This window comes from Lachnospira pectinoschiza (assembly GCF_020564355.1).
GTDB lineage: Bacteria > Bacillota > Clostridia > Lachnospirales > Lachnospiraceae > Lachnospira > Lachnospira intestinalis.
In genome coordinates this window covers 576,714-619,150 of the sequence record NZ_JAJCRR010000002.1, presented here as the reverse complement: position 1 = coordinate 619,150, position 42,437 = coordinate 576,714, and the positions used below count along the sequence as shown (strand labels likewise).

Genomic DNA, 42,437 nt, shown 5'->3' with positions numbered 1-42,437 from the left:
GTAATCTAGTAAGACCCCTTGAAGACGACGAGGTAGATAGGTGAAAGGTGGAAGCGTGGTGACATGTGGAGCTGATTCATACTAATAGGTCGAGGGCTTAACCGAAGAAGGTTAGGTTTGCAAAAAGAAACGGATAGAACGAGAGTTATCCAGAGGATAATCGGATGAAAAAGAATTTTAATGTGCAGTTTTGAAGGAACAGGAATATAAATATTTAAAATATACAGGCTGTTGTGTTTCGATACATAACAGCTTTTTTGTTATATAAGGCTGCTGTATAATATTATCCTGTATTGTTATTCTGTATTTTGTCGTCTTGTTGTCGAAAGTGGCACAGAAAACAGTTTTTTATTTTGTCTTCTATAAGCATTGAAATTCACCCCTTTATTTGGTATAATATTTCTAACATTGAACGTGAATTGGAGGATAAATCATGGAAACGAATATACTTATGGAAAGCGGTACGAATGAACTTGAAGTTTTAGAGTTTACAGTTGGAAATAATCACTATGGAATTAATGTTGCAAAGATTAAAGAGATTGTTCAGTATAGCCCGGTAACACCGGTACCGAATTCACATCCATGTGTAGAAGGTATTTTCATGCCAAGAGATTTAATGATTACGGTCGTGGATTTGGCAAAGGTTATTAAGGCACAGCCTTCACCGGATATCACAAAAGATATGTTTATTATAACAAATTTCAATCAATTAAATGTGGCATTTCATGTACATAGCGTTGTAGGTATTCACAGAGTGTCATGGGCAGATATTATTAAGCCGGATTCTACAATCAGTACGGCAGACAGTGGTATTGCAACAGGTATTGTCAAGATTGATAATCAGCTCATTGTAATTTTGGATTTTGAACGTATTGTTTCGGACATCAGCCCGGAAACCGGTTTAAAGGTATCAGAAATTTCCGGTCTGGAAGGAAGACAGCGGAACGATTCCCATATTATGATTGTAGAGGATTCAGCATTGCTGATTAAGCTGATTTCTGATTCATTAACCAAGTCAGGATATAACAACCTGACGTTATGCAATAACGGACAGGAAGCATGGAATTATCTCATGAAGGTTAAATCAGGGGAAGAGCCAAAGGACGTTAAGTGTATCATAACTGATATTGAAATGCCGTTGATGGATGGACACAGACTGACAAAGCTGGTAAAGACGGATAATGATTTAAAGTCCATACCGGTTGTGATTTTCTCATCTTTGATTAATGAGCAGATGCGTTTAAAAGGAGAATCTTTAGGAGCAGATGTTCAGTTGTCGAAGCCGGAGATTGGTTTATTGGTACAGGAAATCGATAAATTATTGTTAAAGTAATGATGGACGATAGAAACTGCCGTATAGAATTTATGCGGCAGTCTTTTACTTTATAGGAGCTGTAATCATGTTATAGCGGAACTTATAGGAAAATAGTAAAAATGTGTATGGCCATATTTAGACTGGCACAGACATATTAGTATGAAACGGAGAGTAAAACAAACATGGAAAAGCAGATTTTTTCTGATTTTATAGATAAATATCGGGATGCCGAGATGGTTGTAATCGGGATTGGTGAAGAATGGAATGCATATTTAGAAAAGCAGGAATATCAGGATTTACTGGCATTTTATGCACCATATCTTGAAAAAAAGAATTATTTTTGTATTACTTCCAGTAAAAAAAATGATTTTTCATGGGGAAGTCTGAATCCGAAAAGAGTAGTTCAGCCGCTGCTCCTTGAAGCAGAACAGATCACATCGGAGAAAAAAGAGGAAGTTGAGAAGCAGTGGGATTTATATAATAAGTGGCTGTCTGCAACTCTCAATAAGAAGCTGATGCTGATTGAATTAGGAGAAGGATTTTTAATTCCGAACCTGATTCGCTGGCCGTTTGAAAAGGTCACATTTATCAATCAGAAATCTGTGTTATATCGCATTAACGGACAACTGCCGCAGCTTCCTGAGAATATTTCGGAGCGTGCAGCTGCAGTTTCGGAATCTTCTTATGATTTTTTGCAGGAATTAAAAAATTTTTTAGCACAATAAGCAAAAGTAAATTAACAGATATTGTTAAATTTGCGTAAGTATGGTACTATTTTATAGTACGGGTTTATTTATCGGAAAGATACAAATTGTACATTATTATGAAGATATGGGGTGAAAAAAGTGCCTGAATTAGATGAAGAATTAAAAGACAAAGAAACAGAAAATTTACAGGACATAGACAATGCAGGGGAAGCAGGCAAAGAGGACGAGTTGCTCTCAGACGCGGAAATTAAAAGAATAGCAGATATGAATTTAGATGATATTATCGAAGATGCAACGTCAGACAGTGTTTCCGTAGAGGATTTATTCGGTAATGGTGACAGTGCCGCAGAGGCATCACAGGAAAATGCAGATGAACCGGTACAGGCTGCATCACAGCCGGAAGAGAAGTCTGACAAGGCATCAGCAGAGCAGGCAGAAGCGGTGCAGAAACAACCGGACACAACAACTGCTGAAGCAGAACAGACTGAAACAGCCGGGACACAGACCGAAAAATCAGAACCGGCGGGACAAGCGGAAACACAGACACAGGCTGAACCGGGAAAAGAACAGGAAGCTGCCGGATCAGAGAATCAATCTGATAAAAAGAAAAAAGAAAAGAAGGCAAAGAAAGCCAAAAAGGATAAAAAGGGATTCTTTAGCGCAGTCAGGGATATTTTCTTTGAAAGTGTTGAGGAAGAGCCGGAAGAAGCGGCAGGCGATGAGCTTCTTTCAGGAGAGGAAGTGCCGGAAAATCCAAAAGATGAGAATGAGCGCGTTTTAAAAGAAATGTACGGTGCGGACGGTGAGGCAAAAGAATTAAAACAAAAAGAAGCTGCACCGAAGAAGGGCTTTTTTGCAAAGTTTAAGTACCGTTTCCAGGAATATAAGAAAAAAGCGGCAGAGGAAGATAAGGCAGAGCAGGAAGCAGAAGCTGCTGAGTACGAAGAAAAACAGCAGAAGAAGCAGGAAAAAAAGCAGGCCGCCCAGGAAAAGAAAGAGCAGAAGAAGCAGGAAAAAGCTGCAAAGCCGAAGAAAGAAAAGAAACCAAAGAAGGAAAAGCCGAAAAAAGAAAAGAAACCGAAAGAACCGTCAAAGCCGGGTGACATTTTACGGATTAAGACAAAGTCTATTATTTTATTCGTATTATTAATTGCCGGTATTGTTGTATTGATTAATATTTTGATTACAAGCTTCCATTACAGCTTTTCACTGACAAGAGCCAATAAGTATCTTGAAAATGATAAGTATGAAAAAGCATATGACCAGCTTGCAGGAATGAAATTGCGGGATGCAGATGAGGATATTTACAGACAGGTCGGTGTCATTATGTATGTACAGCGTCAGTATGACTCATACAATACGTATATGGAAATGAACCGCAAGACAGAAGCGTTAAACGCTTTAATTAAAGGCATGGAACGTTATGATACATATATTGACGAAGCAAAATTCTTAGGTGTGGGTGATGATGTAGAAGCCATTAAAAAGCAGATTGTTACCGCATTGCAGAAGAGTTTCAGCATTTCAGAAAGTGAAGCAGAAACACTTGTAGATTTATCTAAGAAAGATTTTACACAATACTACTTAAAAATCGAAGCATATGGAGAGGCATAAGAATGATAGCAATTATCGATTATGATGCAGGAAATTTAAAAAGCGTTGAAAAGGCATTGAAATCACTGAATCAGGAAGTGATTGTTTCAAGAGATTCATCTGAAATTTTGCAGGCAGATAAGGTTATTCTGCCGGGTGTCGGTGCATTTGGGGATGCCATGAACAATTTGGACAAGTTCGGACTGGTAGACACGATTAAAGAGGTTACACGCAAGAATACACCATTTCTTGGAATTTGTCTGGGATTGCAGCTGCTGTTTGATAAAAGTGATGAAACACCGGGGGCAGAGGGACTTGGTATTTTGAAAGGTGAAATTTTAAGAATACCGCCAAAGGAAGGTTTAAAGATTCCACATATGGGCTGGAATTCCATTGAAATCAAACCGCAGGCAAAGCTTTTTAAAGATATTCCGAATCAGTCATATGTATATTTTGTACATTCTTACTATTTAAAGGCGCAGGACGAACAGATTGTTGCCGCCAGTACAGAATATTCAACGCATATTCATGCTTCCGTTGAGAGCGGGAATGTATTTGCATGCCAGTTCCATCCGGAAAAGAGCAGTGATATCGGACTTCAGATTTTAAAGAACTTTTCAGAACTGTAAAAATAAAAAGGATGGAGATTGGCGATGTTTACAAAAAGAATTATTCCATGTCTTGACTGTAAGAATGGCAGAGTGGTAAAAGGAACGAACTTTGTGGATTTAAGAGATGCCGGTGATCCGGTAGAGGTCGCATCCATGTATGATAAATCCGGCGCAGATGAGCTGGTGTTTCTGGATATTACGGCATCGAGTGACGGAAGAAATACAACGGTTGATTTGGTAAGGAAAGTGGCAGAACGTGTATTTATCCCGTTTACGGTTGGCGGTGGAATCCGCAGTATCGATGATTTTAAAGTATTGTTAAGAGAGGGTGCAGATAAGATTTCTGTTAATTCTGCTGCCATTATGAATCCACAGTTAATCAGTGATGCGGCAGATAAGTTCGGCAGTCAGTGTGTGGTGGTTGCGATTGACGCAAAGCGTCAGGAAGACGGACACTGGAGTATTTATAAAAACGGCGGACGGGTTGATATGCAGATGGATGCTGTAGAATGGGCAATGAAGGCTGAAAAGCTGGGTGCCGGAGAGATTCTTTTAACGAGTATGGACTGTGATGGTACAAAAGCAGGATACGACATTGAGCTGACCCGTACCATAGCGGAAAATGTTTCCATTCCGGTGATTGCATCAGGCGGTGCCGGTAATATGGAACATTTCTATGATGCATTTACAGAAGGCAAGGCAGATGCGGCACTGGCGGCGTCATTATTCCATTATAAAGAAATGGAAATCCGTGATTTGAAGAAATATCTTGCCGGAAAAGGCATTTCCGTCAGGTTATAGGCAGATAATACATTATACGAATAAACATGAAAGCAGGAAAAGAGGCAGTGGAAACGATGAGTATGATAGATAATGACTGGCTTCCGGCAATTCAGGATGAATTTAAAAAAGACTATTACCGGGATTTATACCGGTTTGTAAAAGAGGAATATTCAAACACAGTGATTTACCCACCGGCAGAGGATATTTTTAACGCATTTCATTTTACACCGCTTAGCAAGGTCAAGGTATTATTGCTGGGACAGGACCCGTATCATAATGAACATCAGGCACATGGATTGTCCTTTTCGGTTCTGCCGGAGCAGAAGGATATTCCGCCGTCATTGCAGAACATTTATAAGGAACTGCATGATGACTGCGGCTGCTATATCCCGAATAACGGTTATTTAAAAAAATGGGCAGACCAGGGTGTATTACTGTTAAATACCGTGCTTACCGTGCGTGCGCATCAGGCAAATTCACATCAGGGACACGGCTGGGAACAGTTTACGGACGCGGTAATTCATGCAGTCAATGCGCAGGACAGACCGGTTGTATACATGCTCTGGGGCAGACCGGCACAGAGCAAAATTCCGATGCTGACGAATCCGAAACATCTGATATTAAAAGCGCCGCATCCAAGTCCGTTGTCGGCATACAGAGGATTCTTCGGCTGTAAGCATTTTAGTCAGGCAAATGCGTTTTTGGAAGAACACGGTATCGAGCCGATAGACTGGCAGATTGAAAATATATAAAATAAATAGTTAAAATCTTAAAATAAAACTCCCGGAGCATAGGGCAGATATGTTATCGTATTGCCATGTGTTCCGGGAGTTTTAGCATTAACGTACATCACATAAAAAAGAAAGATGCACCATAACAAGTGCATCTTTCTTTGATGTTACAGAAGCGGCGCAGTAAAAACAGCCGCTTCTTTTGATTTTTGTTAGATTTAATCGTCAAAATCTTCTTCTGTACCGGCGACAGCACCGATAACGGAAATCAGAACAACCACTGCGAAGATAGAAACCGCTACGCCGATGATTGGTCCTAAAAATAATAAAAAGTTCATGTGTTACACCAGCTTTCGTTATAAAATTATCAAACCACTTATAGATATAGTATACCCTTAATTTTCAGATTTTTCAAGGTTTTTATTTGCAGTTGCAAGCATCAGCTTGATTCGGTTCAGCTGATTGACTTCGGAAGCCCCCGGGTCGTAATCAACAGCAATGATATTAGCTTCCGGGAATGCCGCACGCAGCTCTTTAATAACACCTTTACCGACAATGTGGTTTGGCAGGCATGCAAACGGCTGACAGCAGACAATATTACCGGCACCGTTGTGAATCAGCTCAATCATTTCACCGGTTAAGAGCCAGCCTTCACCCGTCTGGTTACCTAAAGAAACTAAATCTTTGGCAAGGTTTGCAGTTTCCTGAATCGTAGCAGGCGGTGTAAAACGCTTGCTTTCTTTTAATGCCTGTTTTGCACCCTTTCTGAACCACTCAAGCAGTTTAATTACAGAATTATTGATAAATGCAGACTTCTTTGAAGCACCGAGGTAGTCTTTTTTGAAGTTTGCATTTTCTGCGCAGTACAGCAAGAAGCCCATTAAATCCGGCATAACCGCTTCCGCGCCTTCTGCTTCCAATAAGTCAACAAGATAGTTGTTGGCGGCAGGCATGAATTTTACAAGAATTTCTCCGACAATACCGACTCTTGGCTTTTTAATATTCAGTAATTCAATCTCATCAAATTCTTTGACAATACTGCGGATATTTTTATTAAATTCACGCATGGTAACCTTATCCTTTGTCAACTGCCGGATACAGATATTCTTCCATTTTTCATGCAGGGCATTCACAGAACCCGGTACTTTTTCATAAGGACGGGTACGGTATACGACGTTCATGAATACATCGCCGTATACAACAGCCTGCATGGCTTTCTTTAACATCGGCAGTGAATATTTAAAGCCGGAGTTGGACTCCAGACCCTGCGCACTGATAGAAATAACAGGAATATATTCCAGTCCTGCCTTTGTCAGCGCACGGCGGATAAATCCGATGTAGTTGGAAGCACGGCAGCCACCGCCGGTCTGTGTAATAACAATCGCGGTTTTGTGTAAATCGTATTTGCCGGAAAGTACGGCACTCATAATCTGTCCGACAACCATCAGGGACGGATAGCAGGCATCGTTATTTACATATTTCAGTCCGATATCAACAGAAGATTTGTTATCGTTGTCCAATACTTCAAAATTGTAGCCGCATGAATTTAATGCCGGTGCTAACAGTTCAAAGTGAATCGGTGACATCTGCGGACACAGAATGGTGTAATTTTCACGCATTTCAGGCGTAAATTCCACACGTTCAAATGCGGCAGATTCAATCTTTCTGTGATAGTGTTTCTTTTCGCGTACACGCAGTGCGGCAAGCAGTGAACGGACACGGATTCTTGCAGCACCGAGGTTGTTGACCTCATCAATCTTTAATACAGTATAAATCTTTCCTGCCTTTGTTAAAATATCATTGACAGCATCGGTTGTAACGGCATCCAGACCACAGCCAAAAGAATTTAACTGGATTAAGTCCAGATTGTCCTTTGTTTTTACATAGCTTGCGGCGGCATACAGTCTTGAATGATACATCCACTGGTCCATAACAATCAAAGGACGGTCTACCTTGCCTAAATGGGAGATAGAATCTTCTGTCAGCACGGCAATCCCGTAGGAATTAATCAGTTCCGGGATACCGTGATTGATTTCAGGGTCCACATGGTACGGACGTCCGGCAAGGACAATACCGCGTTTTCCGGTTTCATCAAGGAACTTGATAACTTCTTCACCCTTTTTGCGGACATCTTCCTTGGACTGCATCATTTCCTTCCATGCGGCAGAAACGGCGGCAGTGACTTCGGCTTTCGGAATATCCGGGAATTCCTCGCGCAGACGTTTTGCGAGAATTTCCTCATTTTCAAAAGAAAGGAAAGGATTGCGGAAATCAATGTGTTCCGTTATCAATTCTTCTACATTATTTTTAATATTTTCGGCATAAGACGTTACAATCGGACAATTATAGTGATTGTTGGTCTTATCAATTTCCTTATGCTCATACGGAATACAAGGGTAGAAGATGAACTTTACACCCTGCTTAATCAGCCATGAAACGTGGCCGTGTGCGAGCTTTGCCGGGTAACATTCGGACTCGGAGGGGATGGATTCGATACCGAGTTCGTAAATTTTACGGCTGGACTGCGGTGAAAGGACAACGCGGTAACCGAGCTTTGTAAAAAATGTAAACCAGAACGGATAATTTTCATACATATTCAGTACACGCGGAATACCGACAACACCGCGGACAGCTTCACTTTCGGAAAGTGGTTCATAACCAAATAAACGTTTTAACTTATAGTCAAACAGGTTTGGCAGTTTTTCGGTACTCTTTTCCTTGCCAAGACCACGCTCACAGCGGTTACCGGTAATAAACTGGCGGTTGCCGGAGAATTTGTTAATGGTCAGATAGCAGTGGTTGGTACAGCCCTGACAGTGGGTCAGTTTTGTTTCGTAGGTTAAGCTGTTAATTTTATCAATAGACAGCATAGAAGAATCCGAAATGCCGTCATAACGTTCCCTTGCAATTAAAGCGGCACCGAAAGCACCCATAATACCGGCAATATCCGGACGGACGGCATCGACACCGGTAATCTTTTCAAAGCTGCGCAGAACAGCGTCATTATAAAATGTACCGCCCTGTACAACGATGTGCTTTCCTAAATCGCCAGGGTCTGAAATCTTAATAACCTTGTAAAGTGCATTTTTAATAACAGAGTAGGCAAGACCGGCAGAAATATCGGCAACTTCAGCACCTTCCTTTTGTGCCTGCTTAACCTTGGAATTCATAAATACGGTACAGCGTGTTCCCAAATCAATCGGGTGCTTTGCAAACAGAGCTTCCTTTGCGAAATCCTGTACACTGAAATTCAGGGACTTTGCAAAGGTTTCAATAAATGAACCACAGCCGGAAGAACATGCTTCATTTAACTGTACGGAATCAACGGTCTGATTCTTAATCTTGATACATTTCATATCCTGACCGCCGATATCAATAATACAGTCAACCTCCGGGTCAAAAAATGCGGCGGCATAGAAGTGGGAAACTGTTTCTACTTCGCCTTCATCGAGCATCAATGCAGATTTAATTAATGCTTCGCCGTATCCTGTTGAGCAGGAGTGGACAATCTTTGCGCCCTGTGGAAGCCGGTCATAAATTTCACGGATGGCACGGATTGTTGTTGCAAGCGGAGAGCCGTTGTTACTGCTATAGAAAGAGTAAAGAAGCTTTCCGTCTTCGCCGACAAGGGCAACCTTTGTCGTTGTTGAACCGGCATCTATACCCAGATAACAGTTTCCGCGGTATTCGGCTAAAGAGCGTGTTTCAACCTTGTGAGCGGCATGACGATTCTGGAACGTGTCATATTCTTCCTGATTCTTAAAAAGCGGTTCCATACGTTCTACTTCAAATTCAAGCTTAATCTTTCCCTGTAACCGTTTGATAATATCTTCAACGGGAACGCAGACCTCTTCCTTATAATTCATGGCAGAACCGACTGCTGCAAAAAGGTGTGAATGTTCCGGTGCGATAATTTCATCCGGTGCAAGGCTTAATGTTCTGATAAATGCAGCCTTTAATTCAGACAGGAAATGCAGCGGACCGCCTAAGAAAGCAACGTTTCCGCGAATCGGTTTACCGCAGGCAAGACCACTGATTGTCTGGTTGACAACCGCCTGAAAAATAGAAGCAGATAAGTCTTCCTTTGTTGCCCCTTCATTGATAAGTGGCTGGATATCCGACTTTGCAAATACACCGCAGCGGGCGGCAATCGGATAAATGGACTTATAATTCTTGGCATATTCATTTAAACCGGAAGCGTCTGTCTGTAAAAGTGTTGCCATCTGGTCAATAAAAGAACCGGTACCGCCGGCACAGATACCGTTCATCCGCTGGTCAACACCGTTGGTAAAGTAAATGATTTTGGCATCCTCACCGCCCAGTTCGATTGCAACATCACACTGTGGCGCATAGTCCTGTAAGGCTGTCGATACCGCAACAACCTCCTGTGTAAACGGCACATTCAAATGGGTAGCAAGTGTCAGACCGCCGGAACCCGTAATGACAGGGTGAACATGAAATGTTCCCAGTTTGTCTACGGCCTTTTCCAGAAGCTGCTGTAATGTTTCCTGAATATTAGCAAAATGACGTTCATAATCAGAAAACAGAATCTGGTTATTCTCATCGAGAATTGCAATTTTTACGGTTGTAGAACCGATATCAATACCTAATTTATATGTATTCATAAAAACTAAGGCAAAAGCCTTCCTCCTTTATAAATTTAACGCATAATCCATATTTCTGTAAAAAAATGTCGAAAAATATGCAATCTTACCTATTATAATATGAATGAAAGCAAATTTCAACAAATCGTGATTTTTTAATATAAATTTAATGATGATTTGTCCCGGATTCATTGACAAATAAAGGGGTATTACTTATACTTTAAAATATAAGCCGAAAGCAAAAAGGAAAGGACTAGTTTAACGTTATGAAATGGTTCGATAAGTTAGAACGCAAATATGGCAGATATGCCATTCAGAATCTGATGAAGTACATCATTATCGTCTATGCCGTGGGATTCGTAATTCAGATTTTTTATCCGGCAGTCTATGAAGTGTACTTTGCATTGGATGCACAGGCAATTCTCCATGGACAGATCTGGAGAATTTTCACCTTTATTTTACAGCCACCGTCTACAAGCATTCTGTTCATTGTGTTTGTACTGTATTTCTATTACATGATTGGCACAGTGCTGGAACGAAGCTGGGGTGCATTTAAGTTCAATGTGTATTTCTTTTCAGGGGTAATTCTTCACGTCATTGCAGCTATTTTGATTTATCTGATTTTTGGCTACAATTACCATATGAATACGTATTACATCAATCTTGCCCTGTTTATGGCATTTGCCTATGAACAGCCCGACATGGAAGTGCTGTTGTTTTTCGTATTGCCGATTAAGATTAAATGGCTCGCATGGTTTGACGGTGCGCTTTTTGCCATTACAATTATCGGCGGATATGCGGTAACGTTTCTTCCATATAATATTTGGTACGGACTTGCATCCGTCGGACTGCTGGCAACGAGTGTATATGCGTGTTATGTACTGGCAACCGCTGCACTGGTTTCAACGTTAAACTTCATTGTGTTTATGCTGATTACCAGAAAGTCAAAGACGAAGAACCAGACACAGCGTAATTTTAATAAGGCAATGAAGACGGCAAAAAAGGCACAGCAGAATCCAAACCGCAATTTTAACGAGCGTTTTTATAATGCCAACAGTGAAAAGACAACATGGGAGAATGCAAACAGACCGTATCAGCCAAAACCTATGGGCGCGACAAAGCATAAATGTGCGGTATGTGGCAGAACTGAAAAAGACGATGAGAATCTGATTTTCCGTTACTGTTCAAAGTGTCAGCCAAGCCTTGAATACTGTCAGGAGCATTTATACACGCATATCCATGTGTCAAAACCGAAGCCGGATAATGTGATAAACATAAATAAGTAAATCAAAAGCTTTGAAAATGATTAAGAATTTAAAGCTCAATATGAAAAATGCATAAAATAATTAAGATAAAACAAAAAATACATTTTGTTTTTCGGATTGTTTTATGTTACAATATTCCAGTATTGATATTATTGACACTTTATGGCATAATTCGTAATTGTGCGTTGAAGTATTAATGAAGATAGAAAATATGAGAAAGCATATTTGGAGGTTATTATAATGAAAAAGACAAAAATTATTTGTACAATGGGACCGAATACCAATGACAGAGAACTGATTAAGCAGTTAGCACTCAATGGTATGGATATTGCAAGATTCAACTTTTCTCATGGTGATCATGATGAACAGTCCGGACGTTTTGCATTAGTAGAAAGTGTTCGTCAGGAACTTAATATCCCGATTGCGACTTTACTTGATACAAAGGGACCTGAAATCAGAACAGGTGCTTTAAAGGATGATAAAAAGGTTACATTAAAGGAAGGTCAGAAGTTCACACTGACAACAAGAGAAGTAATAGGTGATGAAACAATCGGACACATCACATATGCAGGTCTGCCACAGGATATTGAAGCAGGCAACACGATTCTTGTTGATGATGGTCTGATTGAATTAAAGGTTACAAAGGTTGTTGATGGAACAGATATCGAATGCAGCGTTGTAAACGGCGGTGAATTAGGTTCTAAGAAGGGGGTCAACGTACCGAATGTAAGCATTAAGCTTCCGGGTATCACAGAAAAAGATAAGGACGATATCATTTTCGGTATTGAAAAGGGCTTTGATTTTATCGCAGCTTCTTTTGTAAGAAATGCAGCATGTATTCAGGAAATCAAGGAAATCTTATGGGCTCACGATGCAGATATTCCGGTTATTGCCAAGATTGAAAATGCAGAAGGTATTGCAAACATCGATGAAATCATCCGCGTAGCTGACGGTATTATGGTTGCACGTGGTGATATGGGTGTTGAAATTCCGGCTGAACAGGTTCCACACATTCAGAAGGAAATCATCAGAAAGTGTAATGCAGCTTATAAGCCGGTTATTACAGCAACACAGATGTTAGATTCCATGATCCGCAACCCGCGTCCTACAAGAGCTGAAGTAACAGATGTTGCCAATGCGATTTATGACGGAACAGACGTTGTTATGCTTTCAGGTGAAACAGCAAACGGTAAGTATCCGTTAGAAGCATTAAAGATGATGGCTAAGATTGCTGAAACAACAGAAAAGGATTTACTGGGTTCTGCCGTGGCTTCTAAGCTTCACAGCAAGAGAAGCATTTCAAGCGCTGTATGCAACGCAACAGTTCAGACAGCAGAAAACCTCGGTGCAAAGGCAATAGTTTGCCCGACAATTTCAGGTTTCACAGCAAGACTGACTTCCAAGTTAAAGCCAAACGCAGAAGTAATCGGCTGTTCACCTTATCCAAATGTTCTTAGAAAGATGCAGATTTACTGGGGCGTAAGACCGTTAAAGACGGCTCCGGAAACATCTACAGACAAGATTATTGAACATGCTCTTGAAGTAACTGAAAATGCAGGTTATATTACAGAAGGTGATACAGTTATTATTTCAGCAGGTATCGCAACAACATCTGCACCGACAGCGAAGAGAGGTTTAACAAATACAATGCGTGTTGTAACACTCTAATTTCAGATGACAATGCGTAATATGATTCATAATTGCATAAAGCTTTTGATCTGGATTCCGGTTCTTGTAACCGGAATCCTTATTACTAGTTTTTCGGCACAGAACGGCACACAGTCTTCGGGACTGAGCCGGAAAGTGGCGCAGACGTTTATACAGGGACTGGAAAATGTGCATGTACTATCCGTTGAGAGCAATGACCAAAGAGAGGTGCTGATTGAAAAAATGCAGTATCCTATCCGCAAGGGCGCGCATATGACGGAGTATGCCATATTTACGGTATTTACATATATTGCGCTTTTGACGGACGGTGTACGGCTTCCGAAACGCAGGTATTCTGCCCTGCTGACAGCGGTGCTGTTAGCCTCGTCGGATGAACTGCATCAGTGGTTTGTGCCGGGCAGGAGCGGTTGTGTCAAAGATGTCTGTATTGATACGGTAGGCGCAGTGGCGGCGCTGTTGGTGATATGGGCAGCAGGCACGGTCCGGAACAGAATCCGGACAAAAAGACAAAATGGATTAGTGCCTTAATACGGTATCAAAAGAATTGAAAATAAATTTGTAAAAAAATCATAAAAAATCTTGACAAATGTCAATATAGGATATATGATGTTCTAGTGTGCCGCTCAGTTAGGACATAAGCAGGTGTTTTACCTCTCCAAAACTGGCGAGTATTTAATTTAGGAGGTGCCATATGTACGCAATTATAGCAACAGGTGGTAAACAGTACACAGTTTCTGAAGGCGATGTAATCAAGGTTGAAAAGCTTGGTCTGAACGCTGGTGACACTGTTACATTTGACCAGGTTCTTTTCGTTAATAACGGAGAAGCTAAGGTTGGAGAGCCTACAGTAGCAGGAGCTTCAGTTACAGCAAGCGTTGTTGAAGAAGGAAAAGATAAGAAGGTTATCGTTTACAAATATAAGAGAAAGACTGGCTATCACAAGAAGAACGGTCACAGACAGGCTTTCACTAAAGTTAAGATTGACAAGATCAATGCTTAATGCAGGGTGATTGACATGACACATGCAGTCATCTTTGAAAAATCCGGCAGTCATGAGATTGTGGGATTTCAGACAGAAGGACATGCAGGCTACGCGGATGCCGGTTCTGACATCGTGTGTGCAGCGATTTCTGTTTTAGTAATCAATACAATTAATTCTGTAGAACAGTTTACGGACAGCGATTGTACGGTTACGCAGGACGAGGAGAAAGCCGGAATTTATTTCCGTGTGAATTCTTCAAAGAATCCAAAAGAATTACAGGTGTTATTACAGTCACTGGTGCTTGGCTTAAGCGGTGTGGCAGAGGGTAATGCCGATTATTTATCGATTACATTTAAGGAGGTGTAACTAATATGTTAAATATGAACCTTCAGTTTTTCGCTCATAAAAAGGGTGTTGGTTCTACAAAGAACGGTAGAGATTCTGAATCTAAGAGATTAGGTGCAAAGAGAGCTGACGGACAGTTTGTTTTAGCCGGTAATATTCTTTACAGACAGCGTGGAACAAAGATTCTTCCGGGTGTAAACGTAGGACGTGGCGGTGACGATACATTATTCGCACTGGTTGACGGCGTTGTTAAGTTTGAAAGAAAGGGCAGAGATAAGAAACAGGTTTCTGTTTATCCGGTCGCTTCTAACGAATAATTTTTAGTTCTATTAGCTCCAAGTCTTCGGATTTGGAGCTTTTGTTTCATTTGTGTACTTTTAGTACTGTTTCATTTGTATTTTGGATTAGACAAGCCGCGCTGGCGGCGGAATGGAGTGAATATGTTTTCAGACAGAGCGCGAATATTTATAAAATCCGGTAAAGGCGGCGACGGTCATGTAAGTTTCAGAAGGGAACTCTACGTTCCTGACGGCGGTCCGGACGGTGGTAACGGCGGCAGAGGCGGCGATATTATTTTTGAAGTGGACAAGGGGCTAAATACACTTGGCGATTTCAGACATAACAGCAAGTATATCGCACGAAGCGGCGAAGAAGGCGGCAAACGCAGATGTACGGGGAAAGATGGCGAAAATCTTATTATCAAAGTGCCGGAAGGTACGGTGATTTACGATGATGAATCCGGCAAGGTTATCGCGGATATGTCTGGTGAAAATATGCGTGAAACAATATTAAAAGGCGGCAGAGGCGGCAAGGGCAACATGAATTATGCAACCGCTACGATGCAGGCTCCGCAATATGCACAGCCGGGACAGGATGCACAGGAGTTGTGGGTGCGTCTGGAATTAAAGGTAATTGCCGATGTAGGTCTGGTTGGTTTCCCGAATGTCGGTAAATCCACACTGCTTTCGCGTGTAACCAATGCCCGACCAAAGATTGCCAATTATCATTTCACAACGTTAAATCCAAATCTTGGTGTTGTGGATTTAGACGGCGGCAAGGGATTCGTTATTGCCGATATTCCCGGACTGATTGAAGGTGCATCAGACGGTATCGGACTGGGACATGAATTTTTACGTCACATTGAGCGTACCAAGGTTATTATTCACATTGTGGATGCGGCATCGACAGAAGGACGTGACCCGATTGCGGATATTAAGGCGATTAATGCCGAATTAGAGGCATATAACCCGGATTTATTAAAACGTCCTCAGGTCATTGCGGCAAATAAGATTGACGTTATCTATGATGATGGCACCGGTAAAAATCCGGTAGAGGAAATTAAGGCGGCATTTGAACCGGAAGGAATCAAGGTTTATCCGATTTCTGCGGTAACGGGAAGCGGTGTCAAAGAACTGCTCTACGCAGTCCGCGGACTGCTGGATACAATGGACGATGAGCCGGTTGTATTTGAGCGTGAATTTGATATGGAAGCGCTTTTGGATAATCCGAATGAGGCATTTTCTGTTGAAAAAGACGAAACAGGTACGTATCTGGTATACGGTCCGCGTGTTGACAGAATGTTAGGTTATACGAATCTGGAATCTGAAAAGGGATTCAGCTTCTTCCAGCGTTTCCTTCGCCAGACCGGTATTTTGGACGAATTAAAAGCACTGGGAATTGAAGAAGGCGACACAGTAAGAGTCGGCGAATATCTTGAATTTGACTATTATGATTAAAACAGCGCCATAAAATGTGGCAGAAAGGCAGTAATTATGACAAGTAAACAGCGTTCTTATTTAAAGGGACTAGCAATGACCATTGATCCGATTTTTCAGTTAGGCAAATCCAGCCTGACACCGGAAAATACAAAGGCAATCGAGGAAGCTTTGAATGCAAGGGAACTGATTAAAATCAATGTATTACAAAACTGTGCGGACGATCCGAATGAAATGGCACAGATTTTAGCAGAGCGTACCCGTTCACAGGTCGTTCAGGTTATTGGAAAAAAGATTGTATTATATAAGGAATCAAAGGATAACAAAAGAATCGAACTTCCACCGGCGAAAAAGGCAGGAAAATAATGAAATCCGCAATCGGTATTATGGGTGGGACGTTTAATCCGTTTCATAACGGACATTTACAGCTTGCACTACAGGCATACCGGCAGTTTGAACTTTCAAAGGTGCTGGTCATGCCGTCGGGAACACCGGCACATAAAAGTACAAAGGAACTGATTGCAGCATCACACCGCTGTCAAATGGTATCCGGAGCCATTGCAGATTATCCCTATCTGGAGCTGTCGCTTTTAGAAGTTGAGCGGAAAGGAAATACGTATACATCAGATACGTTAAAGGCTCTGCACAGACAAAATCCGGACCTGAAAATTTATTTTATTATCGGTGCGGATTCCCTGTTTGATCTGCCGAAATGGCATGAACCGGAATATGTGATGCAGCATTGTATTTTACTGGCGGCGAACCGTGATGTACACGCAAAGGCGGAACTGGCAGAACAAAAGCGGATGCTGGAGAAAAATTATGGGGCGGAAATTGCATTTTTAAAGACACCGGATATGCCGTATAGTTCAACCGATATCCGAAAGAAGCTCCAGGCAGGAGAATCCGTTGACGGAATGCTTCCTAAAACGGTTGAAAGGTATATCAGAGAACATCATTTGTATCAGTAATGGCATGAAAATGCCTACGGATTAATCAGAAACGGAGTAGTATGAATAACGGATATATTGAAGATTTACGCAAACAGGTTAAAAAAGCTTTAAAAGAAGATAAAATGCGCTACCGTCATACATTAGGCGTTGCGGATACCAGTGCGTGCCTTGCCATGCGATATGGCGTGGATATGCAGAAAGCTTATATTGCAGGGCTTCTGCACGACTGTGCAAAATGTGTCCCGGATACGGTCAAGTTAGAGGAATGTAACCGCTATGGTATAGAAGTGACTGAATTTGAAAAGAATAGTCTGTATCTGCTCCATGCAAAGCTCGGTGCATATTATGCAAAGGAATTGTACCATATCGAAGATCCGTCCATTTGCAGTGCAATTTACTGGCACACAACGGGACATGCGGGCATGACAAAGCTGGAAGAAATCGTCTATATCGCGGATTATATTGAGCCGTACCGCAACCATGCACAAAATCTGGATACAATCCGTCAGCTTGCATTTATGGATTTGGAAAGAGCAATTTATCAGGTGACGAAGGATACGCTTGCTTATTTAGAGAAAAAAGGCGGTAGTATCGACCCGGCAACGGTTCAGACGTATGAGTATTATCAAAATTTAGCTAAAAAAGGAGACAAATAAATGGCAGAGAAGAATGCAAAAGAAATGGTGAAAACAGCAGTCGCTGCATTACAGGATAAGAAGGGCGAAGATATCCGTGTGATTGATATCAGCGGCGTAACCGTCATTGCAGATTATTTTATTATTGCAAGCGGTTCTAATCCGAATCAGGTGCAGGCACTTGTAGATAACGTAGAAGAACAGATGTACAAGGCAGGCTATGACGACCCGCGTGTAGAAGGCTATAATACCGCGTCATGGGTGCTTTTAGATTACAATGATGTCATTGTGCATGTATTTTCACAGGACGACCGTCTGTTTTATGATTTGGAGCGTATCTGGCGTGACGGAAAAGAAATTGATGTGGATTCATTATAAAATGTTTTAGACAGTATAAAATACAAAAGAAGCGTGGAAGTTCATCGGTTAATGAGCTTCTACGTTTTTTATTTATGCTTTAAATGCAGTAAAAGATATTTTAAAAGTCTGGTTACAATCGGGCAGAGCATGGACGCAAAGCTGAAAATGTAACAGATAAAATAAAAAAGAATGCAACAATTTGTTATAAAATGTTACATGTATAAATAAAGAATTGCCGTTCACACGGCAGGAAGGGGTTCTATGAGTACATCACAACCAATCAGAAATCGGAAAGATTTACAGAAACTAAAGGAATACTACTATAAAACAGAGCAGAATCTGCGCAACTATGCATTAATCTGTCTTGGCATTAATTCGGCATTAAGAATCAGTGATTTATTGAAATTACGCTGGAGCGACGTTTATTCCTTTGAACGAAACTGCTTTCTGACACACATTTCCATTCAGGAACAAAAAACAGGAAAGGAAACACGCATTGCCTTAAACCAAAATGCTACACAGGGACTTTGCTGTTATATGAACAGTCTTGGACAGGTTACTGCAAACAGCTACATTTTCCCCGGAAGAAACAGTGACCAACATCTAAGCCGCACACAGGCTTTCCGCATTATACGGCACGCCAGTGAACAGCTTCATTTTGAAAATAAGCTGTCCTGCCATTCTATGCGTAAAACCTTCGGTTATCACGCATGGAAATGCGGCACGCCGCCTGCGGTTCTGATGGATATTTACAACCATTCGTCCTATGCCATTACAAAACGGTATCTGGGAATTGAACAAGATGATAAAGATGACGTTTTTCTGCATTTAAATCTATAAAAAACGCGAGGAAACCGGCTGATAAACGCACTTAAAAAATTTTTTAAATTTTTTTCAAAAAAGGCTAAAGTATTTTTATTAAAGACCGATTTATATTATGTAGCGATGAGAATGCAACAGTTTATAACAAATTGTTGCATTATGGCGCAAATGGAGGAAAAAAATCCCTTCGGAAAAACAAGGAGGTAAGTGTGAATAATCCTTAAATTGAAGATTATTCACACAGCAATTTGTTTCTGAACGAAACAAATTGACATAATGATAAAAACAAGGAGGTTTGTATGTTAAAGCTTTCGTTAAGACCGGGTGAGTTTATTGATATCGGTGAGAATGTCCGTGTGATTTTTTCAGGCGGTTCGGCAAATAATATTCATTTGCTGGTTGATGCACCCAAAGAAGTCAATATAGCAAGAAGCTCAGCCGGAAAGAAAAAGGAACAGCCGGAACAGAGTGCGCGGACATATTACAGGGAAAAAGGTATATCCGAAGAAGCACAGCGTGAGATTGTCAGTATTTTAATGCGCGAAAAAAAACGCAATACAGAACACTAACGGTAATATGCGGGTGAACCTAGGCGCCTGCTTATTATATAAATCCAAGGGAACGGATTTCCCGGAAAAAACATTTTTACACACATGGAGGTAAACAAATATGGTAGTACAGCACAATATTACAGCGATGAACGCAAACAGAATGTTAGGCGTTACAACAACAGGTCAGGCAAAGTCAACAGAGAAGTTATCAAGCGGTTATAAGATTAATCGTGCTGCAGATGATGCAGCCGGACTTTCAATTTCTGAAAAGATGAGAAAGCAGATCCGTGGTCTTTCACAGGCTTCTGATAATGCAGAAGACGGTATTTCCTGCGTACAGACAGCAGAAGGTGCTTTAACAGAAGTACATTCTATGTTACAGCGTATGAATGAACTGGCAGTAAAGGCTGGCAACGGAACAATGTCAGAAGATGACAGACAGAACGTTCAGGATGAAATTGACCAGTTAGTTGATGAAATTGACAGAGTTTCAGAAACAACAAAGTTTAATGAAACTTATCTGTTAAAGGGTGATGATACTGGTGCTAAGACATATTCAGCTTCTTATAAGACACCTGTTACAAATGACATTGGTTATGCGGCTAACAAAACAGCTGCTGATTTAGCATGGTATGCAGAAGGTGGGACTACGAAGTTAACACTTGATGAATTAAAATCGGATTATCTTGAAGTAGGAACAGATGGTAAAGTTGCATTAAAGGAAGGCAAGAAATTGTATACGGAAGCAGCTGATACTACTGGTCAATATGGTGCTCAGAAGAAAGACAAAATAGCAGCTGTAGCAGATATACAGGCTGTGTTAACTGCTAAGAGTACGGCATTAACACTGCAGGATGGAACTGCTGTCAAAGAAGCTGATTTAGCGAATTACTTTGATGCAGACGGTACATATAAAGGTGGACTTTATAAAGCTGCAACTGATGGTACAGCAACAGAAGTTGGTGCAGAACAGATTGCAAATTATGTAAAAGTAACAGCTTCTAATGCAAGTGATTTATTGCTCAGTTTTCAGGTTGGAGCTGATACAACTTCTGAAAATAAGATTACTGTTGCAATGCAGTCAATGAGTGCAAAGTCTATTGGTGTAGATCAACTGAAAGTAACCGGTTCAGATTCAACAAATGCTGATAAGGCAGTTGATACAATCAGTGATGCAATTAAGAAGGTTTCTAAGCAGCGTTCAGCTTTAGGTGCTGTTCAGAACCGTCTGGAGCATACAATTTCTAACCTTGACAACGTTGTTGAAAATACAACATCTGCTGAATCACGTATCCGTGATACAGATATGGCTGAAGAAATGGTTAGCTACTCAAAGAACAACATTCTTATGCAGGCAGGTCAGTCTATGCTTGCACAGGCTAATCAGCAGAATCAGGGTGTTCTTTCACTTCTTCAGTAATTTAAGTTATCTTAATGATTTAAATTATTTTAGAGATTTTAGACCTTTTGGCAGACGGTTCAAGCCTGCCAAAGGGTCTTTTTTGCTATTATGAACAGTAATTATAAAAATATATAATAAAAAGTATATTATTGATGCAATTTACTATTGCAATATAAATGATATTATGTTATTATTTCAATAGAATATATTCTAAGAACGAATTTAAGCACGGCTTTTTATAAAGATTATGTGTTTAAAGTCTGATTTATATTTGAAATCTAAATATTTAGATTTCGTCTGTATTTTCTATCACGTTTTTTGGAATTTACTGCGGATTCTGAAATGTCCTTATGGATTTATTTAGACCCTATTATAATCCGTTTTCATTCCAAAAGATTTGAAAATTTTAGAAAATTTGTCAAAATGCTTGTCGACAATCCCACAAGTCCAGTATAATAAAAGAAAGGAACCAATGCATGGATAATACACCTTACGATGATGTATTCCGTACACTTTTAACCGACTGTACGGAGTTAATGATTCCGGTTGTCAATGAAATTTTTCATACGCACTACACCGGAAAAGAAACCATCTGCCTGCTGCAAAATGAGCATTTTATTAAAATGCCGGACGGTAGTGAGCAGGAACGGATTACGGATTCCAGCTTTGAAATTATCAGTAGTGAAGAAACATCGATGCCACAGGTACTAAAAAATCAGCTTTACGGCGGCTCTGTCGGCTGTAATACAGCACAGCGCAAACGATATCACATTGAATGTCAGAGTACCGAGGACGGCAGTATGATTGTACGAATGTTTGAGTATGATACACAGCTTGCATTAGAAAACAGAGAGTTTACATCAAATATTTTGACAGTACAATTCCCAGATTCAGCAATTGTGTCGCTTAGACATACTAAAAATACGCCGGAAGAAATGACGGTTAAAGTCTTAACTCCGGGCGGAAGGGTATCCTATACCGTGCCGGTATTAAAGGTAAAACGTTATACGATTCATGAATTGTTTGAAAGGAAACTGTTTTTTCTGATACCGTTTCATATTTTTGCATATGAGAAGGATTTTAAAGAACTGGAAGAAAACAAGAAAAAGTTAAAGCAGCTGGAAGCAGAATATGCTTCAATTAGGGAACGGCTTGAAATCGCCTGCCAGATGGGTGACTTGAACAGATATGCCAAAGCTGCTATTCTTGATATGTCACGTAAAGTCATAGAACATCTTGCTGTTAAATATAAAAATGTTGCGAAAGGGGTGAGCCGGACAATGGGTGGAAAAGTATTAAACTATGAAGCAAAAGATATCTTAAACCGCGGACGTGCGGAGGGGCGCCGCGAAGGTGAAGCCAGTGGAATTCGAATCGGTGAAGAACGAACCAAAATTCAGATTGCCACAAAACTTCTTAATATGGGGAATGACATAAAATCTGTCGCAGAATTAGCTGAATTGCCACAGGAAACCGTAGAAAAACTGGCGCAAAGTATATCAAAAGAAGAAAAATAAGCATCAGGTGAAACAGCATTAAGTAACGGCTCTAAAGCATTACTGTTAAGCTTCCAGATAGGGGCAGATACGACGAGTGAAAATAAGATTTCTGTAACAATGGATTCTATGAGTGCAAAGTCTATTGGTGTAGATGGAATTAAGGTAACCGGTTCAGATTCAACAAATGCTGATAAGGCAGTTGATACAATCAGCGATGCAATCAAGCAGGTTTCTAAGCAGCGTTCCGCATTAGGTGCTGTCCAGAACCGTCTGGAGCATACAATTTCTAACCTTGACAACGTTGTTGAAAATACAACATCCGCTGAATCACGTATCCGTGATACAGATATGACTGAAGAAATGGTTAGTTACTCAAAGAACAACATTCTTATGCAGGCAGGTCAGTCTATGCTTGCACAGGCTAATCAGCAGAATCAGGGTGTTCTTTCACTTCTTCAGTAATTTGGATTATCGTAATAATCTTAGTTCCCTTGGGCAGACGTTCAGAGTCCGCCTGAGGGACTTTTTGTATATAATAAAAAATAAAGAAACACTTGCAAAATATAGACGGATATGTTATGATACATATACCGTAAGGCAAAAACAACTACAAAAAACATACATCTATGAAGCCTTTGCTGATATTAGGCTCAGGGCTTGGCAAATGCAAATGCAAATGCAAATGCAAATGCAAATGCAAATGCAAATGCAAATGCATATCTATATCATATATATTTAATATGTGTTTACATTTGTATCTTAGGAATAACTCAATTCCAATTTTCCAGTATGAAATCGAAAATCGAATAAAGGGGGAGAAAGATTGAACGAAGAATTGAAAAAAACTGTGCGTGCAGTGCAGGGAATGGAACAGTACGATGAAAGTGTAAAACAGGTATTGGCACACAAAATCATACTGGCAAGTATTCTTGTACATTATTTTACTGGGACTTGCAAAAAACTTACCACCCTATACAGAGAAAAATAAACTGCACAGGCTGTTGGGGGCATTATTTACAAATGAGTTGACGGCAGATGAGAAAATCAGTATCATAGAATCAGAATATAACATTGAAGCGAAAAATGAATTGAGAAAGGATGTGAGGAAAGTGAGCGGATTAGGAGAAAGCCTTGTAGAAAGTGCGGCAGAAGAAGCATGGGAACAGCGTGAGATTAAGTTTATCATCAGTATGAACGAAAAAGGCTACACAATAGAGCAGATAGCCGATGTCACGGAAAAGAGCAAAGAGAAGTAGCGGCAGTGTTGGAAAAAAGTAAATGAGATTGATTAAAAAATAAACTGATTTATAAATTTACTTAATAATATTGAAAGAGGGCTACCGCAATCCCACTAGCTTTAGACGGTGGGTTAAGCTAGCCGGAAGCGGAGGTTTGTGCTATGCTTGCGTTATGGGAATGTGGAAATCAAAAAACAGACACAAATATTTGTTACAGTATCATATTATTTTCGTATGCAAGTATAGAAAGAAATTGCTGATGTCAAAACAAATATCAGATGATATAAAGCAGTTTTCTTATGAGATATGTCAAAAGCATAAAGTCATTATCAGATATATAGAGACAGATAAAGATCATATTCATTACATGATAGAAACAGAACCAACAATGTCTATTAGTAAAATAGTAAATCTGATGAAGAGTTATACAACATATCATATTTGGAAAAGATATCCGGATTATCTACGAAAACATTTCTGGAAAGAACATACTTTTTGGACGGACGGATATTTTGTCTGCAGTGTAGGAAATGTTTCAGAAGAGATGTTGAGAAAATATATAGAAAATCAAGGGTAGGAAGGTGGCGACAGTGGGTGTTAAAAGCATATAAATACAGGATATATCCTAATAGTGAACAAAGAATTCAGATTGCAAAAACATTTGGCTGTTGCCGTTTTGTTTACAATCAGACATTGGCATATCGGAAAGAAATATACGAGAAAGAGAAAAAGTCAGTTAGTAAAACGGATTGTAATAATTACTGTAACAGAGAATTAAAGAAAGACTATGAATGGTTAAAAGAAATAGATAAATTTGCTCTGACCAACGCAATCTATAACATGGACGCTGCATATCAAAAATTCTTTAAGGAGCATGCAGGATATCCGAAATTCAAGAGCAAACACGATAGCCATAAATCATACACAACAAACTTCACAAATGGAAATATTGCGGTAGATTTTGAGACAGGGAAGATAAAATTGCCAAAATTAAAAGCGGTAAAAGCAAGGTTACACAGGGAATATAGTGGGCAGATTAAGTCAGTGACTGTTTCGCAGGTTTCCAGTGGAAAATACTATGTGTCCATACTTGTAGAAACGGAGCATAAGGAACTGGCACATACAAATCATAACATAGGAATCGATTTAGGAATTAAAGATTTATGTATTACTTCCGATGGGAAAGTATATGAGAATCTAAAAATTATAAAAAAATACGAGAAACAGCTTGTAAAGCTGCAAAGGCAACTGTCACATAAAGGAAAGAGAAGTAAGAACTATTATAAAACAAAGAAAAAGATAGCATTATGCCATGAGAAAATAAGGAATATAAGAAAAGATTATCTACATAAAGTTTCACATGAGATTATCAGCGAAAACCAAGTGATAGTTTCAGAAAATTTACAGATAAAAAACATGGTAAAAAATCATCATCTGGCAAAAGTCATAAGTGATGTATCATGGTATGAGCTGACAAGACAGTTAGAGTATAAGGCAAAATGGAATGGCAGGAAATACATCAAAATAGATACATTTTATGCTAGTAGTCAATTATGTTCTGTTTGCGGGTATCAGAATCCAGATACAAAAAATTTGTCAGTGAGGACATGGATATGTCCGAAATGCGGAGCAGAACATGACAGGGATATCAATGCCGCGAAAAATATACTGACAGAAGGATTAAGACAAATAGCATAAAGAAATATATAGGGCAGGGACTGCCCAAATTAACGCCTGTGGAGATAGTAGGTTACGAGGTCGATGAAGCAGGAAGCCCATTGGCTTAAGACAATGGGTAGTTCACAATTACGGTCGAATATTGATAATATATTAAGCAAAAATTGGAAAATAAAAATAAAGTATTTTGATTGATTTTGACGGAATTCAATGATATGATACATCTACTCAAGTAAAAGCATACGTGTAAGATATATTACCCGTAGGAGAATGGAGAATCATAATCATGAAAAGACAAACCACTTTATTACAGGCAGTTATTGTATTAGGCGGCTTTCTTGCCTTGGCATTTTTATGCAATCAGTCTGGCATCGAGATACATCTTGCACTTTTTGCAGCCTGGTTTCTTGCAATGGCTGTTGGCAAAAGAAATGGATTTTCCTATCAGGAAATGGAACATGCGGTCACGAAAGGCATTTATGACGGCATGAGCGCTATTTTAATCCTGCTGGCGGTCGGCGCGCTGGTCGGAACGTGGATTTCCGGCGGAATTGTACCCAGTCTGATTTATTACGGTCTAAAAGTAATACATCCGTCTATCTTTTTACTGGCAACATTGATTCTTTGCAGTATTACATCGATTGCAACCGGTACTTCATGGGGAACAGTCGGAACATCCGGTATTGCCATGATGGGTATCGGTTCAGCGCTTGGAATTCCGGCACCAATAACAGCCGGAGCCGTATTGTCCGGTGCTTATTTCGGTGACAAGCTTTCACCGCTTTCAGACAGCTGCGTATTGTCTGCGGCAATGGCGGATATTGATGTTATTGACCATGTACGCGGTATTTTGCCGGTATCATTAAGTGCATTTGGTATTACAGGCATTGCATTTACGGTTCTTGGTTTCCGCCTGGGCGGCGGCAGTGCGGATATGACACAGGTCAATAGCGTTATGGCAGCACTTCAGGAAAATTTTCATATCAGTTTATTCGCATTTGTGCCAATGCTGGTTGTTATTATTTTACTGATACTCAAAATGCCGTCCCTGCCGGTTATTTCATTTGGTGCGGGACTTGGAATTGTATGGGGCATTATATTTCAGGGATTGACTCCGGTAAAGGCCATTTCTACAGCATGGGTACAGCTTGAAATGAATACGGGAATCGAATTTATTGATTCACTGCTTTCACGTGGCGGCATGAACAGTATGCTGTGGTCGGTGGCAATTATTATTCTGGGGCTTGGATTTGGCGGATTACTTGACCGGATTGGTATTATTAAGGCAATCGCCGGAAAGGTTTATCAACATATCAACAATGGTGGAACGCTGACCGTATTTACGATTATTGTTGGATTTTTAGGTTGTCTGCTTGGCAGTGCAATGTATGTTTCACTGGTCCTTACACCGAAAATCATGGCGGAAAAGTATGACGAAATGGGTTACAGCCGACGGGTTCTTTCAAGAAATGCTGAAATTGGCGGTACGCTGACAGCCGGAATGATTCCGTGGAGTGACAACGGTATTTATATGGCAACAATTCTTGGTGTTGCGACATTTGAGTATTTACCGTATATGTGGCTTTCATTTTCATGCATTGCATTGGCGATAATTTTCGGTTTTACAGGTCTGTTTATGTGGAAAAATAAAAATGCCGTTTAACGGCGGATTGGGGACTATATGAAGAAAATATTATTAATTGCGACAGGCGGAACAATCGCGTCTTCTGAATCATCAGAGGGGCTGACACCGTCGATTGATGTAAAAACACTGCTTACTTATATTCCGGAAATTGAGTCTATCTGTCATCTGGAGGGCATTTCCGTGATGAGGGTGGACAGTACCAATATGAATCCGAAGCTGATGGCGCGGATTGCGGAAACGATAGCACAGAATTATGATGCATATGACGGTTTTGTTATTGCACACGGTACGGATACCATGGCATACAGTGCGGCAGGCATTACGTATATGTTAAAAAATCTTGCAAAGCCGGTGGTGTTTACCGGTTCACAGATTCCGATAGAGGCATTGTATACCGATGCCAAAAAGAATCTCTCCGATGCGATTCGTTTTGCGTGTGAGGGTATCCGCGGTGTGTATGTTGCATTTGACGGAATTGTAATCAACGGTACACATGCCATGAAGATTAAAACAAGAAGCTCCGATGCGTTTAAAAGTATTAATTTTCCGGTGATTGCTGAGATTAAACTGGGCAAAATTACGTATAATCAGCTGCTTACTTATTCCGGGCATCTGGATAAATTAAGTGAGGAAATAACCGGTGATTTTGCAATAGATACAAAGGTCTGCCGGGATATTTTTGTATTGAAAATCTTTCCGGGAATCGGAACAGAGCTATTTGATTTTATCCGCACACAGTATAAGGGTGTTATTATTGAAAGCTTTGGTATCGGCGGAATTCCGAATGTTGATGAGGATATCGTGTCAAAGATACATGAACTGATTGAGGCCGGAGTCGCAGTTGTCATTACAACGCAATGCATTTACGAGGGAATTGACCTGAGTATCTATGAGGTTGGGCAGACTCTTGGACGGCAGAAGGTTATTGTTGCTGCAGATATGACGACAGAAGCGGTTGTGATGAAGCTGATGTGGGCGCTTGCACATTATGAGCAGATTGACGATATTAAAAGATACATGGAAACACCATATTTTGCAGATAGAAGTTATTAAACATGAAGACAGGTTAACGCAAAACAGACACCTATCCACTTTATTGTAGATGGGTGTCTGTTTTTTAATCAATATTGATACGGATTAATCCGATGACTTTTCCGATAATTTCGCAGGAATCTACAATAATAGGTTCCATAAAATCATTCTCCGGCTGTAAGCGGATATGTCCGTTTTCCTTGTAGAAACGCTTTACAGTAGCAGAGTCATCTACAAGCGCAACAACAATTTCTCCATTAGATGCGGTAGACTGCTGCTTAACAATAATCTGGTCGCCGTCATAAATACCGGCATTTACCATACTTTCCCCCTTGACATTTAACATAAAGACTTCTTCTTTCGGAATAAATTCCGCCGGAATCGGAAAATAACCTGTAATATTTTCAACAGCTAAGAGCGGCTGTCCGGCAGCAACCTGTCCTATTAAAGGAACATTGACAACTTCACGTCTTGTCAGGTTAAAATTATCATCTATAATCTCAATCGCACGCGGCTTTGTAGGGTCTCTGCGGATATATCCATTCTTTTCCAGGGTTTCCAGATGTGCATGTACAGAAGAAGTCGACTTTAAATTGACTGCCGTACAGATATCACGTACTGATGGCGGATAGCCCTTATTTAAAATCTGGGACTTAATATATTCTAATATTTCAGTCTGCTTTTTTGTAATTCTGCCATATGCCATAGACCATAACCTCCATAAATTTATAGAACTATCGTAACATATCATGCGCAAAAATGCAAACAAATTTTCAGAACAATTTTTCGGAATATATGTTCGATTATGTATTGACAAACATATGTTCAAGAGATATAATACAATCAATTCAAAAGAACAAATGTTTGAGTTTCATTGGAAAGCGAGGATACGATTATGAATGGTATGATGGCAGTTACAAAAAAAGAGCAGGTAAGAATTATAGCAGGACTTTTTTCACCGGCAGGAGTTATTGCGGCAGTCAGAAGGCTGGATATACGCATCATTCACGCAATTTTAGCAGCGGTCCTTTTAATTGCAGTAACCGGTATTGGGGGAAGAATGATAATTGCAAATGCTTCTGTTAAAGAAGGACAGAATGCATTGGAACGGTATTATACAAGCATTACTATTGAAGATTGTGATACGTTATGGGATATCGAGGCACGTTACAATACAGGCGCAGAGAACAAAGAACAGTATATCCGCTCCATCATGCAGATGAATCATATGAGTTCTGATATTTTATACAGCGGACAGAATCTGATCATTTATTATTACGGTCAGCCACAGACGAATTAAAAGCACTGAAAAGAATATCTGCACAGAGGCGCCGCTGCGAAGAAGCTGTGTTTTGTGTAATGGAATTGCAGCAGCTGTAATCAATTGGAAAACAAATCAAGTCATTGGATTTTCCGTAAGAATCGTGTATAATATAGAAGTATAACGATAAAGTCAGATAGAGTGAAATGGAGAATTTGTATGATGACATTTGAAGAATTAGGGGTGTCAAAGGCACTGACCGCTGTTTTAAATAAACGGAATATTACAGCACCGACCCCGATACAGCAGCGTGCTTATCAGCCGGTAACAAAAGGAACGGATGTTATCGGCTGTTCCAGCACAGGTTCGGGAAAGACACTGGCTTATTTACTGCCTGTGATTGCAACGATGCAGCCGGACAGCAAATATATACAGACGTTGATACTTGTTCCGACCCAGGAACTTGCAGTTCAGGTGTGTAATGAAGCAGAATTGCTCTTTAAAGGCGCACAGCTGCCATATAAGGCATTATTTCTGATTGGCGAGGGAAATATTAACCGCCAGATTGAATCGCTTAAAACAAAGCCTTCACTGGTTGTAGGTACACCGGCGCGTATTTTGCAGTTAATCCGTCAGAAAAAGCTGCGGGTACATGATGTCAAGACACTTGTGATTGATGAAGCGGATAAGCTGATGGACAAGACATATTGCGAACAGATATTTGCAATCCGTAAATCACTGATGAAGTATACGCAGGTGCTGATGTTTTCGGCAAGTATTGATAAAAAGACACGGCAGATTGCTAATCAGATTACATATCATGCGGTTGTTTTAGATACAAAGCAAAAGAATGAAAGTCTGATTCCAAAAACGATTAAGCATATTTTTATTGTGACAGACAGACGGGAACGGATTGAAACTTTAAGAAAAATCGCTAAGGCGTTAAATTCAGATAAGGTCATGGTTTTTATTAATACCAGATATGACCTTGAAGAATCTTATCAGAAGCTTCAATATCATCATTATAATGTAGCTGCGTTATCCGGGAATCAGGATAAGCAGGAAAAGAAAACGGCAATTGAACATTTTAAATCCGGAAAGGTTCAGTATCTTTTGGCAACGGATGTTGCAGCCAGAGGCTTACAGATTGATAATGTTGAAACCGTGATTAATGTGAATCTTCCTGAAGAATCCAAGGAATATCTGCACAGAGCCGGTCGTTGCGGAAGAAACGGTCAGGAAGGATTATGTGTATCCATTATTACAGAAAATGAATTGAATAAGATTAAAAAGTATCAAAAAGAATTTAAAATCAATGTAGTACAGAAACGTTTATATAACGGAAAACTGGTTGCTAAGTAAGAAAATAAACGATAGACGGTGATTTATGTAAAAAGAAATACAAAACTTCGTTAAACTTGGGTTTAGCGAAGCTATATATTACAAAGATACTGTCTGCAATTATAAATTATGTTATATGAACGCTCCTCTGCTTTTTTGATTATGGAGGAAATATGGCCGAAACAAAAACATATGCCCAGCAGCAAACGATAAAGTATACAAAAAAACTCAACGAATTACTGAAAATTCTTCCGTCGTTTTGTACAGAGTATTTTAACAGTCTTGAATATTCCAAGCAGCCCAGGACAAGGGTTGCTTACGCAATGGATATCAAGGGTTTTTTTGAATTTCTGATATGTGAATATCCGCAGTATGCCAATTATGCAGTAAAGGATTTTACACTGGCAGACCTTGAAAAACTTAAAGGTCAGGATATTTCAGATTATCTGCGGTATGTAAAATTATATGATAAAGAAGGTAAAGAAGTTAGCAATTCAGAACGCGCAGCAAAAAGGAAGCTGTGTGCATTGCGCCGTTTTTATGCCTACTACTACCGTTATGAAATGATTGGGGAGAATCCAACGCTTAAAGTGGATATGCCAAAGATTCATGACAAGGCTATTACGCGTTTAGATGTTAATGAAGTGGCAGAATTTTTAGACAATGTGGAATCTGGCAATAAACTGTCAAAGGCACAGCTAAAGCGCCATGAAAAGTTAAAGACAAGGGATTTAGCGCTGCTTACACTGATGCTGGGGACGGGAATCCGTGTATCGGAATGTGTCGGGCTGGATATGAAGGATGTTGATTTTGACAATGACCGAATCAAAGTCGTCCGTAAAGGCGGTGCTGAAAGTTTTGTATATTTTGGCGATGAAGTTGAAGAAGCGTTATCTGCGTATATGGAGGAACGGAAAGAACTAAATCCAAAAGAGGGGCATGAAAACGCCCTGTTCTTATCTTCTGTCGGAAAAAGGCTGTGCGTGCGGTCAGTAGAACTTTTGGTGAAAAAGTATGCTTCTACTGTTACAACCGTAAAGCACATTACGCCGCACAAGCTGCGCAGTACATATGGTACGAATCTGTATCAGGAAAGCAAGGATATTTATTTAGTTGCCGATGTTTTAGGACATAAAGACGTCAATACAACCCGCCGCCATTATGCAGAAATCGTAGATGAAAATAAGAGAAATGCAAGAAATATCGTTCATTTACGCAGAGATTAAAACTACGAGCAGCTGTAAAATAAAAAATGCGAAAAACTGTAATCTGTCAATATACAGTTTTTCGCATTTTCTTTTATGCATTTTTTATTTATCTTTTGTTTTTGTCCGGTTTTTCCTTTTGAAAATTTTGACTATTTTAAATTATTATTGACCGGTGTTGTTGGTCGGCTTAATCTGACTTTTGTTATCAGAACCGTTATTTGTGCTGTTTGATGAAGTTGAAGCTTCTGTGACAGCTGTTACAGGCTGTGAATTGGTTGGAGCTGGTGTCGTTGTATCGGTTTGTGCCGGCTGTGTCGCAGCGGCTGTTGCCGGAGCTGTAGTTTCGGCAGGCACAGTACTCTCCGCTTCATCTGTTACCGTTACATAACGGTAGTATTTTAAATTTGTACCAAAGCTGTCATTTAAAAAGTAAATGACTTTATATACACCGGGCGTTGATGTATCAACGCTTCCTGTAGCTGTGATATATGAAGTGATATCATTGTTATTTACATCTTTTGCGTAAACACCGGTCCAGATGTCAAAGTTTGAATTTAAAGCAACGGTACAGTCACGGGTTCCTGTCATATATGCAATTTTAGTATTGACGATGTTGTTTTCTGCATTATTTACAGCACCCTGATCTGTAGGGTCATATTTGGCATCTGCAGCAAGTGTTGTCAGTTCAGATAACCGGTTATCGAAGTTTTCGGTTGAATCTTCATATACTTTTACTTTGGTATTTAAACCACAGTTTTCATAAATCCATTTAGCATCGGCTGCGGTTAATGCAACAGAACCGACCGATGACGATTTACCCAGATTATTATAGGCACTGACAATTAGTGTCATTGTATCCTGCTTGGTATACGGTACAGAATGTAAATAGGCATTGTTGCCAAATTGTACCGTATAGTGTCCATAGACATTTGGATCAAACATTTTCCAGATAAATTTGTCAGTGATGGAAGTTTCACCGGTGGCAAGGGATTGCGGCACGGAACAACGGAATATCTGGAATATATTTGTAAATTCCCCGGTGGCATCCATTTTATAAACAATCAGATAATTCTTTGATTTATTAATCGCAAGCATATAGGACTGGTTATCGGCAATATAACCGGTTGTTTCTGTAGAAACGGAAACTTCATCCGATGGATTGTCCGATGTATTTTCATTATTAAACATAGAATGTATGGTACTGAACATAAAAACAACAGCTGCAGCGAATACAATTAATATAAATGTATACAGGGGCGCATGCCCGCGGAGCAGCCATTTTCTGACATCAATTTTTTTAATTCGTGTATATTCTTTAAATTCTTTTAAATTTTTTAAATCCATTTACTATTCCCTAAATTCTGATGAATGACAGATGTTTGATAAAACTGCAATTCAGCCATATATAATAGATATATATGGCTGAATCCGGTTATGCATTAGTTACTGTTTATTATTTTTTTCTTTTAATTCAATGTATTTTAATATTAAATCAATTGAACCATCGATACCGAGCTGACCGCTGTCAAGACATAAATCATAGCTCTTTGCTTCGCCCCACTTTTTACTTGAATAGTAATTGTAATAGCTGGCTCTGCGCTTATCTGTTTTCTGGATCATGTCGGCAGCTTTGTTATCGCTTAAATCATAGAGCTTTTTAATACGCTGGATACGGACATCCAAATCGGCCTTAATCCATACGCTGACTGCAAATGGGTTATCTTCCAAAGCATAGTCGGCGCAGCGTCCGACAATAACACAGGATTCTCTTTCAGCCAGTTTCTTAATGGTATCAAACTGTGCCAAAAAAACTTTGTGATTAATTGGCATATCCATGTATGAACTTGTATATCCCAGAGAATATGTGTCCATTACAAGAGAATATAAAAAGCTGTTGGTTGGCTTTTCATCCTGGGAAGCGAATAAATCTTCGCAGAGACCGCTTTCTTTTGCTGCAAGTTCTAATAATTCCTTATCATAGCATTTAATTCCGAGTCTTTCTGCAAGCTTCATGCCAATTTCATGTCCGCCACTGCCAAATTCTCTGCCTATTGTAATTACGGTTCTTTCATCCATATTTCCCGCCTCCTTCAAGTTATTTCATGGCTATATTATACAATAAATTGTCAGAAAAATCTATATTTTTACATAATTTTTATGAAATTTATTCTTCATAATGTTCGATATGAAACATGATATCCGAGAGAAAATCATGTATGTCCTGTGCGTTTTTGCTGGTGATAACACTGTATTCACGCGGGGTTACACAGGCAAGCCGCAGGCTGGCAGAGCCTTTGGCAGAAAGCATATAATTTTTATTCCATGAAGTGTTTTCAATAGCTTTTGCAACTTCCGGTGAGGGTTTATTTCTGGTTATGATAATAAAAGAAATATATGTGTATAGGTGGTGCTTTACAGGAAATTTGCCGTCACCGCGGACAAAATGCGGTTCAATGCGTTCTATCGCAAATTGTTTTAAAGCATTTAACTGTTCCATATCCAGATTATCAGAATTGATAAAAAATAAATGCTCAAAGGAATTCATCTCCCATAACCGGGATTCCTGTGTTGCACTCTCATATTTATTGTGTCTGTTATAACAATACGCATAAATGACAAATTTATGATTCTCAAACCAGTAATTGTGGTAAATATCAAAATAATCTGAAATGCTGTCCAGAATCAAATCAATAAATTCTTTCCTACGCATACTACTCTTCATTCTCCATTCCGCAGGCATTTTTAATGCCGCTTTTTTTGTAAATCGACAAGGATTTTGGTAAAGTAATCCGGCAGTGGTGCTTCAAACTCTACGTACTGCCCTGTTCTGGGGTGAATAAACCCAAGTACGCGTGCATGCAGTGTCTGACCGGTGAGCCGGTACGGCGGTTTTGCCGCAGTGTAGGTATCATCGCCAAGGAGCGGATGACCGATACTTGCCATATGTACGCGGATCTGATGTGTTCTTCCGGTTTCAAGCTGACATTCAATATGGGCAAAATGCTTGAAATTTTCGAGAACGCGGTAATGTGTCACTGCGCGTCTGCCATTCTTTTTGTCAATTGCCATTTTTTTACGGTCAACCGGATTTCTGCCAATCGGCGCATCAACAGTTCCGGTTTCTTCCCGGAAAGCGTTGTAGCAGATTGCTTCGTATTTACGGGTAATGGAATGAACGCTCAGCTGTTCGGCAATTTTACGGTGGGCATAGTCATTTTTGCAGGCAACTAAGACACCGGTTGTATTCATGTCAATACGGTGGACGATGCCGGGGCGCAGTTCCCCATTAATACCGGATAAATGGTCTTTACAGTGATACATTAAGGCGTTGACAAGTGTACCGCTGGTATGTCCTGCCGCAGGATGTACAACCATTCCCTTTGGCTTGTTTATAACAATAATATCTTCGTCTTCATATAAAATGTCCAGTGGAATATCCTCAGCGGCAATCTCCTGCTCTTTCACTTCGGGAACATGAATTGCGATGATATCCCCGGCATTTAATTTATAATTGGATTTTACATTTTTGCCGTTTACGGTAACACTGCCGTCCTGAATCAATGTCTGCAGATAAGATCGTGAAAAATCCCGTAAATTCTCTGATAAAAATTTGTCAATACGTGTTCCAACGGCATCGGAAGTATCGCTGTCCGCAGATACAGACAATGTGATTTTCATACAGCTGTCTGCGGTATCAATACCGTTATGAGAGTCTGTCATATCCGTAATGAATTCGTCCGGTTCATTTTCAATATATGCAGCATCCAAAGCTGCGTTATCTACAGGAAGTTTTGTGTTTTCCATACAGTTTAAGTGCCTCCAGTTATTAAAATTCTGCATAGCCGGATTTTTATAGTTTAGTTACCGGATTCCTGATTTTAATGTTTATTTGTACCGGTTTTCTTTAAAAAGCTAAAATCATCTTCTTTATAATAAAAAAGAATTAAAACGGCAAAACAGACGACAGATACCGTTACATAGATATCTGCAACATTAAAAACAGGAAAATTAATCAGTTTAAAATAAATAAAATCACGGACATAGCCGAGTGTCAGTCTGTCGATAAAATTACCTAAAGCGCCCGATGCCAGTACGGTCAGTACGGCAAAAAACGGAAGCATATGGCGTGTATGCGGCATTTTTATAATGACATAGGTAATAACGCCGACAATCAGAACCGTCAGAACCAGAAAATAGATTCTTGCACCGCTCATCATGCCCCATGCCATACCGGCGTTTTCCAGATAATAAAATTCCAGTACATTTTTTATCAGGACGAAAGGGAAATTGCCTTTTAATGCCGAAACGGCAGCAATTTTAGTAAGCTGGTCTATAAGGCATAAAAGTACAATACCTAAAATATATCCCAAAAGTCCTTTTTTATTCAGATTTTTCATGTAATGCCTCATTTCTAAACGGGATGTTTTGTTATCGGATAATATCTGTCAGAGAACGTTTCATCTCGTCGTCTGTTACAGTTCTGTCAATGTAAGCATTTCCAATTTGTTTTAACAGAATGAATTTAATCTGATTGGCTTCCATTTTTTTATCGCTCTTCGAAACGCGGATGACATCATCAATGGAAATGCCGGTAACGTTTGTTGGAAATGCGTAGTCTTTAAACATCTGTATAGCATCATCATATTCAGCCTGTGTAATATGACCGCGGGTAACGGAAATGTTTAATGCGGCAATCATGCCAAGGACAACACATTCGCCGTGATACAGCTGGAAATTCATCAGTTTTTCGATAGCATGTCCCAGTGTATGTCCGAAATTTAAAAGTGCGCGGTCGCCCTGCTCTGTCGGGTCTAATTCAACCACTTCACGCTTGATATTACAGCTTCCTGCAATCATCTGTTCCAAGGCATCATAATCTTTTGACTGAATCTTTGCAGCATTATTCTGCAGCCAGCGGTAATAAGCCGCGTCTTTAATCAGCCCGTGTTTGATGATTTCACCGAAACCGGAATTAAACAGACGGGTATCTAAGGAAAGCAGTGTAGACATATTCATGTATACAAGCTTTGGCTGATGGAATGCGCCGACCATATTTTTATAAGCACGGAAATCCACACCGGTCTTGCCGCCGATGCTGGAGTCAACCTGAGCCAGAAGGGAAGTCGGAATCTGGATAAATGAAATGCCGCGTAAATAGGTTGCCGCTGTAAAACCGGTAAGGTCACCGACAACACCGCCGCCAAGCGCTGCAAGCATATCTTTACGGTCAAAATGATTTTCAATTAAAAATTCATAGAGATCCTGAACGGTATTTAAGTTTTTACTTTCTTCTCCGGCAGCAAATGTATAGACAAAAATCTGATTGCCGGTTGTTTCTAAAACTTCCTGAACGGCTTTGGCATATAAAGGTCCGACATTGCTGTCTGTTACAATACAGATTTTACGGCCGGTTACATTTAACCTGGAAAATGCAGTACCAAGCTGTGAAAAATCTTTTTCAATGACAATATCATAAATCGGTTTTTGATCTAAATGAACAGTAATAATCTCTGACATAACTCCTCCTGATGTGTCTGTGTTTATTGATGAGATACAAAAGAATACCGCCGATAATCAAAGACTATGGGCGGCACTTTTAATATTCACATTAAAATTTGTTGTCTGAACTGTTAAATGTTGAAAGGTCAATACCACCTGCCACCAGTTCCGGAATATCACCGGAAATATCAACATTCGGCGGTGTTACAAGGAATATGTAGTTGGTAATCTTTTGCAGATTGCCACGCATTGCATAGCATGAACCGGCTGAATAATCGATAATACGCTGTGCGATTTCAACGTGGATTCCTTCCAGATTTAAAACAACGGCCTTTCCGCTTAAAAGTGTGTCTGTAATCTCACTGGAATCTTCCATGGATTCAGGACGGATAACAACCACCTCAAGACCTCTTGAGCCACCGGTTTTTAGCGGAACAACTTTTCTGCCTAAAGGCTTTTTATCGTTTGTCCGGCTGTCTGAATCATAATCTTCATCGTCTTTATTTTTATGGCTGCCTGAAAATAATTTCTTCCGGGCAGACCCTTTGTCATCTTCGTCATCTTCGAATTCTTCATCGTAATCGTCGTATTCATCATAATCGTCTTCCCCGGTAAGTTTAAATACGTTCATTACACTGTTTAAAATACTCATTGTGCCTATCTCCAATCTACTTATTATAGTTACGTGCTCCAAATATAGCCGTACCTACACGCACCATTGTTGCACCCTCTTCTACTGCAACAACATAATCATTTGTCATACCCATGGATAAAGTGTCCATATAGATATTATCAATGTTTTTCGCGTTGATGTCAACAGATAATTGCTTTAATTGTCTAAAATATTTACGATTTTCTTCAGGATTTTCGACAAATGGCGCACTTGTCATCAGACCCCGTATTTTAATGTTCGGAAGTGCTGCCATTTTTTCCAGTTCAGGAAAAACATTTTCGGGTGTAAAACCGAATTTGTTCTCTTCTCCGGCAACGTTGACTTCAATCAGAATCTCTGTGCAGACATCCTTTTTAACGGATTCTTTGCTGATTTCTTCAGCAAGGCGCAGCGAATCTACAGAGTGAATCATTGTAACATTACCTACGATGTATTTGACTTTATTGCGCTGTAAATGTCCAATCATATGCCAGTGAATGTCCTTTGGAAGCCGGTCAATTTTTTCAACAAGTTCCTGAACGTAATTTTCACCGAATTCACGCATACCGGTATCATAGACTTCGCAAAGCATGTCAACCGGTTTGGTTTTGCTGACGGCAATTAATGTCACATCGGATGCACTGCGGTTTGCACGCGCGCAGGCTTCTTTAATATTTTTTTCAACGGTTTTAATATTTTCTGCAAGCATGAAAATGCCCTCCTTGTAATTGTTGTTTTAGTAAATCATCTGATTTGCCGTGTATTTACCGGCATCCAGTAAAATGTGGTCATATGCGGCGATACCATGGGAAAGCCCTTTTTTCACAATGTAATATTCATTGTTGGCATCCAAAATCTCAACCTGTTCAAAAATGGTATATCCTGTATTGACGCAGTATACACCTTTTAATTTTTCGATGGCGCCGATAACATAGCGTTCCGAAGAATCCGGTTTTACAATAATTGTACCTTTCTCAAAGTCATCGCAGCTTACGTAATAAACGGTATCGGTATTACGGTAAATATCAGCATCGACAAAGGATGTGGTCAGTTGTCCGGCTGAATCGTACGATTCGCAGATAAATCCGGAATTGTTGCTGTTGCCGCCGGTTGTCAGATACTCTTTTGGAATGGTATAAAATTCGCTTTCTGTCACGGCGGAAACCGGAATTTTCAACCCGGATTTGGAAGCTGTGACTAATTCGATATCCAGAAAACGTTCTGAGGCATATCGTATCATGTATTTATCCAGGCTTAATCTGCCATAATAATTACCGTCGTGGTTGACAAGTGAAAAATCTGCGGTGGTTGTGACGTTATCTTTTTTAAATTTAATATTTATTGTTGATTTGGAAGTTAAATCCATTTTATCAATATCACTTTGTGTCAGTGGAATTAAAATGTACCAGGATTCGTTGTTAATCAGTTTATAGGCAGGATTTCCGGCAACAACAAGTTCCTGTGCTTTTAAATTGGTCTTGGTATATTTATTTTTATCAAAGTCTGAAGGTGTAACAGTATCAGCAGTCAGGTCTTCATAACCGTCGATAGAATAGACAACGACACCTCCCGATTCCGCAGACACGGTACGGAATAAGTTCCGGCTTCCCGTATTTTCAATAATGGACTCTAAATTCGCCATAATGCTCTGGTTCATGGATTCAAGTACCATATAATTAATATCTGTTTTTAAATCGTACAAATCTGAAAAGTTACTGCCGTCATAACCGGTTTTAAAAGAGTTTAAAGTCGATTTAATATTGGCAAGGCTTTCCTTTGAAAGAGAATTTTCTTCGGCATTCGTATACTGTGCAAGGATATCTGATACGCGCCCGGTTTCATCGACGGTATAGACTGTGTCATTTCCTTTAATACGGGTGTTTTCACGCTGATAATAGTTAATATTGCCGGAGTATTCAGAACGGTATACAGCTTCGCTGCGCACGGCAATTCCCGTATAGGAAGAATTGGTAGTCAGTGAACCGGCTTCAACTTCGTATGTCTGTACTTTGGATTTGGAAAGATACATCACGATAAAACATACGATATATATAATAACAATTGCAAAAATAAGCCCCGCTGCTTTTGGTTTTCTGCGATATTTTACAACTTTGCGGTTGGATTGTCCTGCCATGGGATTCCTCACTTTCATCATTCTAATAATTACCAATATAATTTTTACTTTTTCAGCCACACTAATATCAGCACTAAATATAAGGAGGTCAGATAATGAATTCAAAAGGCTTTGATTATACAGCTTTGACGATTGTTATTATTGGTGCAATTAATTGGGGACTGATTGGATTTTTCAATTTTAATCTTGTATCATTCCTTTTTGGACAGACGGGCTGGATCAGCCGTATCATTTACGCGATAGTAGGACTTTGCGGCATTTACCTTGTAAGTGCCTACGGACGTATTACAGATATGGGGCATCAGTCCGTTTAACAGTATTGTAAAAAGACCAGCCGCAGACAACCGGAAGTTGTTTACGGTCTGGTCTTATCTGCTGAAAGTATTATTGATATATTTCACGCCATTCCATATCACCACGTTCCAGCGATTTAATCAGCAATTCCGCAGTTGCAAGATTGGTTGCAAGCGGAATATTATACATATCACACAGTTTACAAATATTATCAGAATCCGGTTCATGTGCAAGCGGATTAACAGCTTCGCGCAGGAAAATGACAAGGTCAATCTGGTTATGTTCAATCTGTGCACACAACTGCTGGTCACCGCCTAAATGTCCGGTTAAAAATTTGTGAATAGACAGATTCGTGACTTCTTCTATTAATCTGCCGGTTGTACCGGTTGCAAACAGCTGATTTTTATTTAAAATCCCTCTATATGCGATACAGAAATTCTGCATCAGCCTCTTTTTTGAATCATGCGCAATTAACCCAATATTCATAAGTACCCTCCATATTTGTATTTGATTAAATTTTAACCTCTGAAATCATCGGCAAATATTTCATCATCCCGTTCCACATTGCGCTGCAGGGAAACATTTAATACAACGCCCATTGAAATGTATGCAGAAACCAAAGATGTAAGACCGTAACTAAAAAAAGGTAACGGCTGTCCTGTGTTTGGCAGTAATTGTGTTGCAACTGCAATATTTAATGCACTTTGAAAACCAATCTGTGCGGCAACACCGCAGCAGATTAGGCGTCCGGCAAAATCCTTCGCCCTTACAGCTGCAATTATACACTCAATTACAATCCATGACAACAAAAGAATTGCCATACAGCAGCCGATAAAACCCAGCTCCTCTCCCATGACCGCAAAAATAAAATCAGTGTGGCCTTCTGCAATATAGTGGGCATTATTTAAGGAAGAAGGATCATCATTGTTAAGTCCTTTACCGGAAAGCTGACCCGAACCGATTGCCTGTACAGAATATTTCTGCTGGTAAGCACCATCTTCATTATTTTCAGGTTCAAAGAAAGTCATAATACGGTTTCTCTGATAATCTTTAAGCAGCTTCTGATTTGGATTACTGATATAGATACCCAGAATAATGGTGACAGGCACTATACACAATAAAGCAATGCCCATAATCCGGTAACTTAAGCCTGCACAGAATATAATAGTAAACAAAATTAATGCCAGCAAAATGGTTGTTGAAAGATTTGGCTGCATTAAAATCAGTGCAATGGGAACCAGCAGTAAAACTGCCAGTACAATTAGAAAACGTGCGGTATTGAGCCGGTCTTTATACAGCGAAATCAGTTTTGCCGTAAACATAATCAAAAGTATTTTTGTCAGTTCTGAAGGCTGAAAACGAAAACCGCCAATATTAATCCATCGCTGGGCTCCCTTGCTTTCAGAGCCAAGAGCCAGTACAAGCACCAACAGGACAAAATTCAGGGCATACATAATCCAGTAAAAACGCAATAACCAGTTATAATCAATCAGCGATACAACTATCATGACAAAAAGTGAGAGGAGAAGTCCCGCACACTGTTTGATGGTATAGGATGAATCGGCACTGTTAATGACGGCAATACCGTAAACGGATGTCACGATTAACAGGATTACAAGTCTGAAATTATAAGAACGCAGCTGGTATTTTTTAAACATAATACTCCTCTTTGTTATTTGTCACTGTTACGGATGTCCTTGATTGGAATATTTGCAAAAAGTGCAGGAACAGAACCGTTGTTGGAATCGGATTCTGTTGATGTAATCTGGATATCCAGTCCCTCCGCATCAATCACCATATATTTTGATATTACTTTAATAATATCGTTTTTAATCATCTCCATAACCTCAGGCGAACAGTTTGCCCGGTCGGATACTAATAAAAGCTTAAGTCTGTCTTTTGCAACATCACCAGA

Annotated in this window: 44 protein-coding genes, 1 rRNA gene and 1 pseudogene (1 of these 46 only partly in view); 32 read left to right on the top strand and 14 right to left on the bottom strand. The window is 39.9% G+C overall.

Annotated elements, in window-relative coordinates:
• From LI288_RS06105 to LI288_RS06075, 7 genes are all read left to right on the top strand, one after another.
• Positions 1–105 (top strand): 23S ribosomal RNA (locus LI288_RS06105); the annotation flags it as partial.
• Positions 106–433: 328 nt separating this feature from the next.
• On the top strand, positions 434–1,333 hold the full coding sequence (locus LI288_RS06100) for a chemotaxis protein (RefSeq protein WP_022431097.1): 900 nt from the start codon (positions 434–436) through the stop codon (positions 1,331–1,333).
• A gap of 164 nt (positions 1,334–1,497) precedes the next feature.
• Positions 1,498–2,040, top strand: coding sequence for a hypothetical protein (locus LI288_RS06095; RefSeq protein WP_227089783.1), 543 nt, complete (start codon positions 1,498–1,500; stop codon positions 2,038–2,040).
• A gap of 120 nt (positions 2,041–2,160) precedes the next feature.
• Entirely contained in the window at positions 2,161–3,636 is a 1,476-nt protein-coding gene (locus tag LI288_RS06090; protein ID WP_227089782.1) for a hypothetical protein, read from the top strand.
• 2 nt (positions 3,637–3,638) lie between these two features.
• Positions 3,639–4,244 carry an imidazole glycerol phosphate synthase subunit HisH gene (gene hisH, locus LI288_RS06085; RefSeq protein ID WP_022431100.1) on the top strand — a complete coding sequence of 202 codons (606 nt, stop codon included), beginning with the start codon at positions 3,639–3,641 and terminating at the stop codon, positions 4,242–4,244.
• A 24-nt stretch (positions 4,245–4,268) separates the two neighbouring features.
• Positions 4,269–5,027: an imidazole glycerol phosphate synthase subunit HisF gene (gene hisF, locus LI288_RS06080; protein ID WP_022431101.1), complete on the top strand. Its 759-nt coding sequence runs from the start codon at positions 4,269–4,271 to the stop codon at positions 5,025–5,027.
• A 56-nt stretch (positions 5,028–5,083) separates the two neighbouring features.
• Positions 5,084–5,761, top strand: a complete 678-nt coding sequence (locus LI288_RS06075; RefSeq protein WP_022431102.1) for a uracil-DNA glycosylase — start codon at positions 5,084–5,086, stop codon at positions 5,759–5,761.
• Between the two features lie 374 nt (positions 5,762–6,135).
• Here LI288_RS06075 and LI288_RS06070 read toward each other — a convergent pair whose 3' ends face one another.
• Positions 6,136–10,365, bottom strand: a complete 4,230-nt coding sequence (locus tag LI288_RS06070; protein ID WP_227089781.1) for a 2-hydroxyacyl-CoA dehydratase — start codon at positions 10,363–10,365, stop codon at positions 6,136–6,138.
• A 245-nt stretch (positions 10,366–10,610) separates the two neighbouring features.
• Here LI288_RS06070 and LI288_RS06065 point away from each other — a divergent pair, with 245 nt between their 5' ends.
• The 21 genes and pseudogenes from LI288_RS06065 (at position 10,611) to LI288_RS05965 (ending at position 28,154) form a co-directional block, all read left to right on the top strand.
• Positions 10,611–11,630 carry a rhomboid family intramembrane serine protease gene (locus LI288_RS06065; protein WP_022431104.1) on the top strand — a complete coding sequence of 340 codons (1,020 nt, stop codon included), beginning with the start codon at positions 10,611–10,613 and terminating at the stop codon, positions 11,628–11,630.
• 219 nt (positions 11,631–11,849) lie between these two features.
• The gene (gene pyk / locus LI288_RS06060; protein WP_022431105.1) at positions 11,850–13,277 is read left to right on the top strand and encodes a pyruvate kinase; all 1,428 of its coding nucleotides are present in this window, start codon (positions 11,850–11,852) and stop codon (positions 13,275–13,277) included.
• Positions 13,278–13,298: 21 nt separating this feature from the next.
• A complete protein-coding gene (locus LI288_RS06055) occupies positions 13,299–13,805 on the top strand; it encodes a VanZ family protein (protein WP_227089780.1) in 507 nt (168 codons plus the stop codon).
• A 163-nt stretch (positions 13,806–13,968) separates the two neighbouring features.
• Positions 13,969–14,277 (top strand): 50S ribosomal protein L21, encoded by a 309-nt coding sequence (rplU, locus tag LI288_RS06050; RefSeq protein WP_022431107.1) that lies wholly within the window; start codon positions 13,969–13,971, stop codon positions 14,275–14,277.
• Between the two features lie 15 nt (positions 14,278–14,292).
• A complete protein-coding gene (locus tag LI288_RS06045) occupies positions 14,293–14,625 on the top strand; it encodes a ribosomal-processing cysteine protease Prp (RefSeq protein WP_227089779.1) in 333 nt (110 codons plus the stop codon).
• A gap of 5 nt (positions 14,626–14,630) precedes the next feature.
• Positions 14,631–14,921, top strand: a complete 291-nt coding sequence (rpmA, locus tag LI288_RS06040; protein ID WP_022431109.1) for a 50S ribosomal protein L27 — start codon at positions 14,631–14,633, stop codon at positions 14,919–14,921.
• Positions 14,922–15,044: 123 nt separating this feature from the next.
• On the top strand, positions 15,045–16,340 hold the full coding sequence (gene obgE / locus LI288_RS06035; protein WP_022431110.1) for a GTPase ObgE: 1,296 nt from the start codon (positions 15,045–15,047) through the stop codon (positions 16,338–16,340).
• 36 nt (positions 16,341–16,376) lie between these two features.
• Complete coding sequence (gene yhbY, locus LI288_RS06030) at positions 16,377–16,685, top strand: ribosome assembly RNA-binding protein YhbY (protein WP_022431111.1); 309 nt, start codon at positions 16,377–16,379, stop codon at positions 16,683–16,685.
• Positions 16,685–17,290, top strand: a complete 606-nt coding sequence (gene nadD / locus LI288_RS06025) for a nicotinate-nucleotide adenylyltransferase (protein ID WP_227089778.1) — start codon at positions 16,685–16,687, stop codon at positions 17,288–17,290. Before yhbY ends, nadD begins: the two co-directional genes overlap by 1 nt.
• Positions 17,291–17,331: 41 nt before the next feature.
• Positions 17,332–17,928: a bis(5'-nucleosyl)-tetraphosphatase (symmetrical) YqeK gene (gene yqeK / locus LI288_RS06020; protein ID WP_227089777.1), complete on the top strand. Its 597-nt coding sequence runs from the start codon at positions 17,332–17,334 to the stop codon at positions 17,926–17,928.
• Positions 17,929–18,285 carry a ribosome silencing factor gene (gene rsfS / locus LI288_RS06015; RefSeq protein WP_022431114.1) on the top strand — a complete coding sequence of 119 codons (357 nt, stop codon included), beginning with the start codon at positions 17,929–17,931 and terminating at the stop codon, positions 18,283–18,285.
• Positions 18,286–18,528: 243 nt separating this feature from the next.
• Positions 18,529–19,107 carry a tyrosine-type recombinase/integrase gene (locus tag LI288_RS06010; protein ID WP_227089776.1) on the top strand — a complete coding sequence of 193 codons (579 nt, stop codon included), beginning with the start codon at positions 18,529–18,531 and terminating at the stop codon, positions 19,105–19,107.
• Positions 19,108–19,388: 281 nt separating this feature from the next.
• Positions 19,389–19,658, top strand: a complete 270-nt coding sequence (locus LI288_RS06005) for a carbon storage regulator (protein ID WP_227089775.1) — start codon at positions 19,389–19,391, stop codon at positions 19,656–19,658.
• Between the two features lie 100 nt (positions 19,659–19,758).
• Entirely contained in the window at positions 19,759–21,060 is a 1,302-nt protein-coding gene (locus tag LI288_RS06000; protein WP_227089774.1) for a flagellin N-terminal helical domain-containing protein, read from the top strand.
• A gap of 458 nt (positions 21,061–21,518) precedes the next feature.
• Positions 21,519–22,559: a hypothetical protein gene (locus LI288_RS05995; protein ID WP_227089773.1), complete on the top strand. Its 1,041-nt coding sequence runs from the start codon at positions 21,519–21,521 to the stop codon at positions 22,557–22,559.
• A 39-nt stretch (positions 22,560–22,598) separates the two neighbouring features.
• Positions 22,599–23,003, top strand: a pseudogene (locus LI288_RS05990) (flagellin); the annotation flags it as partial.
• 467 nt (positions 23,004–23,470) lie between these two features.
• Entirely contained in the window at positions 23,471–23,797 is a 327-nt protein-coding gene (locus LI288_RS05985; RefSeq protein WP_227089772.1) for a hypothetical protein, read from the top strand.
• Positions 23,798–23,951: 154 nt separating this feature from the next.
• Positions 23,952–24,356: an IS200/IS605 family transposase gene (gene tnpA, locus LI288_RS05980; RefSeq protein ID WP_320055223.1), complete on the top strand. Its 405-nt coding sequence runs from the start codon at positions 23,952–23,954 to the stop codon at positions 24,354–24,356.
• A 17-nt stretch (positions 24,357–24,373) separates the two neighbouring features.
• Entirely contained in the window at positions 24,374–25,477 is a 1,104-nt protein-coding gene (gene tnpB, locus LI288_RS05975; protein ID WP_227089771.1) for an IS200/IS605 family element RNA-guided endonuclease TnpB, read from the top strand.
• 265 nt (positions 25,478–25,742) lie between these two features.
• On the top strand, positions 25,743–27,119 hold the full coding sequence (gene nhaC / locus LI288_RS05970; protein WP_022432920.1) for a Na+/H+ antiporter NhaC: 1,377 nt from the start codon (positions 25,743–25,745) through the stop codon (positions 27,117–27,119).
• Between the two features lie 18 nt (positions 27,120–27,137).
• A complete protein-coding gene (locus LI288_RS05965) occupies positions 27,138–28,154 on the top strand; it encodes an asparaginase (protein ID WP_227089770.1) in 1,017 nt (338 codons plus the stop codon).
• A 64-nt stretch (positions 28,155–28,218) separates the two neighbouring features.
• Here the strand turns inward: LI288_RS05965 and lexA are convergent, their stop codons facing one another.
• Positions 28,219–28,839, bottom strand: coding sequence for a transcriptional repressor LexA (gene lexA / locus LI288_RS05960; protein WP_227089769.1), 621 nt, complete (start codon positions 28,837–28,839; stop codon positions 28,219–28,221).
• 168 nt (positions 28,840–29,007) lie between these two features.
• Between lexA and LI288_RS05955 the strand changes: the two genes are divergently transcribed.
• The 3 genes from LI288_RS05955 to LI288_RS05945 all read left to right on the top strand — a co-directional run bounded on the left by LI288_RS05955 (position 29,008) and on the right by LI288_RS05945 (position 31,961).
• A complete protein-coding gene (locus LI288_RS05955; protein ID WP_227089768.1) occupies positions 29,008–29,433 on the top strand; it encodes a LysM peptidoglycan-binding domain-containing protein in 426 nt (141 codons plus the stop codon).
• A 180-nt stretch (positions 29,434–29,613) separates the two neighbouring features.
• On the top strand, positions 29,614–30,756 hold the full coding sequence (locus tag LI288_RS05950; RefSeq protein ID WP_227089767.1) for a DEAD/DEAH box helicase: 1,143 nt from the start codon (positions 29,614–29,616) through the stop codon (positions 30,754–30,756).
• 152 nt (positions 30,757–30,908) lie between these two features.
• Positions 30,909–31,961 (top strand): tyrosine-type recombinase/integrase, encoded by a 1,053-nt coding sequence (locus tag LI288_RS05945; RefSeq protein ID WP_227089766.1) that lies wholly within the window; start codon positions 30,909–30,911, stop codon positions 31,959–31,961.
• Positions 31,962–32,105: 144 nt separating this feature from the next.
• On the opposite strand, the gene LI288_RS05940 is transcribed toward LI288_RS05945, so the two are convergent.
• The 9 genes from LI288_RS05940 to LI288_RS05900 all read right to left on the bottom strand — a co-directional run bounded on the left by LI288_RS05940 (position 32,106) and on the right by LI288_RS05900 (position 40,228).
• Complete coding sequence (locus LI288_RS05940; RefSeq protein WP_227089765.1) at positions 32,106–33,287, bottom strand: L,D-transpeptidase family protein; 1,182 nt, start codon at positions 33,285–33,287, stop codon at positions 32,106–32,108.
• A gap of 99 nt (positions 33,288–33,386) precedes the next feature.
• Positions 33,387–34,019, bottom strand: a complete 633-nt coding sequence (locus LI288_RS05935; protein ID WP_022432913.1) for an AAA family ATPase — start codon at positions 34,017–34,019, stop codon at positions 33,387–33,389.
• Between the two features lie 88 nt (positions 34,020–34,107).
• Positions 34,108–34,653: a hypothetical protein gene (locus tag LI288_RS05930; RefSeq protein WP_227089764.1), complete on the bottom strand. Its 546-nt coding sequence runs from the start codon at positions 34,651–34,653 to the stop codon at positions 34,108–34,110.
• 32 nt (positions 34,654–34,685) lie between these two features.
• The gene (locus LI288_RS05925; RefSeq protein ID WP_227089799.1) at positions 34,686–35,621 is read right to left on the bottom strand and encodes an RluA family pseudouridine synthase; all 936 of its coding nucleotides are present in this window, start codon (positions 35,619–35,621) and stop codon (positions 34,686–34,688) included.
• Positions 35,622–35,821: 200 nt separating this feature from the next.
• Positions 35,822–36,340 (bottom strand): signal peptidase II, encoded by a 519-nt coding sequence (gene lspA, locus LI288_RS05920; RefSeq protein ID WP_227089763.1) that lies wholly within the window; start codon positions 36,338–36,340, stop codon positions 35,822–35,824.
• A 31-nt stretch (positions 36,341–36,371) separates the two neighbouring features.
• Complete coding sequence (gene aroB, locus LI288_RS05915; RefSeq protein WP_227089762.1) at positions 36,372–37,460, bottom strand: 3-dehydroquinate synthase; 1,089 nt, start codon at positions 37,458–37,460, stop codon at positions 36,372–36,374.
• Between the two features lie 91 nt (positions 37,461–37,551).
• Entirely contained in the window at positions 37,552–38,094 is a 543-nt protein-coding gene (locus LI288_RS05910) for a cell division protein SepF (protein ID WP_227089761.1), read from the bottom strand.
• Between the two features lie 16 nt (positions 38,095–38,110).
• Positions 38,111–38,803: a YggS family pyridoxal phosphate-dependent enzyme gene (locus LI288_RS05905; RefSeq protein WP_022432907.1), complete on the bottom strand. Its 693-nt coding sequence runs from the start codon at positions 38,801–38,803 to the stop codon at positions 38,111–38,113.
• A 27-nt stretch (positions 38,804–38,830) separates the two neighbouring features.
• Positions 38,831–40,228, bottom strand: a complete 1,398-nt coding sequence (locus LI288_RS05900; RefSeq protein ID WP_227089760.1) for an HlyD family efflux transporter periplasmic adaptor subunit — start codon at positions 40,226–40,228, stop codon at positions 38,831–38,833.
• 95 nt (positions 40,229–40,323) lie between these two features.
• Between LI288_RS05900 and LI288_RS05895 the strand changes: the two genes are divergently transcribed.
• Positions 40,324–40,542 carry a DUF378 domain-containing protein gene (locus tag LI288_RS05895; protein WP_022432905.1) on the top strand — a complete coding sequence of 73 codons (219 nt, stop codon included), beginning with the start codon at positions 40,324–40,326 and terminating at the stop codon, positions 40,540–40,542.
• Between the two features lie 70 nt (positions 40,543–40,612).
• Here the strand turns inward: LI288_RS05895 and LI288_RS05890 are convergent, their stop codons facing one another.
• The 3 genes in view from LI288_RS05890 to minE are tightly spaced (at most 32 nt apart) and all read right to left on the bottom strand, a layout consistent with a single transcriptional unit that may run on beyond the window.
• On the bottom strand, positions 40,613–41,008 hold the full coding sequence (locus LI288_RS05890; RefSeq protein WP_227089759.1) for a methylglyoxal synthase: 396 nt from the start codon (positions 41,006–41,008) through the stop codon (positions 40,613–40,615).
• A gap of 32 nt (positions 41,009–41,040) precedes the next feature.
• The gene (locus LI288_RS05885; protein ID WP_227089758.1) at positions 41,041–42,180 is read right to left on the bottom strand and encodes an FtsW/RodA/SpoVE family cell cycle protein; all 1,140 of its coding nucleotides are present in this window, start codon (positions 42,178–42,180) and stop codon (positions 41,041–41,043) included.
• 14 nt (positions 42,181–42,194) lie between these two features.
• Positions 42,195–42,437 carry the 3' portion of a cell division topological specificity factor MinE gene (gene minE / locus LI288_RS05880; protein ID WP_022432902.1) on the bottom strand. Its footprint extends 33 nt past the window's final position, so the window shows 243 of its 276 coding nt (coding positions 34–276); its start codon lies beyond the right edge, outside the window — the gene reads right to left on this strand; the stop codon is at positions 42,195–42,197.

Excerpts from the sequence above, each read along its gene's own strand:
- LI288_RS06100 (WP_022431097.1), top strand. The coding sequence starts at position 434 with ATGGAAACGAATATACTTATGGAAAGCGGTACGAATGAACTTGAAGTT.
- LI288_RS06095 (WP_227089783.1), top strand. The coding sequence starts at position 1,498 with ATGGAAAAGCAGATTTTTTCTGATTTTATAGATAAATATCGGGATGCC.
- hisH (WP_022431100.1), top strand. The coding sequence starts at position 3,639 with ATGATAGCAATTATCGATTATGATGCAGGAAATTTAAAAAGCGTTGAA.
- hisF (WP_022431101.1), top strand. The coding sequence starts at position 4,269 with ATGTTTACAAAAAGAATTATTCCATGTCTTGACTGTAAGAATGGCAGA.
- LI288_RS06075 (WP_022431102.1), top strand. The coding sequence starts at position 5,084 with ATGAGTATGATAGATAATGACTGGCTTCCGGCAATTCAGGATGAATTT.
- LI288_RS06070 (WP_227089781.1), bottom strand. The coding sequence starts at position 10,365 with ATGAATACATATAAATTAGGTATTGATATCGGTTCTACAACCGTAAAA.
- LI288_RS06065 (WP_022431104.1), top strand. The coding sequence starts at position 10,611 with ATGAAATGGTTCGATAAGTTAGAACGCAAATATGGCAGATATGCCATT.
- pyk (WP_022431105.1), top strand. The coding sequence starts at position 11,850 with ATGAAAAAGACAAAAATTATTTGTACAATGGGACCGAATACCAATGAC.
- LI288_RS06055 (WP_227089780.1), top strand. The coding sequence starts at position 13,299 with ATGATTCATAATTGCATAAAGCTTTTGATCTGGATTCCGGTTCTTGTA.
- rplU (WP_022431107.1), top strand. The coding sequence starts at position 13,969 with ATGTACGCAATTATAGCAACAGGTGGTAAACAGTACACAGTTTCTGAA.
- LI288_RS06045 (WP_227089779.1), top strand. The coding sequence starts at position 14,293 with ATGACACATGCAGTCATCTTTGAAAAATCCGGCAGTCATGAGATTGTG.
- rpmA (WP_022431109.1), top strand. The coding sequence starts at position 14,631 with ATGTTAAATATGAACCTTCAGTTTTTCGCTCATAAAAAGGGTGTTGGT.
- obgE (WP_022431110.1), top strand. The coding sequence starts at position 15,045 with ATGTTTTCAGACAGAGCGCGAATATTTATAAAATCCGGTAAAGGCGGC.
- yhbY (WP_022431111.1), top strand. The coding sequence starts at position 16,377 with ATGACAAGTAAACAGCGTTCTTATTTAAAGGGACTAGCAATGACCATT.
- nadD (WP_227089778.1), top strand. The coding sequence starts at position 16,685 with ATGAAATCCGCAATCGGTATTATGGGTGGGACGTTTAATCCGTTTCAT.
- yqeK (WP_227089777.1), top strand. The coding sequence starts at position 17,332 with ATGAATAACGGATATATTGAAGATTTACGCAAACAGGTTAAAAAAGCT.
- rsfS (WP_022431114.1), top strand. The coding sequence starts at position 17,929 with ATGGCAGAGAAGAATGCAAAAGAAATGGTGAAAACAGCAGTCGCTGCA.
- LI288_RS06010 (WP_227089776.1), top strand. The coding sequence starts at position 18,529 with ATGAGTACATCACAACCAATCAGAAATCGGAAAGATTTACAGAAACTA.
- LI288_RS06005 (WP_227089775.1), top strand. The coding sequence starts at position 19,389 with ATGTTAAAGCTTTCGTTAAGACCGGGTGAGTTTATTGATATCGGTGAG.
- LI288_RS06000 (WP_227089774.1), top strand. The coding sequence starts at position 19,759 with ATGGTAGTACAGCACAATATTACAGCGATGAACGCAAACAGAATGTTA.
- LI288_RS05995 (WP_227089773.1), top strand. The coding sequence starts at position 21,519 with ATGGATAATACACCTTACGATGATGTATTCCGTACACTTTTAACCGAC.
- tnpA (WP_320055223.1), top strand. The coding sequence starts at position 23,952 with ATGGGAATGTGGAAATCAAAAAACAGACACAAATATTTGTTACAGTAT.
- nhaC (WP_022432920.1), top strand. The coding sequence starts at position 25,743 with ATGAAAAGACAAACCACTTTATTACAGGCAGTTATTGTATTAGGCGGC.
- LI288_RS05965 (WP_227089770.1), top strand. The coding sequence starts at position 27,138 with ATGAAGAAAATATTATTAATTGCGACAGGCGGAACAATCGCGTCTTCT.
- lexA (WP_227089769.1), bottom strand. The coding sequence starts at position 28,839 with ATGGCATATGGCAGAATTACAAAAAAGCAGACTGAAATATTAGAATAT.
- LI288_RS05950 (WP_227089767.1), top strand. The coding sequence starts at position 29,614 with ATGATGACATTTGAAGAATTAGGGGTGTCAAAGGCACTGACCGCTGTT.
- LI288_RS05945 (WP_227089766.1), top strand. The coding sequence starts at position 30,909 with ATGGCCGAAACAAAAACATATGCCCAGCAGCAAACGATAAAGTATACA.
- LI288_RS05940 (WP_227089765.1), bottom strand. The coding sequence starts at position 33,287 with ATGGATTTAAAAAATTTAAAAGAATTTAAAGAATATACACGAATTAAA.
- LI288_RS05935 (WP_022432913.1), bottom strand. The coding sequence starts at position 34,019 with ATGGATGAAAGAACCGTAATTACAATAGGCAGAGAATTTGGCAGTGGC.
- LI288_RS05930 (WP_227089764.1), bottom strand. The coding sequence starts at position 34,653 with ATGCGTAGGAAAGAATTTATTGATTTGATTCTGGACAGCATTTCAGAT.
- LI288_RS05925 (WP_227089799.1), bottom strand. The coding sequence starts at position 35,621 with ATGAAAATCACATTGTCTGTATCTGCGGACAGCGATACTTCCGATGCC.
- lspA (WP_227089763.1), bottom strand. The coding sequence starts at position 36,340 with ATGAAAAATCTGAATAAAAAAGGACTTTTGGGATATATTTTAGGTATT.
- aroB (WP_227089762.1), bottom strand. The coding sequence starts at position 37,460 with ATGTCAGAGATTATTACTGTTCATTTAGATCAAAAACCGATTTATGAT.
- LI288_RS05910 (WP_227089761.1), bottom strand. The coding sequence starts at position 38,094 with ATGAGTATTTTAAACAGTGTAATGAACGTATTTAAACTTACCGGGGAA.
- LI288_RS05905 (WP_022432907.1), bottom strand. The coding sequence starts at position 38,803 with ATGCTTGCAGAAAATATTAAAACCGTTGAAAAAAATATTAAAGAAGCC.
- LI288_RS05900 (WP_227089760.1), bottom strand. The coding sequence starts at position 40,228 with ATGGCAGGACAATCCAACCGCAAAGTTGTAAAATATCGCAGAAAACCA.
- LI288_RS05895 (WP_022432905.1), top strand. The coding sequence starts at position 40,324 with ATGAATTCAAAAGGCTTTGATTATACAGCTTTGACGATTGTTATTATT.
- LI288_RS05890 (WP_227089759.1), bottom strand. The coding sequence starts at position 41,008 with ATGAATATTGGGTTAATTGCGCATGATTCAAAAAAGAGGCTGATGCAG.
- LI288_RS05885 (WP_227089758.1), bottom strand. The coding sequence starts at position 42,180 with ATGTTTAAAAAATACCAGCTGCGTTCTTATAATTTCAGACTTGTAATC.